This window comes from Phenylobacterium sp., from assembly GCF_036495085.1.
Classification (GTDB): domain Bacteria; phylum Pseudomonadota; class Alphaproteobacteria; order Caulobacterales; family Caulobacteraceae; genus Phenylobacterium.
The window spans coordinates 1-51,873 of record NZ_DASXNL010000021.1; the positions used below are offsets into that span (position 1 = coordinate 1).

Consider the following 51,873-nt stretch of genomic DNA (forward strand, 5'->3'; position numbering starts at 1 on the left):
CCGTTGCGGTCGACGATCAGCCCGCGCGGCGGCGGCGTCAGCTTGAAGTTGAACTGGTTCGACGCCGACAGCTTCTCGTAGCGCTGGGTCTCGATCAGCTGCAGATGCGCCAGACGCCCGCCGAGCGCCAAGAGACCCACGCCGGCAAAGCCGCCGAGCAGGAATGCCCGGCGGTGAAACACCCCTTGGCGCTCATTTACCTCGGCAAAGAAAATGGACGGTTCAGCCATCTTCGCCCCTAACGGAACCTAACGTCTGCGTCCTCGAAGAGGTCGATCAGCCGCTGGGCGAATGGATAGAGGACGATTGTGGCGACGAATTGCCAGGCCATCGGAACCACGCCCGGCGTCGACTTGGTATCCAGCATCACGAAGAGATAGCCGGCGGCCAACGCTGTTGCGGTGGCCAGTCCATACCAGCCCCAAAGGATCAGCTGGTTCTGCCCTGCCATCATGGTGCGCCCGGCGAGGGCGACACCGTAGGCGATCAGGAGGCAGACCGCCCAAAGGCCCATAGGGCCGCCCCAGAAGATGTCCAGGAACAGTCCCAGCAGGAGGACCCCGAAGGGCGCCAGCATGGAGGGTCGGATCACCGCCCAGGCGAAGGCCAGCACCATCGGGAATACCGGTTCCGGCAGCTGCAGGCCAAAGGCCCGCAATGGAATGCCGAACAGGATGGTGGCGATGATCGCCTGGAACATCGGCACGCCCAGCCAGCGCCAGGGCTCCAAAGGCCGTGCGGCGCTCACGTTGGTGGCGCCTCGGCCGCGGGTCTGGGCTTGGTCTTCGCTGGCTTCGAAGCCGCGTCGAGCGGCGATTTGGGCTTGGGCTTCGCCGGCTTCGAGGTCGTTTCGCTCGCCGCCCTGGACTTCGCCCCATCGGCTGACGTCGCCGGCGTCTTTGCGGCGGCCTTCGAGGTGGCGGTTTTCGAGGTGGCGGTTTTCGGGGCGGGCGCTTTGGAGGCCGAGGCCGGGTTCGGCTTGGCCTTTTCGGCCGCGCCCGCCGCGGACTTGGGCAGCGTGGGTTTGAGCGTCGGAGGCTTCGCTGCAGGCTTGGCCGCGCCGGCTGCGACGGCTGCGCCGGCCGCCACGGCGGACGCCTCGGCCGCGCCTTTTGCGGAGACACCGTCGGGCTCGGCGTCGGCCGGTTTGGCGGCCTGAGCATTCACGGGCGGCGCAGGCTTCGCAGTCGCTGCCCCCTCGACGTCCGCCCCCGGCGTCGGAGGCGGGGTCGGCATCGCGTTCAGGGCCTTGACGTTCACTACCTGCGTGAAGTCCTCGAACAGCAGGATACGCACGAAGTCGATGGCGGCGCGGTCGGAGGCCAGGACCACTCGCCAGCGCCCGTCGAGGCCCTTGACCGCCGTCCCGACCGGCAGGCCGCGCGGCACGACGCCGCCGTCGCCGGACGTCAGCACCCGGTCGCCCTCGTGGATCGGATCCCGGCCACGCAGATAATCGAGGCGCGGGTTCGGCCCTCCATCGCCGGTCAGGATCGCGCGCGCGTTGGTTCGGTCGATCATCACCGGCGTGCGCGATGCGATGTCAGTCAGCAGCAGCACACGGCTTGCCCCTTCGGTCACCCCGATCACGCGGCCGACCAGGCCATTCTCGCTCATGACCGGATTGCCGGCCTTGACCCCCCGTTCGGAGCCGGCGTTGGCCAGGCGCGTGTCGGCGAAGGGCCCGCGGCTGTCGGTGACGATTCGCGCGGCGACCATCGGGATCGGCGGATCGGTCTTCAGACCCAGCAAGGTCCGATAGCGCGCGTTCTCATCCTTTAGCGCGATGGCGACATCGCGCCACTGACGCATCTCCTTGAGCTCGGACTTCAGCTCCCGGTTCTCTGAGGCCGCGCCAAAATAATCACGGACGGTGTCGACGCCATCGCCGATCCAGCGGCTGGGTGCTGCCAGGACGTCGCCCACCGGAGCCAGCACGGAGTCGGAGGCTCGCCGCGTCGCGCCGTAAGCCTCGGCCTTGAACGTCTCGCGCCGGTCGGACAAGAGGATGGCGACCGCCGCGACGATGGCCACGACGAGGGAGATCGCCGCGAACCAGGTCAGCGGGACCTTCAATTCACCTAGCGGATTGTCCCTTAAGGACACTCAGGGCCTCGTTTGAGCGGTGTTGCGACAGCCCCCGCTGCAGCAGCGACTCGCCGGCTCTAAGCTAGCGTGGATTCGAGCACACCCTTCATCCATTTCGGGTGTTCAAGCACCTTGCCGCACCCGAGCGCCACGCAGGAAAGCGGGTCATCGGCGACCGTCACCGGCAGGCCGGTGTGGTCACGGATCTCGGCGTCGAGGCCGCGGAGCAAGGCGCCGCCACCCGTCAGCATGATCCCCTTGTCAGCGATGTCGGAGGCCAGTTCCGGCGGGGTGGCTTCCAGAGCCATCTTCACCGCGTCGACGATCTGGCCGACCGGCTCGGAAAGCGCGTCGGACGCCTGCTTTTCGCTGATCCGCACTTCACGCGGCACGCCCTGCATCAGGTCGCGGCCCTTGACCTCGATGGAGAGTCCCTCGCCGTCGGCCGGCGCCCGCGCCGTGCCGATCTCCTTCTTGATGCGCTCGGCCGTCGTCTCGCCGATCAGCAGATTATGGTTGCGGCGCATGTAGCTGATGATCGCTTCGTCCATCTTGTCGCCGCCGACGCGGACTGAGCGCGAGTAGACGATCCCCGAGAGCGAGAGCACCGCCACCTCGGTGGTGCCACCGCCGATGTCGACCACCATTGACCCGGTCGGTTCGTGGATCGGAAGGCCGGCGCCGATCGCCGCGGCCATGGGCTCGTCGATCAGGCCCACGCGGCGGCCGCCTGCGTTCAGGCAGCTGTCGTTGATCGCGCGGCGTTCCACCGCCGTCGCGCCCGACGGCACGCAAACGATCACCTTGGGGTTCACGAAGCCCTTGCGGTTGTGAACCTTGCGGATGAAGTACTTGATCATCTCCTCGGCGACTTCGAAGTCGGCGATGACCCCGTCGCGCATCGGACGGATGGCTTCCATGTGGCCGGGCGTGCGGCCGAGCATCTGCTTGGCTTCGATGCCTACGGCATGGACGACCTTGCGACCGCCGACATTGCGCAGCGCCACCACGGAGGGCTCGTTGAGCACGATGCCCTTGCCCTTCATGTAGATGAGCGTGTTGGCCGTGCCGAGGTCGATGGCGATATCGTTCGAGATGGCGCCGAAGAGCGATGAGATCATGGGGGGCCCTGGAGACTGGGGGCTGGAGAGGGGTGTTGTGAACCGCCGACCCGCAACGGTCACGTCCAACGCGTTAACAATGCGTCGAGTCGTTACGAATTACCGGTAGGACTCGCGTTCCCTGCCCTGCCCTATGGTCGAATTCAAGGCTTAAAGAGCATCGTGCGCTTTCGCGTCGCGCGCGAATTTTGTCGTCGGCATGGCCCTCGGTTTCGTCGTGAGCGGCCGGGCCGGGCCGCGGGCGCCCCTTCAGCGGCTTTTGGGCGCCGCGGGCTTGGCCGAGGTGGACAGGTTGACGAGGTCGATCCGCTCGACCCGGCGGGCGGAGCGAGCGGGCCTGAGGTCGTCCTCGACCACCAGGCGGAACGGCCCTTCCTCCGGTTTCAGCGGCGCACCCGCCTCACGGTCGGCCACGATCATCCTGGCCGCGCGAGTCACCGCGTCCGTCTCGGCCGGGCTGACCACCACCTGATATCCGTCCCGCGCGGTTATCCGCACGACGGTGGCGAGTTCCAAGCCCTTGATGCCCTGACCGCCATGCGGCGCACCGACCTTTCCAAGCAGGTCGCTCAGCACTACTCCGTCATAGGCCTGCGGCTGGCCATGCCGCGGCACCTTCAGATGCACCTGCGGCAGGGCCGCGATTTCGGCGGCGTTCAGCGTGGCGCGCTGTCCGGCTCCCCCGAGAGCGTCAAGGTCTGGGCGGCGGCCGGCCCGCAGAAGACGGCTGCGCGCGGCACAAACGCGGCAAATCTCACGGCGGCGAGCTTCATCGGCTACTCCACCGCCAGTATGACATGCGGCGCCTTGACCAGCGCGGTGACCACCTCTCCTTCGGTCAGGCCCATGGCCTCGGCGCTCTCGCGCGTGATGGTGGCGGTGAGCGTCTTGCCCTGGGCGATGTCGATCACGACCTCACTGGAAATCGCGCCGTCGTGCCTGGCGGCGACAACGCCCTTGATGTGATTGCGCGCCGAGGTCACCAGGTCCTCTCCCTTGGCCAGCACCACGAAGCTCGACTTGATCAGCGCTATGACCGATCTGCCGACCGCCAGACGCAGGGCCGCCACGCTTTCGCGAGTGACGACGGCCACGATCTCCACCCCATCGCCGACCGCCAGGATCACCTCGGCGTTGACGGCTCCGTCGGTGACGCGGGTGACGGTTCCGCGGAGCGCGTTGCGGGCGCTGGTCTGCATGCCGAGACTCCAGAAAAGACCGCCGAGCTCCTCCGGGGCGCCAACCAGGCCCTGCTCGACCCGGACCAAAACGTCGGCCAACTCCATCTCTACCCGCTGCAGGGCTGCGACTACCGCATGACCGGCGGGCGTCAATTGCGCAGCCCCCCCTTGCCGACCCCCGGCCCGGGCGACGACCAGCGGAGCGTCGAAGAGGTTGTTCAACGCCTGGATCGCGTCCCACGCCGTTTTGTAGCTCACACCGACGCGCTCGGCCGCAGCTCGGATCGAGCCCAGTTCATCGAGAGCTTCGAGCAGGGCGATGCGCTCGGCTCCTACGCGAGGTCCATCGCCCCGGCGCAGCGTGAGGGCTGCATTGAGCAGTTGCGGAGAAACCACGACGCCTCGTTGGGTAGCTGCCTGACCCTCGTTATGTAGTCGGCCTACATGACGAACCTAACAGCGAATCCCTGCTTGTCACGCGAACGGCTTAGCTGGCCGCGCGCAGCGCCTGGGCGATCTGGGCGTCGGTGCGGCTCAGCATCGCCACCCCGGCCAGCGCCAGCACCGCCGGCAGCAGGGCCCAGCCGAAGAGCCCGGCAGCCAAAAGGCCGGTGGCTGCGGCGATCAGCAGGCCCAGCAGGAGTTCGGCCAGGGTGACGTACCAGGAGGACGCGCGCTGGCGGCGCATGTCGTTGCGCTTGCCTGGCCGCTGCCACCAAAGGTTCATCAGGGAAGCCATGGTCATCGACGCCGCACAGCCGACAGCGGCGGCCAGGCCCACCAGCGGCGCGAGCACAGCCAGCGGCAGGAGCAGGGGCGCGAGCATTACCGCCACCGGCAATATGGCCGCGGCGATCTTGGCCTGGCGCAGGGTGCGCACGGGCGTGGGCGCGCAACTCAGGAGGTCGGGCGCGTCCTCGGCCGAGATGGTGATCCAGGCGAGGCTGCCGGACACCTGGCTCGCCAGCAAGCTGAGCGCTGCAGCGCCGCCGGGCAGGAACACACCCTGGCCCTGGCCGGCCTGGCGCAGAAGCACGAACCCCAAGGGGACCATGTAAAGCACCCGCAGCAGCACCTGGGCGATCAGCGCCGGGTCGCGAGCGATGAGGCGTAGCTCCTTCACCAGAGTCGCTGTGAAAGGCGACTTGGCGAAGCGCACCGGCCCGTTGCTCCTGGCCCTGACACTCCCGCCGCTTCCGGCGCCGGCGGCCGCGGCGGCGTCAGCGGCGAACCGGGCGCCAAGCAGCTGATTGGCGACCAGGAAGATCGTGGCGCCGGTCCCGACCACGGCCAGTAGCGGCAGCGGCTCTCCGAGCAAGGCGCGTAGCGGCCAGCTCAGGCCCGGCGGCGCATGGAAACGCGGATCGTGCGAGAGCTGCACCAGCGTGGCGGCGAAACTGGCGGTCTGGCGTCCCCCCAGGATGTTGCGGGCCTGGGCGGTCAGGAAGAACGCCGCGCCGATCAGGGCAGCCATCAACTGGCCGACGGTCCGCGTGCGGCGCGGTCCGATCACCCTGAAGAGGGCCGCGGCCAGCATTAGCCCGGCTCCGCTGGCCGCAAGCGCCACGGCGAACAGCACCACGATCGCCGCCAGCCAGGTCGGGTGCCCCATCAGCGCGATCGGCACCAGCACCGGAGTTGCGATTACGCCGAAGATGCCGAACGCGCCCACCGCAACCGACAGGAAGCGCACGGTCAGGACCTTGCGCGGGGCGAGCGGCGAGGAGAACAGCAGGTCCAGGTCGCCGCGCTCATAAAGCGCGTCCACCGCAGCCCCCAGGGTCTGCGACAGCATCAGGGTGAAAAGCATGGCCAGCGCGCCGGCGGCGATCAGGCTGGCGATCGGGACAACTGGAACCTGCTTTCCACGCAATGCGAAGGCGATCGGCAGGCCGGCGGCGCAAAGCAGGATGAGCGGCAGGACGATGGTGAGCCAGATCCTCGCAAAACGCCCCCCGCCCCGCTTCTTCAACATCCCGCGCCAGGAGAGCTTAAGCTCGTAACCCAGCAGCCAGAGCGTGGAACCAGGCGGCGCGAACATCATGCAGCGGCCGCCTCGGCCTCGCCCACGAGCTCGAGGAACACGTCCTCGAGGGTCGCGCGGCCTTCGCCGGCCCGGGCGCGAAGCTCATCGAGTGTGCCATCGGCCAGCAGGCGGCCGTTCTGGATGATGCCGATCCTATCGGCCATCCGCTCGGCGACTTCGAGGATGTGCGTCGTAAGGATCACGGTCGCCCCGCCCCTCACCCGCTCTTGCAGCAGGTCCTTCACCTGGCGCGCCACGGCCGCATCGAGTCCGGTCAGCGGCTCATCGAGGATCAGGAGCCGCGGATCGTGGATCAGCGCGCCGGCAAGCGCGGTCTTCTGCTTCATGCCGCGCGAGAAACTCTCGCAGCGCTCGGCGCGAGAGTCCCAAAGGCCGAGCCAGCGCAAGAGCTCCTCGGCCCGCGCCATCGCGATCTTCGGGTCGACCCCCCAAAGGCCGGCGACGAAGTCCAGGTACTCGAGCGGCGTCAGGCGGTCGTAGAGCATCGGCTCGTCCGGGGCCCAGGCGATGATCTGCTTCGCCGCGGCTGGATCGGTGAGCACGTTGCGGCCGAAGACCTCGATCTGTCCGCCGTTCGGCTTCAGGAGGCCCGCGACCATTCGCAGTGTCGTGGTCTTGCCGGCCCCGTTGGGACCGAGCAGGGCGTAGAGTTGTCCGGCGCGGACGCTGAGGGAAAGGTCGTCGACGGCCACCTTGCCGCCGAAGGTCTTGGAAAGACCGCGGATCGTAAGCGCATCGGTCACTGAGATTCCCCGGTTGAAGACCGACTATGGCCGAGCGACGGGCCGGTCTCAACGCTCAACCGAGGGCGGTCGCAACGACGCCCACCGCCGCCATCGCCCCGCCCAGGAGCTGTCGCGGGGAAAGGCGTTCCTTGAAGAGCCGCCGAGCCGCCGCCGCAGCTATGGGACCTTCGATCACGCCCACGGCCCGAACCTGGCCGGCAGGGGCCAACGCCAGCGCCGAGAACCAGCAGGCCGATGCTGCTGTGCCGAAAAAGCCCGCGCCGAGCGAGGCGCGCCAGGAGGCGCCGACGGCGCGCAAGGCGCTGGGCCGAATCGCGGCCAGCAGGAGCACCATCCCCACGGACTGCAGCGCCTGGGCGACGCAGAGCGCAGCGGTCGCCGAATAGATCGGGTGCGCCGGTTCCAGCGCGAGTCCGGCTTGCCGATAAGCATTCAGCGCCACGGCGAACGCCGCCCCGGACGCCAGGCCGTAGAGGGACCCGGTCGCAGCCCCCAGGGTCTGTGTGCGCGGCGGCCACGACAGGATCAGGAGCGCGATCGAAGTCGCCGCCAGGCCGGCCCATTGCACAGGGCTCAGCCGGTCGCCGAATATGAAGGACCCCATCAAGGCGCCTAGCGGCAGGGAGGATTGCTGCATGAAAGTCGCCACGGCGAACCCTGAGGTGCGCATCGCCATCAGCAGGGCCGCCGTCGCGCCGACCTGGCTCAGCGCGCCGATCGCGACAGCCACCAGGAACCGCAGACCCGGGTGCGGGCTCGCGTTCGGGGTGAGCAGGGCGACCACGCCAAAGATCGCGAGCGAGAACGGCAGACCGAAAAGGAAGCGAACCAGCGTCGCTCCCCACGGGCCCGCATCGCCCACCAGCCCGCGCTGCAGGGCGTTGCGCGCCACCTGCAACGGCGCCGCCGCAGCGGTCATCAGGATCCAGAGCATTCCAAGACTTCTAAGAGTCGTGCCGGTTGGGCACGCGCAGACCGGGGCCATGAACACCAGGCCCATGGGAGTTGCCGAGAGGCTTTGTGATTCCCCGGCCAGGCGCTGAGCGCCTGGCCGGGCTGACACTCTGCTATGGTTCAGAACCCGCCGGCGATCGCGCCGGGGCGGGTCTTTTCCTTGCGCGCGGCCAGGTTGTTGAGCGCGTTGACGTAGGCCTTGGCCGAGGCCGTCAGCGTGTCGGTGTCGGCCGCCTGGCCGGTGGCGATCCGGCCATCTTCCTCAAGCCTGACGGAGACCTGGGCCTGGGCGTCTGTGCCTTCCGTCACGGCGTGCACCTGGAAGAGACGCAAGGTCGCCTCGTGCGGCGCGCACTTGCGGATTGCGTTGAACACCGCATCGACCGGGCCGTCGCCCGTGGCGTTGGCGGAGGTTTCCTCGCCCTCGACGGAGAGGGTCAGGAAGGCCTCCTGCGGCCCCTCCGTGCCGGCGATGACCCTCAGGCTCTTCACCTGGATGCGGTCGGCGCCCGAGGCCAGGGCGTCGTCCACCAGGGCTATGATGTCGTCATCGAAGACGTGCTTCTTCTTGTCGGCCAGATCCTTGAAGCGCTGGAAGGCCTCGTTTAGCGCGTTCTGGCCCAGCTCGTAGCCCAGCGCCTTCAGCTTCTCCCGGAACGCGTGACGGCCCGAGTGCTTGCCCATGACCAGGTTCGAAGCGCCCTGCCCCACGTCCTCAGGCTGCATGATCTCGTAGGTTCCGCGGTCCTTCAGCATCCCGTCCTGGTGGATGCCGCTTTCATGGGCGAAGGCGTTCTTGCCGACGATCGCCTTGTTGAACTGCACCGGGAAGCCGGTGATCGCCGAGACGTAGCGGCTCGCCCGCGTGATGTGCTGGGTCTCGACGCCGGTGTGGAACGCCAGCTGGTCGCCGCGCACGCGAAGCGCCATGACAATCTCTTCAAGCGCGGCGTTTCCGGCCCGCTCGCCAATGCCATTGATCGCAACCTCAACCTGTCGCGCCCCGCCCTGGACGCCCGCCAGGCTGTTGGCGACCGCCAGGCCCAGGTCGTTATGGCAGTGGGTCGACAGGATCACCCGGTCAGCGCCATCCACGTTCTCGATGATATCGCGGAAGATGTCGGCGTATTCGCTGGGATAGCTGTAGCCCACCGTGTCGGGCAGGTTGATCGTGCCGGCGCCGGCCTTGATCGCGGCGTCGACGCAGCGTCGCAGGAAATCCTGCTCGGTGCGGGTCGCGTCCTGGGCGGACCATTCCACGTCGCCGCACAGATTGCGCGCATGGTTCACCGACTTGGTGATCATCTCCAGGATGTCTTCCTGGCTGGCGTGCAGGATATGGTCACGGTGTGAAGGGCTGGTGGACAGGAACGTGTGGATGCGGCCGCGCTTGGCCTTCCTGATCGCCTCGGCGCAGCGATCGATGTCGGCCATGCCGGCCCGGGCCAGGCCGCAGACGGTGCTTTCGGTCACCAGCTCGGCGATCTGGCGCACGGCTTCGAAGTCGCCGTTGGAGGCGATCGGGAAGCCCGCCTCGATGACGTCGACGCGCATCTCCTCGAGGATCTTGGCAAGCTCGATCTTCTCTTCCAGCGACATCGAGGCGCCGGGCGACTGCTCGCCGTCGCGCATGGTGGTGTCGAAGACGATGACCCGGTCGCGCTCGGCGCGCGAACCGACGGATTCATCGGCGGGGCCAGGAGTGGTGGTGGTCATGGCGTGGTCTCTTCGCGGAGGTTTGGTTGGACGGGCGAGGGAAATCCCCTGAGACGCCCGGCCGCGAAGATGCGCAGCCTAAAGAGGCGCCCAGGGGCGGCTAAGCCCCAGCGAAAGTAGAAGCAGGCTGGCGTTGCGCGTGCGCATGGCCACAGGCTCTACCGAAATGCCCCTCGCGGCGCAAGTATCTTGCGCCATAAGCTGCGTTAGACCGCCATTTCGGCAAGAACCTTGCGCACTGCTTGGCGGGATCGCATCCGTTCGCTGTGGGCCAAGACCTTCGGAAAGCGCGCGATATCGATCCCATCGCCCTCCAGCCAACCGGCCAGGGTGAAAAGATAGGGGTCGCAGATCGAATAGGCCTCGCCGAGCACCCACGGCCCCGCCAGCATATCGTCCTCGATAAGCTGGAAGCAGGCGGCTTCGACCTCAGGGACCTTCCGTGTCATCTCCGCCAGGGCCGCCGGATCGTCTGCCCAGCGATAGCCGCGGTGCCGGTGGGCGTGGGCCACGTGGACCGTCGAGCACAGGTAGCTGTTGAAGGCCTGGGCCCTGGCGAAGGCGAAGGGGTCGCCCAGCGGCGCAAGCTTCGCCGCCGGAAAGGTCTGGGCGACAAAGGCCAGGATCGCCGGGGTCTCGGTCAGCACCCCGCGCTCGGTGACGAGCGCCGGCACGCGGCCCTTGGGGTTGACGGCCAGGTACTCGGAAGTCCGCTGGTCGCCGGCCTTGGTGCTCATGGTGACGAGCTCATAGTCAGCGCCGGCTTCTTCAAGCGTGATCAGCGAGGCCAGCGAACACGAGCCCCAGGCGTGGAACAGCTTCAACATCAGGCGGCCTCCTTCTCGCGTTTGCGCAGCCAGGCGCGGGCGACGAGGCCGATTGCGACCCACGCCACGGCGATCACCACCAACCACAGGGCGTCCCTGCCGATCTCACCCTTCATCAGGCGGACGATCGAATTCCCGGCGAAGGCGGTAAGTACGATCTTCGGGATAATGCCCAAGGCCGTGCCGAGGGTGAAGTCCAAGACGCGCATGGGGGTCACGCCCGCGGCCATGTTCACAACGATGAACGGCGCCGAAGGCACCAGGCGGACGATGAAGCTTGCGAAGAAACCCTTGCGGCCGATCAGCTCCATGAACCGCCGCAGCCCCTCGCCGGAGAACTGCGCCAGCACTTTCGCGCCCGCCATGCGGCCCAGGTAGAAGCCCACCAGCGAGGAGACCATGGTGCCGATCCAGCTGTAGGCGAACCCGTTGACCGGCCCGAAGGCCACGACCGCGGCGGCGATCAGCATGATCTGGGGCACGCCGATGAACGCCAGCGCGGCAAACGCCATCACTGCGACCGGCAACGACCAGGGTCCCGACGCCGCGCGCAGCCACGCCTGGACAGTCGCCTCGCCGCTGAAACCCATGGCCTGGGCCCCGAAGACGAAGACCAGCCCGACCCCGCCGAACAGCACGAACGACACCAGGAGCGTTCGCCACGCCTGGGCGTCCATGTTCGAAAGGACCTGGAAGAGGCGCCGCATCGACGCCTGAGGTCGCCGATCGGGCCGGTAGGGTCAAGCTGCAGTGCAACAGGCCGGGTTCACCCCGCCGTCGGCTTAGGCTAAACCCCGCCCCGTTCTTTCAACCTCGAACTCCTGGGAGCCTTCCCCGCCATGTCGCTCGAATCCGCCGCGCTCGCCCGCGTAAAGCCGTCCGCCACCCTGGCGGCCGACCAGAAAGGGCGCGAGCTGAAAGCGGCGGGACGCGACATCATCTCGCTTGCGGCCGGCGAGCCCGACTTCGACACGCCGGAAAACATCAAGGAAGCCGCCATCAAGGCGATCCGTGACGGCAAGACCAAGTACACCAACGTCGACGGCATCCCGGAACTGAAGGAAGCCATCGTCGGCAAGTTCAAGCGCGAGAACGGGCTCACCTACAAGGCGAGCCAGGTGAACGTCTCGCCGGGCGGCAAGCCGGTGATCTGGAACGCCATGCTGTCGACGCTGAACCCCGGCGACGAGGTGGTGATCCCGACGCCCTATTGGGTCAGCTACTGGGACATCGTGCTGCTGGCCGGCGGCGAGCCGAAGGCCGCGCCGACCACCGCGGAAAGCGGCTTCAAGCTGAAGCCCGCGGACCTCGAGGCCGCAATCACGCCGCGTACGCGCTGGCTGTTCCTGAACTCGCCCTCGAACCCCTCGGGCGCGGCCTATACGCGCGCCGAACTCAAGGCGCTCGCCGACGTCTTGCTGCGCCACCCGCACGTCTGGATCCTGACCGACGACATGTACGAACATTTGGTGTTCGGCGACTTCGAGTTCGCGACCATCGCTGAGGTCGAGCCGGCCCTCTACGAGCGCACGCTTACGATGAACGGGGTCTCCAAGGCCTACGCCATGACCGGCTGGCGGATCGGTTATGCGGCCGGCCCCGAGCCGCTCATCAAGCTCATGGCCAAGGTGATGAGCCAGACGACCTCAAACCCGTCGTCCATCTCCCAGTGGGCGGCCGTCGAGGCGCTGAATGGCACCCAGGAATTCATCAGGCCGAACGCCAAACTGTTCGAAGAGCGGCGCGACCTGGTGGTCTCGATGCTGAACCAGGCGAGCGGCATCAAGTGCCCGACGCCCGAGGGCGCTTTCTACGTCTATCCCTCGGTGGCCGGGCTGATCGGCAAGGCCGCGCCGTCCGGCAAGGTGATGGCCAGCGACCAGGATTTCGCGGTGGAGCTTCTGGAGACCGAGGGCGTCTCGGTGGTCTTCGGCGCGGCCTTCGGCCTCTCGCCGTTCTTCCGTATCAGCTACGCCACATCCAACGCCCAGCTGGAAGACGCCTGCAGCCGCATCCAGCGGTTCTGCGCGGCGGCGAAGTAGACGCGCCTTAAGGCTTCATCCCGGGGTTCCACTCCGGCTGAAAGTCGCTGTTCAGCAACCAGGTGACCGGCCCGACCAGCGAGCCGATCACCTGGTCCATGAAGTTGAGGTCGACATGGCCCAGGTCGTCGGTGGCCGCATGGTATGTCGGCGGAAGCGGCCAGGCGGTGACCGTCTGGGCGACCACGCCCTGCAGCGCCAACTGATAGTTGTCCGACCGTTGGAAGAAGTGCTGCTCCGGATAATGATCGGGACCGATCCGGGCGCCGTGCGCCGCGAGCGCAGGCCCGAGGTTCGAGCGCTCCCAGCCCGTCAGCATCAGGGCGCCCGGCTGCACGGGATCGTCGACACCGATCATCTCGAATTCCAGGTTCGCGGCGATGTCGGTGACCGGGCTCGGCAAATGGGTGAGGAAGTATTGCGCGCCCAGCGCGCCTTCCTCCTCGCAGCCGAACATGGCGAAATAGACCGTGCGCTGCGGCGTGCGGCCGCGCGCCAGGATGCGGGCGAACTCCATCACCGCGGCGGTTCCTGACGCATCGTCGTTGGCGCCATGGAAGATCACGCCGTCGCGGACCCCAAGATGGTCGTAGTGCGACGTCAGCAGCACGGCGTGCTGGTCTGCGTCCTTGGCCTGGCCGTGGCGGACACCGATCACATTGTATGTGGTCCGCGCCTGTGGTTCGCCCCTGGTTGCGGAGAGCCTCGCCTGCCCGCCGCCAAACGATGCAAGTGACGCCAGCGTCTCGTCGCTGACGAAGATCAGCACCCCGCTCGACGTCGCAGTCGGGCGCTGCACGCCGTCCACGACCTGAGCGCGGCTCGGCGGCCGCGCGGCGAGTTCCTCCCAGTGCTGCAGCACGGCGGAATTGGCCCGCAGGATAACCGCCGCGGCTCCTGCCCTAAGCACCTGCGAGGCCGCGACGTTGGTGAAGTCGGGCTCATAGATCACCAGCGCGCCCCGAAGGCCGTCCAACGGCGCCTGGGGGTCGGTGATCCGCACGATCGGCGCCTCGAGCAGGGGCGGCGCACCCTGGGCGACCATTTCCCGGCCGTTCGTCAGGCGCAGGTTCGCGCTGCCTGACGTGAGCTCCAGCGTCGGCTCGGAGGCATAGGTCTGATCGATCAGGTGGACCTGCTGGAGGTAGCCGCCCCCCGCCGCGGCGCCCTTGACGCCGAGGCTCGCAAGGGCGTCCGCAAGATACCGTGCGGCGGCGTTTTCGTCGGCGCTGCCACACTTTCGGCCGCGCAATTCGTCGCCGGCCAGCTTCTCCATCGTCGCCCTGACGCAAGCTGCGCAGACCGGCGTCGCGGCCGATGCGCCGGGGGCGTTCGGGGCAACTGAAAAGGCGGTGAGCGCCAGACCCGCGGCGACCAGCAGAGAAGACCTCAAGCGCGCTCCCAACCCACTGCATCGCCGGTCGAACGGGGCCGACCCCACGCCCCGTCAGGTTGGCATGGGGCCAGCGTCGGCGCCAGTCGGTGTCGGCCTAGTGGCGGGTGCGCCAGGCCGACTTGGCGGCGTCCTTCGTCATGTTGAGGCGCACAGTGTCCTCGTCGATCATCTCGACCCAGCTGACCGGGATCATGTGATGTTTGAGGCCCGAGCTGAGGTCGAGCTTGGTGAGTTCGATCTCGTCGCCTATCACCTTGTCGACCCGGCCGACGTGGCCGCCGTCAGAGCCCACCACGTCCATGTGCTCGCGGATGTCGGAGGATTGGATCATCGTTCTCGTCTCCTGAATCGGTTGGGCTCTGGGAAACGACAGAAGGACGCAGGAGGTTTCGCCGATGGTCGAACCGATCAACTTGAACAAGGCCCGCAAGGACCGCGCGAAGGTGCAGGCCAAGGCGAAGGCAGCGCAAAACCGCTCCCTGTTCGGCCTGTTGAAGCGAGAAAAGACAGTTTCGAAACTGGAGGCGGAACGCGCGCGACGCGCGCTCGACCGGACCAGGCGCGAAGATTAGGCCGCCTGGGGCAGGGACTGGTCCCGGACTTGCGGCGGGATCGAATCATAGATCGTGGCGGGCGTGATGTTCAGCCGGCGGCGCGCGGCTTCGAGTGGCTCTGCCATCAGACGCTCGTAGTCCTCGCCGAGCAGCCACTTGGCCGCCTGGCCCCGCCGATACCCCTGCCAGATCGCCTTCACATAGGGCTGTTCCTTGGCCTTTCGCGCACGCGACGCTGCGCCAAGGGCGATCAGCGCCCAGCCAAGCCCACCCGTCTGGGCGAACGAGAACGCGACCAGGCAGGCTTCGCCAAGTCCGTCGCGATGGTAGCCGGTAAGAATGTGCCAGACGTCGTGGACGTCGCGGGTCCGCCGGCCCATCCACGCGTAGGGGTGCTGTTCGTCGACCGCTCCGGCGCCCTGCCGGCTGACCTTGATCAGGCCTTCGGCGGAAATCCGCTCGCTGCGGACGAAGTCTCGATAGGCGCCGCCGACGCTGCCTTCCGGCAGGCTGTCGAGCCACGCGCCGTCCATCAGCAGGTGGGCGAACTCGCGGCGCTCGTAGGCGATACGCCCGCCCTGCTGGGTTGTAAGCAGACGGTGATAGCCCTTGGCGGTGGAGTTGCCGTTGAGCGCGCGCATGATCTCGAAGACCTGGCCGGTGTCTTCCTTGTCGTTGAGCAGACGGCGCAGCGATCTGAACGCGTGCAACCAGTCGAGCTTGGGAGCCGAGGCGCGGAACGCTGGACGTTCTGTGGTGTCGACCAGGGCCATCGGAGAGCGCCTCACGCTGCTGACGTCGTAAAGATGACGCTTCCGTCAACTTAACGCAAGTTCTAAAATGACGACCCCGTCAACTTTCTCGAGGGGTTTGATCGCGATCCCGAACCGGTCGACAAACCTGGCGCATGGGCAGCTTAAGAAAACGCTCCGTTCAGCTCTCCGGCCACGCCACCTCCATCGCGCTCGAACCTGAGTTCTGGAGCGTGCTCGAGGCGATGGCCGCGGCGCAGGCGTTGAGCCTGGCCGGGCTGATCGGCCGGATCGACGGCGCGAGGGCCGGACGCCCCCTGGCCTCGGCGTGTCGGCTCGCAGCGCTGGCTTTCGCCCAGGAACGCGGTTAGGCCCGCCCGCGCCTGGCCGAGCGACGCATCCGGCGCACGCTGAAAAGACCGAAGCGCCAGGTCAGCCAGCCCAGGATCAGCCCTGCGGCGAGGCTGATCGGGATGATCCATCCGCCGAGCAGCTCCTGGCCGTGCCGCGGATTGTCGGTCACGCCGAGCATCCATGAATAGCTGTTCTCGGCGTTCGGGATGCGCCAGAGGCCCGTATGACGCCAGGCGAAGGGCTTGACGACGGCGGTGATCAGGAAGGCCGCCGCCGTGGCGTAGCCCACGAAGCACACAAGGCCCGTAAAGGCTCCGTACATGCTGAGGCCCGCCAGCCTGCCCACGCCGCGCAGGACGGTCAGTGGCGAGCGGTCTTCGTCCACTTCAGCGGCGACCCGCTCCGTAAGGTTGAGCCGGGCGACTTCGCGCGGGCTGCCGAGCGCGGCGATGGCGGCCTCGACGCGCTCGGGCGTTGGCGTTCCTTCGACTTTGTCGAGCACGTGGCTGCGCAACTCGGCCACGATCTCTTCGACCTCACCCGAGGGCAGGACCTTCAGGTTGCGCCGCACCTGGTCAAGGTAGCAGTCGAGGTGCGCCTTTCCGGCGTCGTTGCTCATCGGGAAGTCTCCTTGATCGGGGCGAGCAGGCGCTCAAGCCCGGCGGCGAAGGCGCGCCAGCTCTGAGCCATCTCGCGCACGCGACGGCGGCCTGGATCCGTCAGTCGATAGTATTTGCGGGGATGGCCGGCCTCGGCCTCCACCCATTCGGAGTCCACCAGCCCCTCGGACTTCATTCGGCTGAGCAGCGGATAGATGGTGCCCTCCGGGATCGACATTCCGGCCTGGGCGTCGAGCCGTCGCAGGATCTCCAGGCCGTAGAGCCGCTCCGGCCAAAGGATCGCCAGCACGGCAAGCCCCAGGCCACCCTTGCGTACCTGGGTTTCCCACTTGCCGAGTTCGTCGGCCGGACTGTCAGGTTTCACGCTCATGCACGATACCTTGCATATCTATGTATCGTGCGTCAACATGCCCCCATGAACCCGGCAGACCCGAACCGCGCCACAGGGAGTTTTCGCGACCGCCTGCTGAGCGGGCTGGAATTGGCGATCGCGGCCTGGGCGGTGATTGGCCACAACGTGTTCCACGTCGTGCCGAACGAAGTGCCGATCCTGGTGGTGATGGCGCTGGTCTCGCGGCGGCTGCGCCCCAAGCGCTGGAGCGAGCTGGGGTTCAAGCGGCCGACCTCCTGGCGCCGCGTCGTTCTGTTGGTGCTGGGGGCAGTGGCTCTGCGCTGGGGCGCGGGCTATGCGCTCGAGGCGATCACCGCACACTTCTGGCCGCCGATCGTCGCGCCCCGCGGGACAGACCGCATCGTGGGCAATCCCATGGCCGCTCTGGCCGCTCTGGGCATCGTCTGGACCTTCGCCGCGTTCGGCGAGGAGATCGGTTATCGCGGCTACATCATGAAGCGGGCCGCCGACACGGCCGGCGGCAGGCGGTTCGGCTGGCTTTGGGGTCTGGTCTTTTCTGCCGTGCTGTTCGGCTTCGGCCACGCCTACAAGGGTCCGGCGGGGGTTCTGGACTCCACCTTCGCCGGGTTGATCATGGGCGGCCTCTACCTGCTCTGCGGCCGTTGTTTGTGGGCGACGATCCTGGCGCATGGCCTCAGCGACACGTTGGCCGTGGCGCTGGCCTATTTCGGCTTGAACAACTGAGCCATAACGCGCCCGTCGGGCTTAAGTCCGCGCCCGGTTGTGCTACATATGTTTCGATGCCTTTCCCCGACTCCCCCCCGGATTCCGGCTACGAATCTCCTGCCCTGCGCGTAAGCGATCTGGCCCGCGTCGATCCACGACCGGCGGATTACCTCGACGGCCTGAACCCCGAGCAGCGGGCGGCGGTCGAAGCGACAGAGGGGCCCGTGCTGGTGCTGGCCGGCGCGGGCACCGGCAAGACGCGGGTGCTGACCACCCGGCTCGCCCATATCCTGGCGTCAGGAAAGGCGCGGCCCTGGGAACTGCTGGTCGTCACCTTCACCAACAAGGCCGCGCGCGAAATGCGGGAGCGGATCACCCAAATCATCGGTCCGCAGGCCGAGGGGCTGCGCTGGCTTGGCACCTTCCACTCTGTCGCCGCCCAGATCCTGCGCCGCCACGCCGAGCTCGTGGGGCTCAAGTCCAACTATACGATCCTCGATGACGATGATCAGGAACGGCTGATCAAGCAGGTGCTGGAAGCCGAGAACGTCGACGCCAAACGCTGGCCCGCCAAGATGCTGGCCGGGATGATCGACCACTGGAAGAACCGCGGCTGGCGCCCGGACCAGGTTCCGCCGGCGGAGAGCGCGCATTTCGCCAACGGCAGGGGCCAGGCGCTCTACCGGCTCTACCAGGAGCGGCTGCGGGTGTTGAACGCCTGCGATTTCGGCGACCTGCTGCTGCACAACCTGACGATCTTCACTTCCAGCCCCGACGTGCTGGCGGAATTCCACGACCGGTTCCGCTATCTGCTGGTCGACGAGTACCAGGACACCAACGTCGCTCAGTACCTGTGGTTGAGGCTGCTCGCCCAAAAGCGGCAGAACGTCTGTTGCGTCGGCGACGACGACCAGTCGATCTATGGCTGGCGGGGCGCGGAGGTGGACAACATCCTGCGCTTCGAGCGCGACTTTCCAGGCGCCAAGGTCATCCGGCTGGAGCGCAACTACCGTTCGACGAGCCACATCCTGGCGGCCGCCTCGGGGCTCATCGCGGCCAACAAGAGCCGGCTCGGCAAGACCCTGTGGACGCAGGAAGAGGGCGGCGAGAAGGTCGTGGTGCGCGGGGTCTGGGACGGCGAAGCCGAGAGCCGCATGATCGCCGACGAGATCGAGCGCGCCCGAAAGGGCTCCACCGACAGGAATCCCCGCCGCTACCGCGACATGGCGATCCTGGTCCGCGCCTCGTTCCAGATGCGGGCTTTCGAAGAGCGGTTCGTCCTGCTGCAGATCCCCTATACGGTCGTCGGCGGCCCCAGGTTCTTCGAACGCGCCGAGATCCGCGACGCCCACGCCTACCTGCGGCTGATACAGTCTGAAGACGACGACCTCGCCTTTGAGCGGATCGTCAACACGCCCAAGCGCGGTATCGGTGACACCACGGTCCAGAAGCTGCTGCAGGTCGCCCGGCTTGGGGGCATTCCGGCCGTCGCCGCCGCACGGCAGGTCGTGCTCACCGATGAGTTCGCCGCGCGCACACGCACCTCGCTCGCAAACTTCCTGCGCGACCTCGACCGCTGGCGGGCGGAGGCGCAGCGCACGGCGCACCCGCGGCTAATGGAGGCGGTGCTCGAGGAGAGCGGCTACACCGACGCCCTTCGGCTCGACAAAAGTCCGACGGCCCAGACCCGGCTGGAGAACCTCAAGGAACTCGTCCAGTCGATGGGCAACTTCGAGAACCTGCAGGCCTATCTGGAACACGTCTCGCTGGTCATGGACCTCGATCGCGGCCCACAGGCTGACGCCGTGCAGATCATGACCTTGCACTCGGCGAAGGGGCTGGAGTTCCCGCTGGTCTTCCTGCCTGGCTGGGAAGAAGGCGTCTTTCCATCCCAGCGAAGTATGGACGAGAAGGGCGAGAAGGGGCTCGAAGAGGAGCGACGCCTGGCCTACGTCGGGATCACCCGCGCCCGCGAGGAGGCGCGCGTTTCCTTTGCCGCCAACCGGCAGGTCTATGGTCGCTGGACCAGCCAGCTTCCCAGCCGTTTCGTCGACGAGCTGCCCCTGGCCAATGTCGAGGCCTCATCGGAGACCGGCTACTACGGCGGCGGTCCGGGCATGCAGCAACACGGCAGCCGCTGGGACGAAAGCCCATCCTTCGGCGCCGGCTATTCCTCGCCCGGCTGGCGACGCGCCCAGAGCGCCGGCTATCACGGCAGTCGACCAGGGCGTCAGCAGGTCATCGAAGGCGAAGGCCGGCTGGTCGCCACTTCGGCCCAGAGCTCCGCCAGCGACTACAAGGCCGGTGAGCGCGTCTTCCACCAGAAGTTCGGCCGCGGCTCCGTCACGGCCGTGGAAGGCAACAAGCTCACCGTGGCGTTCGAAAAAGCCGGCGAAAAGAAGGTCATCGACAGCTTCGTCGAAAAGGCGTGAGCCGTTTGGTCAGGGGCGGCGGCCTCCTAGTCGCTGTCATCCGAGCGACGGCGCAACAGGCCCCCGATCGCCAGCGCGCCCAGGCCCGCCGCCAACGCGAGCCCTCCGGCGACGATCGCCAGGCCCCAACTCGGGCTGGCGTCGAGGCGCTTTAGGATGGCCGGCGTATCGTCGGTCGGCTCTGCGGGGTGCGCTCGCGCGACTGCGGCCTCCACAGGCGCAATCTTTCTGAACGTGACCAGCCCCGCGGCTTGATCGACGTCAAGCGCCTCCCAGCCGCCGGCTGTCCAGGCGCCGGCATGCGGCGCTTTGGCGTCGTTCTTCCACCAGGCTTTGCCGGTCCTTGCGCTCTTCGGCAGCGGAAAGCCCAGGACCTCTTCCAGCTCTGCGAAGCTCGCGCGCCACTCGGGGCCGGCGTGTCCGGCGAGGCGAGCGGAAAGCGGATTGTACTTGCTCATCGAAGCTCACTCCCGCGGTGCGACGCCCCCCATCGAAGGCGCTGTCAGCTTAGCGCTGAACCTATCGCGCGTCCGCACGCTGTTAGGCCCACCCGCCAGCTGAAGATCGGCCCCACACGTGAAAGTCTTGTTGTCAGGAACGCTCGTCGCGGCCGTCTGCGGAATGGTGCTGGGTGGGAGCATGCAACCGCATCTGGACGGCCTCGGCGACGGGCGCCCCGCCGGCCCGCAGATCCTGATGGCCGGAAAGAGAGCCCGATCCGCCGGCCCCTTCGGCCCGGGCGCGATCAGCCCTGAATACCGCCCGGCCGAATACTCCGATCAGCCTGCCGAATACGTGACGGGCTCCGACGCCGGGAAGGCTGCGTCGTGGCCCCGGGACGACGTCGCGACATCTGCGCGCGAGATCGCCCGTCAGGACGATCCGCCAATGGCGGCCGAGGCGACCCCCGCTCGCGCTGACTACGACGAGCCGCCGCCTGGCGGCGACAAGCCCGGCCCCGGCGATGCCGGCGCCGGCGGTGAAGATGCCCCGGCATAGCGCGCCGAAACCCCCTCGCCTTTGACGGCTCCGCCCGCTAGAGGCGGCGCATGCAAATCGACGCTCTCCAGACTGTTGCGCGGGGTCCGCGCGCAGAGGCCGAAGCCGCCGCGGCCGCCCTCGACGCTGAACCGGCCACCGAGGCGCTGACCTATTCCATCCTCGAGGAGGATGAAGAGCATGATGTCTGGCGGATCGACGCCTTTCCCACGTCGGCCGAAGAGCAAGCCTCCCTGGTCGCCACGCTTGGCGCCTTTCCGGCGTTGCGCGTGGTCACCGAGAAACTTGCCGATGCCGACTGGCTGGCGATGGCGCTCTCGGGACTGCCGCCTGTCCACGCCGGCCGCTTCTTCGTCTACGGCGCCCATGACAAGGGCCTGGCGCCTCCCAGCGCGGTCAACCTGCGCATCGAAGCCGGCGCGGCGTTCGGCACGGGCCACCACGGAACGACGGTGGGCTGTCTCCTGGCCTTCGACCGGCTGCTGAAGCGCCGCCGCTTCGAACGCGTGCTCGACGTGGGTTGCGGCACGGGCGTCCTGGCCATCGCCGCAGCGCGGACCGGCTCTCACATCGCGCTCGGCACCGACATCGACGGCCCCTCCGTGCGCATCGCCAACGAGAACGCCTGGCTTAATCGGGCTCGCGCCCGCTTCGTCCACGCGAGCGGGCTGAACGATGGTCGCGTGCGCTGCCCTGCGCCCTACGACCTGGTCTTCGCAAACATTCTGGCGCCGCCGCTCATCACCCTTTCACAAGATATCAAAGGTGCGCTGAAGCCAGGGGGGATCGCCATCCTCTCGGGCCTCCTGCGGGTCCAGGAACGGCGCGTGCTGGCCGCTTATGTATCTCGCGGTTTCAGACTGGAACGGCGCCTACATCGCGACGCCTGGGCGACCTTGGTGCTCCGTCGCCCGTAGAGCGCCATCGCACCGGCGCGGGAACCCCGCGTTCGACGCCGCGTTCTCGTCGCCGGCCAAACAAGCCTTACGCTTGAGGACGAGGACGCGATGTCTAACGACGTGGACCATGTGGTGGAACGCACCGTCGAGGAGCAGCCCGCCACCATCCGACGCGAAGAAGTTCACATCGTTCGCGAGCGTGGCAGCGCTGGATGGTGGGTCGCCGCCGTGGTGGCGATCATCGCCATCGTCGGCGTGATCTTCCTGCTGAACGGGGGCTTGACACCAACGGCGGACCTGCAGGCCGCCCGTGACCAGGGCGCAACCCTGGACCGGGCCGATAGCGCCGCGGCCGGCGCGCAGATCGCGGCGGCCGACGCCGCCCGCTCGGCTGAGGCCGCGGCGGAAAACAACGCACGCGCCTCGAGCAACGCCGCCCAGGCCGCAGTCGACCGCTCGGTGGCTACGGAGAAGGACGCCGCATCCGCTGCCCGCGACGCCTCGGCGAACGAGCCGGCGTCTCCCCCGCAGTAGCTTTATCCGACGATCTTGGCGGCTCCGAGCGCGGCGCGCCAATGGGCGTCTCGATCCTTGAGAAGGTTGTCGCGGCCGTAGGCCGAGAGGTCTTCGGCGTCGACGGCCTCAAGCACCTCAAAGGAGAACGCCCCTTCGCCATGCGTCTTCCAGGCCGCCTGCACAGCCCGATTGACGTAACCGCCGGAGCGCAAACCGAACCAGATTCCGTTCTGTTGCTGATCGAGGTTGCGTGACTTGCCGACCCAGGTCTCGCCGGTGGCCGCGCAGCGCACGACAAAAACGCCTTGCCTCACCTTCCGCTCCTTATAGTCGCGGGTGACCTGGCGGCGGCTCTGCTTGTCCATCGGCTTCCGTCTACGCCCGGCGTGAAGACCTGTCAATTTCACCCGGGTGTAATTACCGCATCGGTCGGCGTGAAGGACAGGTCTTTGCCGTCGGGCGGGAAAAGACCTAAATCCCGGGCATGCGCCAGACCTTCGATGAATCCACCGACCGCTCCTTCGGCCCCAAGCATGTGCCGCTCATCCGCAAGGCGATGGCCGAGCAGGGCCTCGACGGCTTTGTCGCCCCGCATGAAGACGAGCATCAGAACGAATACCTCCCCGCCGCCAACGACCGGTTGGCGTGGGCGACCGGCTTCACCGGCTCGGCGGGCGCGGCGGTGATCCTGAAGGACAAAGCGGCGATCTTCGTGGATGGCCGCTACACCCTGCAGGTCCGCGACCAGGTCGATCAGGAGACCTTCGAGATCCGCGACCTCGTGGAAGGCGGCGTGCCGGCCTACATCGAAGCCGCCACGGCTCGAGGCCAGGTGATCGGCTACGATCCCAGGCTGCACAGCCCCGACGCGCTGGACAGGCTGAAGGCGGCGGCGGCCAAGGTCGGCGCCGAGCTTCGCGCGGTGACGCCGAACCCGCTGGATGCAGCCTGGGGACAGGCCCGGCCGTCCCAACCGAGCGCCCCGGTCGCTCCCCATCCCTTGAAGTACGCAGGCGAAGATTCCGGTTCGAAGCGCAGTCGCCTGGGCCGATCCCTGGCTGCCCAGGGCGCGCAAGCCGCGGTGATCACCTCGCCGGCCTCCATCGCGTGGCTGTTCAACGTCAGGGGCGGCGACGTCATCCGCTCCCCGTTGCCGATCGGTCAGGCGATCCTCAACGCCGACGGCTCGGCGCGGCTGTTCCTTGATCCCCGGAAGGTTACGACCGACCTGCCGGCATGGCTTGGGAACGAGGTGCGGCTCGAGACGCCCGGCGACCTGCCACAGGCGCTGGCCGATCTGCGCGGTAAGACCGTGCTGGTCGATCCCGGACAATCCTCATCCTGGTATTTCGAAGCGCTTGGCGCCGCAGGCGCGAGCGTCCAGCGCGGCGAGGACCCTTGCGTCCTGCCGCGCGCCTGCAAGAACACTGTGGAAATCGAGGGAACCAAGCGCGCCCATGCCCGCGACGGGGCCGCGCTGAGCTGCTTCCTGCATTGGCTCGCCACCGAGGGCCAGGCGAACCCGCCCGACGAGATCGAGGCGGTTTCCAGGCTGGAGGCGTTTCGTGAGGCGACGGGCGCCCTGATGGATCTCTCGTTCGACACCATTGCCGGCGCCGCCTCTAACGGGGCGATCGTCCACTACCGTCCGACGCAGCGGCTGAACAAGCGTGCGGAGAAAGGCTCCCTCCTGCTGGTCGATTCCGGCGCGCAGTATCTGGACGGAACAACGGACGTCACGCGCACGGTGGCCATCGGAGAGCCATCGGCAGAAATGTGCGCCCGTTTCACCCTGGTTCTGAAGGGCCATCTGGCGCTTGCCCGGGTGAGGTTTCCAGCCGGTACAACCGGTTCGGCGCTGGATGCGCTGGCGCGAATGGCGTTGTGGGCCCACGGGCTGGACTACGACCACGGCACCGGCCACGGCGTCGGCTCCTACCTCGGCGTGCACGAAGGGCCGCAGCGCATCGCAAAGGCGCCCAATACGGTCGCCCTGAGGCCTGGAATGATCGTCTCGAACGAGCCCGGCTACTACAAGGAAGGCGCCTACGGCATCCGTATCGAGACGCTGCAATTTGTCACCGAGCCGGCGATGATCGAGGGTGGCGAGCGGCCGATGCTGGGCTTCGAGACCCTGACGGTGGCGCCGATCGACCGGCGCCTCATCGTAACGTCCATGCTGACCGGCGAAGAACGCGGGCAACTCGACGCCTATCACGCCCATGTCCTGGCCGTGGTCGGGCCTCAGGTCCCCGCCGACGTTCTCGCCTGGATGAAAACGGCCTGCGCTCCCCTCTGAAAGACTTCACGGCCTAGTTTCCACCGAGCGCCGCGAGCCTTCGGCCTCGCGAACCGCCGCGCATGCGCCCCGCCGCGGGCCTCCTACGATCGATGACCGCTCCGCCGTTCCTTTTCAGGCGGCCGCTGCGCCTGCTCGCGGGCGGCCGAAACGCGCCCCTTATGGCTCTGTTATATACGCTGTATTCGATATCTGATTTTAGGTATTCCCGAGTCGTCGTTACGACCGTAACGCCATCCTTGTATCTTTTTTGTCACTTCAGAGACCAAGTTCTTCGTACTCGAAACAACTCCCCCCTTCATGCTTTCCATTGTCTAGCTTCAGACGCGTAACCTTCCTGTCGGTTATGTGGCCATTATGCGACATATTGATTGTGCGATCGCACACAACTTCGCAATGTGTTTGACCCTCAACAAAAGTCACCGCTAATTCCGCCATAACCGGGGTCATCTGTGACCCTGGCTTGGCAATATTTGGGGAGCGGGTTCGCCGTCGCTGGGCGACCGCTGGAGGATTTAGACCTTGAAAATCAAACCCACTCGGGAGCGCCTGCTGGCCTCCTCGATGATCTGCGGCGCGGCCTTCCTCGGTCTCTCCGCTACCCAGGCCTCCGCTGCGGCGGCGGCAGCCGCCCCGGCCTCGGGCGAAGTCTCCGAAATCGTCGTCACCGGCACCCGGATCCCGTCCCCGAACCTGACGAGCGTTGCGCCCGTCACCTCGGTCACCTCCGCCGACATCAAGGCGCAGGGCGTCACCCGGATGGAGGACCTGCTCAACAGCCTGCCGCAGGCCTTCGCGGCTCAGGGCTCCAACGTTTCCAACGCTTCGGACGGCACCGCCACGGCCAACCTGCGCGGCCTGGGCCCCAACCGGACGCTGGTGCTGATCGATGGCCGCCGCCTGCAGGCCGGCAACCCGACCTCATCGATCGCCGCGGTCTCCGCCGACCTGAACTTCATCCCGACGGCACTCGTCGAGCGCGTCGACGTGCTGACCGGCGGCGCCTCGGCGGTCTACGGCGCCGACGCGGTGGCCGGCGTCGTCAACTTCATCATGAAGAAGAACTTCGAGGGCGTGCAGATCGACGCACAGTACTCGACCTACCAGCACAACCAGCAGAACCCGGACAACGTCCAGCAGGTGGTCCGCAACGCGCGTGGCACCGCCGCGGTGCCGGACAACTTCATCGTTCCCGGCGACTTCAAGGGTGGGGAAGGCGACCAGGAAAGCATCGTGCTCGGCGTCAATGCGCCGGACGGCAAGGGCAACATCACCGCCTACGCGACCCATGTGAACGTCAATTCCGTCACGGCCAACAACTTCGACTACTCGGCCTGCTCGCTGAATTCGGGCACAAGCTTCCTCTCCGCCGGCTGCGGCGGTTCGGGCACCTCCTATCCGGCGCGGTTCGGCAGCTTCATCGTCGACCCCAACGGGCCCGGCAATACCTTCCGTCCGCGGAATGCGGCGACTGACGTCTACAACTTCGCCCCGACCAACTACCTGATGCGGCCGGACACGCGCTACAGCATGGGCGCGTTCGCCCACTACGAGATCACTCCCCACTTCCAGGCCTACGCCGACCTGATGTTCATGGATGACAACTCCACGGCTCAGATCGCGCCCGGCGGCATCTTCGCCGCCAGCGGCCCCGGACCGGGCGGCACCTTCGCCGTCAACTGCGACAACCCGCTGATGACCACGACGCAGCAGCAGCAGCTCTGCGGCGGAGCCGCGGGCACTGCGACCAACGTCAACGTGGCGGTTACCCGCCGCAACATCGAAGGCGGCGGCCGCCTGACCATCTTCGATCACCAGGAGCAGCGCTACGTCATCGGCCTGAAGGGCGATATCAACGCCGACTGGAGCTACGATGGCTTCATCCAGTACGGCAAGACGGCGCTGACGCAGGAGCAGGACAACAACTTCCTGACGTCGCGCATCAACAACGCTCTGATCGCGCGCAGGGACACCAGCGGCAACATCGTCTGCCAATCGGTGATCAACGGCACCGACCTGGCCTGCGTGCCCTACAACGCCTTCCAGATCGGTGGCGTGACCAAGACGGCCCTGACCTACCTGCAGGCGCCGACCTTCTCGACGGGCAACATCATCGAGCAGGTCGCCAACTTCAACGTCGTCGGCACGCTGCCGGACAATTTCAAGAGCCCGTGGGCCAACGACAAGATCGGCGTCAGCGTGGGCTCCGAGTACCGTCGTGAGCACCTGGACTCACGGTCCGACGTCGCGCAGGCGTCCGGCGACGTGAACGGCAACGGCGCCGCCAAGCCTGCTGTGAACGGAAGCTACGACGTCTACGAGTTGTTCGGCGAAGCCCGCGTGCCGATCGTTCAGGACCAACCCTGGGCCAAGGATCTCACCGCCGAACTGGCCTACCGGTTCTCCGACTACTCCAACGCCGGCGGGACCAACACCTACAAGGTCTCCGGCGACTGGACGATCATCGACGGCATTCGCCTGCGCGCCGGCTACAACCGCGCGGTGCGTGCGCCGAACGTGGTCGAGCTGTTCTCACCGCAGAACGTGGTCCTGGACGGCACGGTCGATCCCTGCGCCGGCCTCAGCCCCGGCGATCCGCTGGTCCAGCGTTGCGCCACGCTCTTCCACCTGACCACCGCACAGGTCCTGGCGCTCGAGCGCGATCCGGCAAACCAGTACAACGGCCAGCAAGGCGGCAATCCGAATCTGCGGCCGGAAAAGGCGGACACCTGGACGGTGGGCGGTGTCTGGCAGCCCACCTTCGTGCCCGGCCTGAGCCTCACCCTCGACTGGTTCGATATCAAGGTGAAGGACTACATCTCCAATATCGGCGCCAACACGATCATCAACGGCTGTGTCGACGGCTCCAACCCGGGCTTCTGCGCACTCGTGCATCGTGACTCGATCGGCTCGATCCGCTCGACCCAGGGCTACGTGATCGACACGGTGCTCAACCAGGGCGGCCTGCACACGTCGGGCCTCGACTTTTCAGCCGCCTACCACACCGGGCTCGACACCTTCGGCATCCAGAACATGGGCTCGGTCTCGGCGAACTTCGTCGGCACCTACCTCGACAAGCTGGAAACCACCATCCTCACCGGCTCAAACGCGATCGACTGCGCGGGCTTCTATGGCGCCACGTGCTCGACGCTCGGCGGTTCTACCAACCCGAACCCCAAGTGGCGGCACAAGCTACGTGTCACCTGGAACACGCCGTTCGAGTACGGCAGCTGGTTCGGCGGCCTCGGCTTCTCGGCCCAGTGGCGCTACTACGAGTCCGTCGACCTGGACGCATCCTCCAGCGACCCGCGCCTGAGCGGCAACGTTCCGGCGACCGACGCCAAGCTCGGCTCGCGCAGCTACCTCGACCTGCTGGCGACCTTCAAGGTGAAGGACAACTATTCCTTCCGCGTCGGCGTCAACAATGTGCTGGATCAGGATCCGCCGCTCACGGGCGCCAACAATTGCCCGGCTGGACCCTGCAACCAGAACGTCTACGCGCAGATGTACGACACGCTCGGCCGATACTTCTTCGTTGGTCTCACCGCCGACTTCTAGTCAGTAGCGGCTACATGGTTAGACTTTGGGCTGCGGAGAGATCCGCAGCCCCTCTTCTCATGTATCCATAAGTATCATAGTTCTCGTAACAATGATCTCATTGCCAAGCTTGTTACAAATCTTATGTGGACGTTATAGGCGTAATCTATTAAGGTGAGATCGTTGAAGGTACTGAGTTGGCGTTTCTATGGAAAAATCGCAATTTAGGCCTGAAGTCAGCGTCGATATCGGCAAGGTTGGCCATGGGCGCAGCTTCGCCAAGGATATCGCCGAGCTCGCACTGTTCCTCGACCTCACCGAGGCGGGCGATCCGGCGGGTCACCTCGAAGCGGCGGCAGCCGAAGTCGCCAACGACCGCCACATTCCAGCCACGACGCTGAAGCGGTCCGCTTCTGAAGCCCGCGCGCTGATCGAACACGCGCATGAAAGCGGCGCGTTGCGGCGGATCGAGGCGCGCCGCGAGGCCGGCGCCGATTGGGACGTTCGTCACGCCCTGTCAGCCTGGCTCGACGACACCAGCCTGCCGGCAGTCCTCAAGCAGCGCGCCCTGCGGCTCAACCGCAGCCGCGGCGGACGTCCGCCGACCAAGGCCCGCACCCTGCGCGCCGTCGAAGAACTGGTTGAATACGCTCGAGCCGGCAGCCCAGGCGCCCGCGACGAACTTCGCTCGATCCGCGCCCTCATCGCCCGCGACCTGGCCTAGCGACAGGGCGCAGCTGCACGCAAGTTCGGCCACGCGTTCGTGATCGGACGCGCCTGAAACTCCGGGCGTAAGGTTTGTCATCAGGGCGGCGCGTGCCCCTGAACCGGTCCGCGACCGTCCCAAAACCGCGCCATGGAAGCACCGCGGGCGTGGCGCCTCCCTGGCGACAAACGTGATGGGAGAACGGCCATGCCAATCCACCCCGCGGGGTCCGTGCGCGCCTTGGCGCTCGTGGGCCCCACAAGCGCCGGCAAAACCACGCTCATGGAAGCCTTCTTGCAGGTCACCGGCGCCGTCGACAGGCGCGTCGGCGGCGACAAGGTCGGCGACTCCAGTCCCGAGGCTCGGGCCCGTGGCCACTCGGTGGAGCTGAACCTCGCCAGCTTTGACTTCATGGGCGACCGCTACTCGGTGGTGGATTGTCCAGGTTCGCTTGAATTCTGCGCCGATATCGACGCGGCCCTGCCGGCCGTCGATCTTGCGGTGGTCGTGGCCGAGCCTGAACCGGGCAAGGCGGCGCTGTTGCAGCCGACGCTGCGCGAACTCGAGCGGCTCGGCGTTCCCCACGCTCTCTTCATAAACAAGATGGACCAGGCCCGTGGCGCGCTGGCCGACCTGTTGGCCGCGCTCGCCCCGGTCAGTTCCGCCCCGCTCGTGGCCCGCCAGATTCCCACGTGGGAGAACGAAAAGGTCTCCGGCTTCATCGACCTGGCTCTCGAACGCGCCTTCGTCTACCGGCCGAACGAGCCCTCGGCCCAGGCGGACATCCCGGGCGACCTGCGCGACGCCGAAGCCGACGCCCGTTTCCACATGCTGGAGCAGATCGCGGATTTCGACGACGAGTTGCTGGAACAGCTGCTCTCCGATGTCGTCCCCAGCCGAGACGCGGTCTTCGCCGACCTGGTGCGCGAAATGAACGACGGACTGATCGTGCCGGTGTTCTTTGGCTCGGCGCAGAACGGTTTTGGGGTGCGTCGCCTGCTCAAGGCCCTTCGCCATGAGACCCTGCCGCCCGACCGCGCCGCCCGGCGCCTGGGCGTGGAAGAAGGCGCCTATGTGCTGAAGGCAGCCTACGCCGGCCAGTCCGGCAAGCTCGCCTACGCCCGAGTGTTCGGCAAAACCCTGCTGGACGGAGCGGAGTTCGTCCTGCCGGACGGCGAGCGCTGCCGGGCGGGCGGCCTCTTCAATGTCCAGGGCGCCGCGCTCAGGAAGATCGCCCAGGCTCCCCTTGGCGAGGTCTGCGCAATCGGCAAGGTCGAGGCCGCGCACGCCGGCCAGATCCTCTCGACGAGCGGGCGTCCGCAGGCGGTGCGCGCGGCGGCCAGCCCTCGGCGGCCGCTGTTCGCCGTCGCGCTCTCGGCCACCAACCGCAAGGACGACGTCAGGCTTTCGGGCGCGCTCACCAAGCTGATCGAAGAAGATCCCGGCCTGCGCCTGACCCATGATCGCGAGGCCGGCCAGATGTTGCTGGCGGGCCAGGGCGAGGGTCACCTGCGGCTGGCGCTCGAGCGTCTGAAGCGCCGCTTCGGCGTTGAGATCGACACCGAGCAACCGAAGACCCCCTATCGGGAAACCATCCAGCGCGGCGTGACCCAGCGTTCGCGACACAAGAAGCAGTCCGGCGGCCACGGCCAGTTCGCCGACGTGACGGTGGAGATCAGACCGCTCGCCCGCGGATCGGGGTTTGTCTTCAGCCAGCGCGTGGTGGGCGGCGCGGTGCCCAAACAATGGATTCCCGCCGTTGAGCAGGGCGTCCGCGACGGGCTTGAGAAGGGCCAGCTCGGCTTCCCCGTCACCGACCTGGAAGTCACCCTGATCGACGGACAGACCCATAGCGTCGATTCATCGGAAATGGCGTTCCGGCTCGCCGGTCGCCTGGCGATGGAGGAGGGCCTGCCGGGATGCGGCGCGATCTTGCTGGAGCCGATCGAGAAGCTGACCGTCTATTCGCCCTCGCCGAGCGCCTCGAACGTCACCTCGGCGCTCACCGCAAGGCGCGGCCAAATCCTGGGGCTTGCCCCGCGCGAGGACTGGCGCGGGTGGGAACGCATCGAGGCCTACCTGCCGCAATCGGAGCGCCAAGGCCTGATCGCGGAGCTTCGCGGGCTGACGCAGGGGCTGGGCGCCTTCGAGGCCGACTTCGACCACATGGCCGAGCTCACCGGCCGTCTGGCTGCGGAAGCGAGCCAGGGACCGGGGGCAAGGGCCTAGTCACGCACCCTTCCCGCCTGCGGTGAGGGACGTTCGGGCTTACGGCGGCAGGATTCATAGGCTACCCAGTCGGACAGGCGCGGGAGTACGTCGCGCACCAGTTCGGGGGAATTCATGACTGCAGCCGTAGCAGGGGCGCCCGCGCGCCCGGCCAATATCGCCAAGGTGGCGCTCACATCGCTCGCCGCCGCCAGCATCGAATGGTACGACTTCTTCATCTACGGGACCGCCGCGGCCCTGGTGTTCCCGAAGCTGTTTTTCCCAGCCAGCCTGCCGCCCGCCGTCGCTCAGTTGGCCGCCTTCTCCACCTTTGCAGTGGGCTTCATCGCTCGGCCGGTCGGCGGGGTCGTGTTCGGCCACTTCGGCGACCGCGTGGGGCGCAAGCGCGCTCTGGTCACCGCCCTGCTCATGATGGGGGTCGCCACGACGGCGATCGGCCTGCTGCCATCATACGCAACAGTGGGATTGGCCGCTCCGCTGCTGCTGATCCTGCTGCGGTTCGCGCAAGGGTTGGCGGTCGGCGGCCAGTGGGGCGGCGCCGTGCTCCTGGCCATCGAGAACGCCCCGGCCAACCAGCGCGGCTTCTTCGGCAGCTTCGCCCAGTTGGGCGTCCCGGCCGGCGTTGTACTGGCCAACCTGATCTTCCTGGTCATGGGCTCGACCCTGGCGCCCGACGCTTTCCTGGCCTGGGGCTGGCGGATCCCCTTCGTGCTCTCGATGCTCCTCGTGGCGCTGGGCCTCTACGTGCACCTTCGGCTCGAAGACACCGCCGAGTATCAGGCCCTTCAAGTGATCGAGGCTGAAAAGCAGGAAGCCGCCGCGCGCGCACTCGCCGCCGAAAAGGGGATCAGCCTCGACAAGGCCAAGGCGCAGCTGCGCGCCGCGAGGGGTTCGCCGATCCTGCGAGTGATCGCCCGGCATCCGAAGGAAATCCTGCTGTCCGCCGGCGCCTTCGTCGCCGCTAACGGCAGTTTCTACATAATGGTTACCTACGTGATCGCCTACGCGACCAAGACCTTGAACGTGCCGCGCACAACCATTCTCTGGGCCGTTCTCCTGGGTAGCCTCATCTCGGCGCCCTTCGTGCCGCTCTCCGCGGCCTTGTCAGACCGGGTCGGGCGCCGTGGCGTGTACATGACCGGCGCCGTGCTCGCCGGCCTCTGGTCATTCCCGTTCTTTCTCTTGCTCGACACCGGCACGTTCCCGGCGATGCTGACGGCGATTGCGGTGGGCCTGATCTTCAACACCCTGATGTACGGCCCGCAAGCCGCGCTGATGACCGAGATCTATTCCACCGAGTTCCGCTACTCAGGGGCCTCGCTGGGCTATCAGCTCGGGGCGATCTTCGGCGGCGGGTTCGCCCCGATGATCGCCGCAGCCCTGCTCGACCAGTACAAGAACTCGCTGGCGATCTCGGGCTACATGGCCGTGCTTTGCACCATTTCGCTGGTCTCGGTGTTCCTGTTGACCCTCGGGCGCAGCCGATCCCATCGGGCCGCCGGCTAGGAGGCGCCGGCCGCCGCCGTACGCCAGTCGGCGGCGGTGGCGGCGTAGAGCTCGACGAAGTCGTTCATGCGCCGCCCCTCAGCCTCGACGAGGGTCCGGCGCGCGCGGCTCAGGTTGCGCTGGGCCGTCACGACGTCGATCATCGGCCCACCGCCCAACCGAAGCGCGTTCTGGGCGTCGTTGGCGGCGGCCGCAGCTGCGTCACTTGCCTGCTGGAGCGCCGCGATCGCCCGATCGTCGGTCGACAGGTTGGTCAGAGCATCCGAAACCTGCACGAAGGCGCGCAGCACTGTCGCGCGGTAGCGCGCTGCCGACGCCCGGGCCTCGGCTTCCGCCGCCCGCCGCTCGGCCTTCAGGGTCCCGCCGTGGAAAATCGGCGCCGTCAGGCCGGCCAACACGTTCCAGGCGGCGGCGGAGGAGTTGACCAGCTGCTCGGGGTGGACGGCTTCCTGTGTCAGAGCCGCAGAGAGCTTGATATCGGGATATTGGTGGGCCACGGCGACACCAATCGCTGCGGTCGTGGCATGCAGGTCGGCTTCGGCGGCAAGGATGTCGGGCCGGCGACGAACCAGTTCCGATGGGAGGCTGACGGGCACGGCCCCTGGGATGTGCAGTGTGGCGAGGTCGAACACCGGGGCCGTCCATTCGGCGGGCGACTTGCCGACCAGCAGCGCCATCTGGTGGCGCGCCGCGTCGAGCTCGCGCTCGAGCGGCGGAAGCAGCGCCTGATCCTCGGCGAGCTGGGCGATGCCGCTGGAGAGCGCCGAGTGCGCCGCACCGCCGGCGGCCTGCGCGTTTCTGATCATCTCGTTCACCCGCTGGTCGTCGGCGATGATCTCCTTCACGGACGCGATCTGGGCGCGGAGGCTGGCGATGTGCATGGCCTGCTGGGCGACATTCGCCGTGAGCGTCAGATAGGCGGCGTCGGCCTGATGCGCGGAGTCCTCGACCTGCGCGTTGGCCCGCTCCGTCGCCCGCCTCTGGCCGCCGAACAGGTCCAGGTCATAGCTGACCGCGCCGCCGATCGAGAAGAGGTTGATCTCCGGGTTGGGGATCGTCGGGCCGCCCGGAAAACCGCTGAACCCGAACGCGGCCAGGTTGATGCGTTCGCGCTGGGCCCCGGCATTCGCGTCGATCTGCGGAAACTGCGCGCCACGGGTGGCGCGGGCCTGGGCCTGGACGCGCTCCAGCGTCGCGCGGGCCTCAGCGAGCGTTGGGCTGTCAGCGAGCGCCTGGCGCATGGCTTGATCCAGCTCCGGCGATCCGAAGGCCTGCCACCAGGGTCCGGCCATGCGTGCATCCGGGCTCAGCTGCACGCTCGTCGCGCGCGCGTCGCCGGCCATGGCGTAGCTGCTCCCGGCCGGGCCTTGCGGCGCCTCGGGCGCCTTGAAGTTCGGCCCGACGGTCGCGCAGGCGCCAAGCGCCAGCACCGAAGCGGTGGCCGCCAGCAGGCGGAGGGTTCTAATCGACGATGGCATGAAGGGGCTCCCCGCCGGCCGCCCGTGGTTTGCGCATAAGCAGCAGCATGGGCACGCAGGCGATGGTGATGATGAACATGAGTCTGAAGTTGTCGACGTAGGCGACCATGGACGCCTGCCGCGTGATCTCGGCGTTGAGGGCCGAGACCCCCGTGGTCGTGGAAGGATCCAGGACCCTTGGCAGGTTTGCGCGGACGACCGCGTCGGACGCGATGATCTTGCCTGACAGCGAGGCGTGCATGGTCTGGGTGTTGGCCACCAGCAAGGCGTTCATGATCGAGATGCCGACGCCTGAGCCGAGGTTGCGCACCAGGGTGTAGACCGACGAGCCCTCAGGCCGCAGCTGAGGCGGAAGGGTCGCAAAGGCGAGGGTCGAGAGCGGGACGAACAGCAATCCGACGCCAAGACCCTGGATGATGCCGGATGTCACGAACGGCCAGACCCCCATCGCAAGGTCGAAGTGCATCATCTGCCAGAGCGCGATGGCGCTGATGCTCAAGCCTGTGAACAGGATCGCGCGGGTGTCGACCTTCCCGATCAACCGGCCGACGAAGAACATGGCCGCGAACGAACCGACGCCGCGTGGCATGCTGAGCAGGCCCGATGTCAGCACCGGATAGCCCATCAGGGTCTGCATCATCGGCGGCAAGAGGGCCATGGTCGAGAAGAGCAGGATCCCGACGAAGAAGCCGAAGACGCTGGCGGTGACGAAATTGCGATCACGCATCAGCGCTCTGTCGAAGAACGGGTGCTGGGTCGTGAAGGTGTGGACCACGAAGACCCAGAGCCCGACGGCTGCAAGGATCGTCTCGATCCAGATCTCCCTGGACTGGAACCAGTCCTGGCTGGGTCCCCGGTCCAGCACCATCTGGAAGGCGGCGATGAACAGGGTAAGCATCCCGAAGCCGAGGAAATCGAACCGCTTTGCGCGCCTCAGCCGGTCGCCTGAAATAAACAGCGCGACCCCCAGGAACGCCAGGATGCCGATGGGCAGGTTGATGTAGAAGCACCACCGCCAGGATAAATTCTCAGTGAAATAGCCGCCGAGCGCGGGACCCAGGATTGGTCCCAGGATCGCCCCCGCCCCCCAGATCGCCATGGCCTGGCCATGCTTCTCCGGCGGGTTGATGTCCAGGAGCACGGCCTGCGACAGCGGGATCAACGCCGCGCCGAACACGCCTTGCAGCACGCGGAAAAGCACGATCTCGGGAAGGCTGGTTGCGATGCCGCAGAGCATCGAGGCGACGGTGAAGCCCCCGATAGAGATCAGGAACATGCGCTTGCGGCCGATCCGGTCGGCGAGCCAGCCGGACAACGGCGTCATGATCGCCGCTGAAACGATGTAGGAGGTCAGCACCCAGGTGATCTGCTCGGGAGACGCCGACACCGAGCCCTGCATGTGCGGCAGGGCCACGTTGGCGATCGTCGTGTCCAGCGAGTTCATCACCGTCGCCAGCATGATCGAGATGGTGATCGGCCAGCGGTTCTTTGCGTCCTGTTCGGAGATCATGGGCGATGAGCCCCTCAGCCGGCTCGCCCGGGCGCGCGGACGTCGACCGTCACCTTGGCTGAGAGGCCGGCGCGCGCCGCCATGTCGGGCGGCGGCTTGTCAAAGCTGATCCGCACCGGCAGGCGCTGGACGACCTTCACCCAGTTGCCGGTCGCATTCTGGGCCGGCAGGGCCGAGAAAGCCTGGCCGGTGCCTGGCGAGAAGCTCGCCACGCGGCCTTTGATGTTGGCGTCGGGATAGGCGTCGACCTTGATGGTGACGGGCTGGCCGACCTTCATGCGGGCGAGCTGATCTTCCTTGAAGTTCGCCTCGATCCAGGGCTGGCCCGACAGCAGCCAGAAGCCGGTCTGCGAAGCGTTGAGATAGGTCCCGACCGGCATCTGGTCGACGCGGGTCACGACCCCATCGGCGGGCGCGACCACGGTTGCGTAGGACATGTTGAGCTTGGCGCGATCGAGTTCGGCCTGGGCCTGCATGACAGCGGGCGCGGACTGCGCCGCACGCTTGGGGTCGCCGCCGAGGCTCGCGAGCACCTGGGCGGCCTGCTCTTGTGCGCTGGCCAGTTGCTGTCTGGCTGCGAACGCGGCGTGGTTGGCCTGGTCGACCTGAGCCTGGGAAGAGACGCCGACGTTGGCCAGGTTCTTCTGCCGGGCAGCTTCGGCGTTGGCGTAGGTCAGCGCTTCTTGCGCCGCGCGCACCAGATCCTGCTGCTGTTGGTAGCTGGCGCGAAGCGCGGTGATCTGCTGGGAGGCGTTGGCCACAGTGGCGGCGGCCGCCTCCGCGTTGGCCTGCATGTCGCGCGCATCCAGCCGGAACAGCACCTCGCCCTTCCGGACGAACTGGTTCTCATGGACGTAGATGTCGGTGACACGGCCGGCGATCGAGGGGGCGACGGGCGCCTTGGCGATCTGCACGTAGGCATTGTCGGTGGTCTGTGTCCGGCCGCCGGTCAAGACGAAATAACCCACGACCCCGGCGATCACCAGGGGACCGCCGAGGATCAACGGCCAGCGCCAGCGTCGTAGAAAACCCGGCTGCGGCTGGGGATCGACCTCGGCGTTGCCGCGGAGCGGGATGACTTCAGGTTCGCTCACTTTGGCGAGCCCCTTTCAAGTGGATATCGCAAAGGGGATAGCGGGCGCAGACCTGTCATGGCCGCACCGGCTTCCCGTCGTGATCTGAGATAGGACTGCCCGGCCGATGATCCAAATGATATGTTGTCACGCAACAAATGAACATGATTCATGAGCCTTGACCTCAACCTTATGCGCGTATTCGACGTCCTGTTGGAGGAGCGCAGCGTCACGCGCGCAGGCGCCCGTCTCGGGCTCAGCCAGTCGGCTGTGAGCCATGCGTTAAATCGCCTGCGCTACATGCTGAAGGACGAACTGTTCGTGCGCGGTCCCGCGGGCATGCAACCGACGCCGCGTGCGGTTGAGATGGGACCGCAGGTGCATGCCGCCCTCAACCAGCTGCAGGCGGCCATGTCGCCCTCTGACTTCGATCCCGCGACCAGCGAGCGGCGGTTCGCCGTGATCACCGGCGCCTACGCAAGCGCCATCCTCGCGCCCCTCGTCGCGGGCCGACTGGCGCAGGTGGCGCCGCAGTCGGAGCTGATGATCGCCGAGCTGGCGCTGGATGTTCTGGAACGACTGGACGCCCGGCGAGCCGACTTCCTGGTCGGCAGCGTACTGGCCGCCCCGGACCGTTTCGCCCGCGAAACCCTGCTGACGGAGGAACTGGTCTGGGTCGTCCGAGCAGATCACCCGTTGTTCCAGGGTGAGCACATCGACCTGGAGACGCTGGTTTCCGCTCCACATGTCGTGATCGCCCGCAACCTCCCGGGCCTGATCGAGGAAGGCGGCGAACGGCGGCCCTTCGTCAGCCGCGCGAGCTGGGAAGACGCCGGGGCGTTCGAGGCGGCGCTGGCCGCTCGGGGCCTCGCCCGGCGGGTCGCGGTGTCGGTTCCCGACACCTATACCGCGCTCGCGGTCGCCAGCCGGACGGACATGGCCACCCTGATCCCCCGCCGACTCGCCCTGCTTTCTGCGCAAGGCGGACGCGTGAAATTGGTGGAGCCGCCCTACGAGTCTCCGACCGTCGATGTGAGCCTGCTCTACCTGAAGGACCGCCTGGCAGAACCCGCCATCGTCTGGCTGCGGGATCAGATCCGGGCTGTCGCCGCCGGCCTCTAGGGATTTCGCATGCCGCAGCGCATCAGCCTCACCGCTCTCCTGGTCCGCGACTATGACGAGGCGATCGGCTTCTACGTCGGCAAGCTCGGTTTCGCCCTGATTGCCGATAACGATCTGGGGGGCGGCAAGCGCTGGGTAGCCGTGCAGCCGCTGGGCGGCGGCGGCGGCGTCCTGCTTGCCCGGCCCGCGGATGACGCACAGGCCGCGCGGATCGGCGATCAGACGGGAAGGCGCGTGTTCCTGTTCCTCGAGACCGACGACTTTGCCGGCGACTACGCCAGGATGCGGGCGGCAGGTGTTCGCTTCCTCGAGGATCCGCGCCATGAACCCTACGGCGTGGTTGCGGTCTTCGAAGACCTCTACGGCAATCGCTGGGACCTTATCGAGCCCAAGCCCTAAGTGGCGAGCGTCGCGGGCTTCCACAGGCGCGCCCGGTTCAGGTAGAGCTCGGCCGCCAGCAGGTTCGGGATCCAGCACAGCCACGAGATGGCCCGGTAGCCTTCGACGAAATCTATTCCAAGCAACGGCGGGATCGGCAGATAGAGCCGCAGCGTCACCGCCGCCAAGGTCAGCGCGAACGATCGCACCATCCAGCGCCGGTGCTCCACGATCCGCCGCGCCATGGCCAGGCGCCACGCCTGGGCCGTGCAGAAGATCCAGCTGATCGCGAGGAGTCCAAAACCGAACTGCGCCACGGGCCCAGCGCTCGTGCCCCACGCGAGCAGCAGGCCCGCCGGCCCACCCAGCAGGCAGGCCACGACGTAGATTCGGCCCACCCAATGATGCAGCCTGGGTCGCGCCGCGCGCAGCCTTGGTATGAACTGGAACGGCCCGACGATTAGCGCCGTGGCGGCGAGGCCGGCGTGGAGGACCAACCAGGGATGGCGCATCACGTTGCCGGCCACTCCGGGCGGAATCCCCGGCGTGTTCGGCAGCAAGTATCTGAATGAGCCGATGGCGATCCCAAGGCTCAGAAACGCCATGAGCGCCCAGAGCGCGCCCGAAACCTTGCTGTTCATCCGGCGTCCTCCAACGCGCGACATGACCACTATCGCAAGGCTACCACGCCGGCCTACAGCCTCGAACTTTCCAGTCGCGTGTCGCTCAGCCGCCAGGCCTTGGTGAATGCGTCGCGGACGCGCCCAGCCTCTGCGTCCTTGCCCTGGGCTTGCAGCGCCTGGGCCAGGCCATTCAGGGCCCAGCCATCGTCGCGGTAGGTTTTCAGGCTGTCCCGGTAGACCGCCTCGGCCTCGGCCGGTCTCTTGGCCTGCAGCAGGGCCGCGCCCAGCAGGTGGCTGACCGGCTGATGCCAATAGGGCGGCTCGGTGTAGGGCAAGGCCTTCTCCAGGTCCCTGGCCTTCTGGAACTGCGTCACAGCGTCGGTGAGGTCGCCCGACGTCCGGGCGATCTCGCCATCCAAAAGGGCGATCGAGACCTGGACCATCTGCGGGGCTGGAATAGCGAAGGCCTCGTAGTGCGTGAAATCGGCCTTGGTGAGCGCCGCCAGCTTTTCGCGGTCGAGGCGCGCGGCTGCGAGGTCGCCGGTGTTGGCGTGAGCGAAACCGCGGGCATAGGTCCAGACCGCCACATCGAGCGTCAGGGCCGCCGGCGGCGCAGGCTCGGCCAAGACGGCCTTCCATTTGCCGAACCGAAGCTGGGTGGCGACGGGCGTCAGCACGTAGAGTTCGCCCGGCGCGAGCTGCTTGGCCAGGTTCACCGCGTCCACGGCCTTCACCAGCCGGCGCGCCGCCCCGATGGCGGTCTGGTAGCGCCCCTGCATCTCCGCCGAGGTCCACAGGAAGTGGATGTTGTGGCCGTAGTAGCCAGCCGGATAGAAGCCCTGCGCCTTGCAGGCTGCGATGTAGTCCTCGTCCACCTTTGCGGCGAGTTCGTTCACGCGCGCAGCGTCCTCGTAACGGCCGACCCGATAGTAGATGTGGCTGGGCATGTGCACGACGTGGCCCGCCTCGGGCATCAGTTTCAGCAGCACGTCGGCCGCATGCTCAGCGCGCTCCGGCGTCGTCGAGGCCTCCACGGAATGGATGTAGAGATGCAGCGCCCCAGGGTGCTCAGGCGCTCGGCGAAGCACGCTCTCCAGGGTCGCGACGATCTCCGCGCCGTGCCCCTTCGGCGTGACGCCGTCGGCTTGCCAGTAGTCCCAGGGCTGGGTGTCCATCATCGCCTCGGCGTAGAAGGTCGCCGCATCGAGGTCTTCGGGATGCTCCCGCCACAGCTTTGCCATCGCCTCCGCCCAGGCCTCGTCGAGGGCGTGCCGATCGGCCTTGGGATCAGCCGAGTAGCGGGCGCCAAGAGCGGCGATCCACGCCTGTTCCCGCGGCGAAGCCTTCGGCGCCAGCGCTTGGGCGCGCTGCAGCGCCTGCAAGGCGGGCGCAACCGCATCTGGCTGCATCGGCAGGTTGATATTGGGTCCCAGCGCCTCTGCGACGCCCCACCAGCACATGGCGCAGTTTGGATCGAGCCGCGCCGCCTCGCGGAACGACCGGATTGCCTCAGCGTGGTTGAAACCGAACAGCAGGTTCACCCCCTGATCGAAGTACGCCTGCGTCTTCGCATTCCGGGTTGAAATCGGCATGTGATGGACGCCCAGACCCTTGAATACCGGGGCCCCGCGCTTGTCCGCTTCGCCCGCGTAGATGGCGGGCATGGGCGAAAGCGGCAGGCCCATGCTCATGGGCCCCGGCATCAGCATGCCGGGCATCGCGCTGGCCGGCTTTTCCTGCGCCGAGCCTGGCGTCGCCGCCAGGGTGGCGATGAATGCGGCCATCGTGAACAGAGGAAACTTCATCGCGGAGCGCTCCCGGCTTGCCACGGTATTCCGTCAGGAGAGCACGATTTGTTACAGCGAACGAGTTTCTCGTAACGACGTTACGCTATCACACCGATAGATCGACCATCGCGCCTCGCCGGTAGACCACGGGCTTCACCGGCGGCGTCGGCGTTACGGTCCTCGAGAGGCCAAGAGCGCCGGCGGCATCAACCTGCGAGACGCCACCGGCGCATGCGAGTGCGCCGCCCAGCACCACCGCCGGCGCGCGTTGCGCGCCCTCAGTCACCTTCGGACGGCTCGGCTCAACGCTGCGCCTGACAGGGTCGAAGCGGCTGAAACCTGGATTCTGAAGGACGCCGAGGCTGTCCATGGGTTCTCCAGCGATGGAAGACCCATAGATCAGCGACGGTTAAGTTCGTGTTCCGCTATTCCGCCGGGATCGGCTTCGGCGTGGCGGGGATCAGGGCGTCGTCAATCTCGCGGGCGCGGACCGCGGCGGGGCGGGCGCCGATGCGCTCGAAATAGGCCTCGAAAACAGGCCGCCGCTCTATGGAGCCGAACTGCATGCCCCAGCCGATCTGCGATCCGACATAGACGTCGGCGGCGCTGAACCGGTCGCCGGCGATGTAATCCCGGCCTTTCACCGCGCCCTCCAGCGCGTTGACGACATCGGCCATGCAGCCGAAGCCGGCCATCCGCCGCTGCTCGGGCTTTGGTTCGAAGCCGAGACTCTTGGCGGTGACCGCCGCCTCGACCGGGCCGGCAGCAAAGAACAGCCACCGATAGTAATCGCCGCGCTCGGTCGGGGCCGGCGCGAGACCCGTCTCAGGGAAGGCGTCGGCGAGGTAGGCGCAGATCGCAGCGCCTTCGGTGATCACCGTCTCTCCGTGCCGCAGTGCCGGCACCTTGCCCATCGGGTTCACCGCCAGGTACTCGGCTCCCTTGAGGGTCGTTTCATAGTCGAGGATCTCGGTGCGGTAGGGCTGCCCCACCTCTTCCAGCATCCAGCGCACGATGCGCCCTCGCGACATGGGGTTGGTGTAGAACACCAGTTCCTTCGACATGGCTTGTCCTTTCGCGTCACGCCCGTCGCCGGGCTCGAGCGCCATGGTGTCCCCCCGATGCTGACAACATCATGTCAGCAGTCCGGACGGCGGTGGGCGTTAGCTTTTGCCGAGCTAGCTTTTCCATAGCTGATCATCGGACGGTCTTCGATGGCGTAAGCACACCTTCGCCTGACGCCAGCAAGCAGAACCGGCGAACGTCCGGCCAGTGTGTGGAGCTCGGTTATCGCCTCAACGCCATGAGCCGGCGATTGGGGGTCGGTCGGCCCATGGAGCAGAGGGGCCTTATCGGCATGGTTCGCAAATTCGCACTGAATGGGCCAATGTCCGCAAGGGGTCGCGAACCGGCAGGCATCTAGCCGATCGTCGCCAAGTCCTGTCGGAACCGACGATGCATCCTTATGCCGGCGCCGACGGCTCCCAGTCCTATCATGGCCAGCATCCAGTCTGCCGGCTCGGGCACGGCGCCAAAGGCCGTCAGCCTCGTCACGGTTCCTGTGCCCGCGCCTGCGAAGTCGTGGTCGCTGCCAAAGCCCGCCGCATTGACAAAGAAGGAAAACGAGTAGCTGCCCGTGATGGCGTTGTCAGTGAAGTCTGAGCCCACGATTTCGGGCGAACTCAGCAGGTAGGTCAGGTCGAGGTTGAAACGACCGTCATAATAGCCTTCGTACCCCATTCCGGGAAAGATACGGATGTGGCCCCCGGTATCCGTGAGCGTTACGTTCGATAGTAACTTGGGGTGAGACATGATGGCTTCGTTGGCCGGAGTGTCTGGAAGCGTCGTGTTCCAGTCCGCCGGCACTGCGGTCGGGACAGCGTCGTAAGCGGCCGCTCCCGTCGCGGAGAAGCTGCTCACGTAGGGTGAGCCGTAAAGGTCTTCGATGACAAACTGGGCGCTCTGCGGCCCGCTGAAGTCCAGCGTCCAGGTGGCGGCCTGGGCCGTCACGGGGATGGAGGCGCAAAGCGCAGCGAGGCCGATAAGCGCCCTGGATAGCATCGCAAGTCCCCTGACCCTGAAGGTGGCGTCGCTGCATTAACGACGCAGCTATGCAGTTGGTTCATCTCGCATACATGGGACTGCCCAGTCCCGAACCGGACGCTCCCAACCTCAGCAACGGGTCGTTCCCTCCGAAGGCCTGTGGCCGGGAGGCGGATCTCCGCCCGGTCGCTGTGGCAAGGGCCTGAGGGCGGACGTGCTGGACGGCAGGACGGGGGGGAAGCGGACCTTCACGCCGCCGGCTGGAGGACAGGTTCCCCGGCCGTGCGGATTTCCAGCTTGCCGGCGCCCAGCCGGCGCATCACCGTCCAGGCGATGAGCAAGCAGGGTACGAGGCTCAGGCCGGCGTCCATCAGGAACGACCCGCTCACGCCGCCGGCCAGCTTGTAGCCGTACCCATCCAGCGCCGGCTGTGGGAGTAAGGGACCGCCGAGGCCGTCCCCAGCAAGCCACTCATGGAGACGTCGGTGTGTGTCGTCAGCACGCGACCATCATCAGCGCGGCGCCCTTGAGGGCTGGAGCCGCTGAGACGGCGCCCCGGCCGGGCGGGCAATATAGGCGAGTCCTTGGGCAGGCGCAGGGCGTCCGCTTCGCCCGGAGCGCGAAGGGTTGCGTCAGCGCCTTAAACTGTAGGTAGACTGTCGTCAGGCTTGGACCACCTGGAATAGGAATGCGGGGATATCCCTACGCCTTCTACGTGGCGCTGGATGGCAACGGGGCCAACGGTCTCGAGGGCATGGCCGGGATGTGCCTGTTCCTCTACGACCCGGCCAGCGAGCGGTTCGCCTGGAAGATCAAGTACTACGACGGCGTCGCGGCCGGGCACGCCTGCTCGGTGAACCCCTCCGGCAAGGTGGGTTTCCTTGGCAACGCCGGCCAGCATCTGATGTTCTTCGACGCCGCGACGCTGGAGGAGACTGGGCGGATCTCGACCCTGCGGTTCGAGACGCCGGACACCTCACTGCAGGGCAGCACGCACGTGGCCTGGCTGGACGACGAGACGTTCATAACGGCGATCGGCCGGCATTTCTGGCGCTTTCGGCTATCGGACCTGGCGAGCCCAGAGCAGCTGGAGCCGCACGGGGTCTTCCTGCCGCACGCGATGAAGCTGACCCATTCGGGGCGGTTCCTCTGCTACGGCGCCATGGACGATCCCAGCCGCGGGCGGCGTGGCGAGGCCAGGCACGTGGGCGTGCGCGACATGGCGACCGGCGAGGTCAGCGTGATCAAGCTGCCGGCCACCTGCTGGCATGTGCTGCCGCATCCGAGCGAGGAGGTGTTCTACGCGATCAGCTTCCGCGTCGCGCCGCTGGACCGGGTGGACTGGCACGAGTGGGCCATCGCCTGGCTGAAGGAGTACGTCTTCGAGATCGATGCGGAGACCAAGCGCGTGCGCCGCCACTGGGCGACCGGACGCGAGACGCCGGCGCACATCAATTCCGACATCACGATCTCGGACCGCGAGCTGATCTTCTGCAACGGCGCCAGCCAGTCGATCGTGCTCCTGGATCTGGCGGGGTTCGCGACCTTCCGCATGATCGACGAGAAGCCCGACGTGGGCGAACTGGCGCAGCGGCCGCGCGAGGTGGCGACCCAGGCCTACGACGTGCTGGCGCGCGGCAATATCTTCGGCAACTCCCAGCACATCCTGGGAATGCTGCGGGCCAGCCGGTTCTCGCTGCTGGACTCGGTCTACGCCTGCCAGCTGTCAGCCGACCAGAGCCTGCTGTTTACCGCCAACCGCGGGCTGAACCACATCACGGTCTATGACTATCCGTCGAATCGGGTGCGGCTGCGCGCGCCGATGCCGGACCTGCAGGAGTTCGCGCCTGGCCTGTCGGCGATGGCCGATCCGCGGCTGGGCTTTCATCACGGCGTCCTGGTCGGCTGAAGCTGCGGGCCTCGAGCAGGTCCGACACCGCCTCCACGGTCTTGCGGAAGTTGCGCGGGATCAGGGTCCCGATGATGAACTCGATCGCCAGCGAAGCCGGCGCGCGCCAGGCGGGCTGCAGGCTGGCGAGCGCGGAGGGGTCGATATCGAGCTGCCCTTCGAAGACCGCCCGCGTGCCGCGCCCACCCATGGCCTGTTCGAAGCGCGTGGCGCCGCGGCACCGGATCGCCTCGCCCATGAAGAACGGCTCGACGCGCCAGTCACACTCAGTGAGGTTCGACGACCATTCGGCGTGGTCCAGCCAGCCCAGCATGTCGCGTGTGACGATGCCGTCGAGGGCGCTCGGCAGCGCCGGATTGATCCGCCACTCGTTGACCAGTTCGATGACGCCGTCGGGGCGTTCGAGGCGCGAGACGGTGGCGATCTGCTCGACGCTCTCGAGGCTGGGGCCGATCTCGTAGATCAGGTCGCGCACGGCGCCGGCCAGCGCCCCGGGCGGATGGCGCACGCCGACCAGGCAGCGGAAATCCTTCATGCGGCGCGCTCCGACAAAAGGGCGGCCTCGTCGGCCAAGCGCGCCAGGCGGGCGGCCTGGACCTCGCGGGTGAGGCGCAGGCCCGCGCGGGTCTCTCGGGCGACGTGCGGCGAGGCGCAGAGCCAGGCCAGCGCCTCGGCCAGGGCCTGGCGCGCGGGCCGCGGCGCATAGCCCAGTGCGGCGGCGCGGGCGTGGCTGTACCAGTAATAGCGGCCGACCATGCGCGCCTGGGCGCGGGTGGCCAGCGGGGCGGCGGCCGTCAGGCGCGCACGGGTCTCCTCGGCCACGGCCAGACCATAGCAGGCGACGGCGCTGGCCTCGGCGCGCGGGCCGGGCGCGCCGGCAAGCTCGGCGACGAGGCCGTGGATCTGGCGCCACGAGAGGTTCTCCGCGCCCAGCACATAGCGGCCGCCGGGCGCGCCGCGTTCGGCCAGCAGGATGTGGCCAAGGGCGACATCGCGGACCGAGGCGATGTTGCAGCCGCCGGCCCAGGTGAGGCGCAAGCCGTCGGCCAGATAGCTGGTGATCAGGCCATTGCTGGGGCCGAGCCCGGCGCCGAACGGGCCCACGCTCATGGTCGGGCAGGCGAAGACGATCTCGATGCCGAGGCGGCGCGCGGCGCCGAGGGCGGCGCGCTCCTGGGCGATCTTGGCCAGGACGTAGGCGGACTCATCGGGGTCGTCGTCGGCGTTGGCGTCTTCATCGCGGATCTGCGGCTTGTACGAGGCGCCAAGCGTCACCGACGACGAGGTCATCACGACCCGGCTCACCTTGGCCTCGGCGCAGGCGGCCAGGACATTGAGGCTGCCATCGGTGGCGGTGCGGGCCATTTCCTCCGGCTCGTGGCCCCAGTAGCTGAAGGCGACGGCGGTGTGGAAGACCAGATCCTGGCCCTCGACCGCCGCGGGCAGCGACGCCGGGTCGAGCACGTCGCCCACGACGCGGCGGATCGGCAGGCCGGCGATAGCGGCGATGTTCGACCCTGCGCGGACGAGGCCTGTCACTTCGTCGCCCCGGCGCAGGAGCTCGCGCACGAGGTTGGCGCCGATCAGGCCGTTGGCGCCGGTGACCAAGGCTTTCATGTGGGGGCCTTCATGGCTGAGCCCCCGCATCGACCCAGGCGGCGTGGCGCAGGTCGGAGAGCGCGCCCGACATCGCCGAAGCCAGGGGCGATGGGGCGGCGGGGCGCGGCGGCGCGGCGAAGTGGCGGAAACCGTCGGCGTCGACCCGCAGCGGCTCGGGCCCGGCGCGGGCCGGGCGCTGGAACAGCGACTTCGCCGCGCCGACCAGGTCGAGGCTGTCCTGCGTCTGCAGGCGCTTGATGACGTCGGCGGCCCAGTCCACCGGCAGGGATTCGCCGTCCGAGGCGTCGGACCAGGGCCGTCCGATGCGCACGTCGCGGCCCTCGGCCACCGCCTCCAGGTTGGCGAAGGTGCGGGCGAAGAAGCGGTGGTAGGCCTCGGCCACCAGGACGCGCTTCATGGCCGGCGTCAGGTCGCGGTCTATGACGGCCCACATGGGCGGCAGGCAGAACTGCTGGCGGCCCCAGATGGTGACCAGGGTGTCGCCGCCCAGCGCCTCGAAGGTGACGATCCCGTCGTCGGCGATGGCCGAGGCGTTCTCGCTCTTGATGGTCTTCCAGAACATCTGCTGGCGGGCAGGCGCGTAGTCGACCGTTTCGATCTTGGTGACATCGATGACCACACCGCCGCCGAACGCGGTGTAGTTCGGCTGCGGCAGGTAGAGGTTGCGTTCGAGCTGGCGGGTGACGCGGCCCTGGCCGTCCACGCCGGTGACCAGGGCGCGGCCGCCGGCGTAGTCGTTCATGAACTGGATCGCGCGGTGGATCTCGACCCCAGCGGCGAAGGCCTCGAACGGTATGGGGTAGCGACGCGCGCCGTCGAACAGCACCGCGCCGTCGTCGAAGCGCCAGCGCAGCCCCTGGTCGTCCGGGACGACGCCGCGCAGCAGGTCGGCCTGGACGCTGAGTTCGGCGGCGAGGCCGTCGTAGTCCGCCTTGCAGATGGTCGCCGGATCGACATTGATCGGCGCGTCGTGGCGGCGGAGCGCATCCTTGTCGAACATCACGCCGAAGGCGGTCCCGGCTTGCTCGGCCTGGGCGATCGCCAGGTTGGCGAAGGACAGCAGCCGGGCGCCGTCAACGCCGCCATCCCCTGCCGAGGCGACGTCGGCCAGGGCGCGGTTCAGCCAGTCGTTGGCTGGGTGGCGGAAAGGAAAGAGGTCACGGTCAACGTGCTGCAGAGCCGGGCGCACCGCCCGGTCGGCCGCGACGAAGGCGCGGCGCGCGGCGGTGGACGCCACCAGCGCAGGCTCGACGTTGATCCAGTCTGGATAGGCCTCCAACGGGCCGAAGATCCGCGTGCCGGCCGTGGGACGCGCGGCCCGCAGCGCCGGCGCGGCGAGCTCGGAGACGAAAGGATCGAGCCCCATCTTCAGGGCGCCCACATAGTCGGCGAGCGAGGGGTCGGTGGCGACGATAACGGTGTCGGTCTTGAGCGGCAGCGGCGCACGGCGCCCGCCGTTGCCGTGGGCGCTCACGACGGCGTCGATCACCGCGAAATGGGCCGGCGCAGCCCTGACCAGTTCGGCGGCCACCTCGCCCACATCACGGCGATAGCGGTAGTGATAGTCCTTGTCCGTGTTCGGAAGGATGCTGAGCAGGGTCGAGAGGCAAAGGGCATAGCCATCGTCCTCGTCGGTGCGGTTGGCCGCCACGACGATACGCAGGTCGGCCTCCAGCCAGGCGCGGGAGAGGGCGGTTCCGCCCAGGACGCCCCAGGCGGGAAAGACGCCGTCCTCGGTCTCCTCGGAGAGGTCTACAACGTCATAGGGCCGCCCGGCGGGCGTCTCGTAACGGTAGCCCAGCAGGTCGGCGGCCACGAAAACATCGCGATTCTCAAGCCAGAGCGCGGCGGTGTCGCGCGTGGACCCGACGGCGGCGTCCGTGACGCCGAGGTCGAAGAGGACGTCCAGGAGATGCTCCACCAGGCGCGGATCGGCCGCCGCCGGCGAGCCTGCCGCGAAGGCGTCCAGAGCCGGGACTACGATCGCCGAACAGGCGCCTTTCGCTGTCAACGCCGCCTCGATGCGTTGCCCGGCCCCTTCCTGAAAACCCGCCTGGGCCAGGGCGCGGTCCAGCAGAATGGTCCCCGCCGCGCCGGAGTCGTGAGCGATGGCGACCGTGTTCACGACGGGGTCTGGCGGAGCCATGGCGCAGGCCTAGCTGGGCAGAACCGAGAGGCGCACCCGCAGCACCAAGTCGTTGAAGCCGCTGATCGCGACATTCGCCGCATAGCGCCCCCCGGCCGCGAAGACCTTGGGATCGAGGGTGGCGCGCACGGTGATCGGCTGTTCGTCGCCTGGCGCCAGGACCAGGTTGGGCGGGTCGATGGTCACTGTGGCCGCGGCGCCGCCGGTGGTGCCGGTGAAGTTGCCGGGCCAGAAGCTGAGGGTCGCCGGCCGGTCGTGCGGATTGCGCATCAGGACCTGAGCGCTGGCCTCACCGCCGAGCGGTCCGGACATCTCCAGATCCTGCAGCGTTGCCCCCCCGGCCACGGCGTTTTCGACGGTCCCGCCGGCCTTGCGCACCAGCGCGGCGGCGAAGTCGCTGGCGATCCCGATCGCGTCGGCTGAATAGCGCACACCCTCCTCGGCCGCGAGCTTGGCGTAGGCGCCGGCCGCCGAGGCGCCGGTCGATCGGCCGGCGCCATAGTCCGCCAGGATCTGGCCATAGGCCTGCACGGCCTTGAATCGCTGGGTGGCCCAGCGGCGGGCCAGGTCGGTGGTCACCTGGCTCAGGGTGCGGTTGTCGGTCGAGCTCGCCATCTTAGCAGCAGCAACTGCAGCCGCAGTCCACGGTGAACGCCTCGCAATCCCGCGGCAGGATGGCGACCGCGACGCGGACCGAACGCAGGTCGCAGCCCTTGATCCGCAGGTCGGCGTAGGCGACGAGGCAGCGGTCGACGTCAGGCAGCTGGCGCGTTCCGACCGGAGCAGGCGTCGCCACCGGGCCGTCCGTCGTGGCCGCGTTCTTCCCGGCCGCCCTGGACTGGTTGTTCGGGTTGTTGGGATTGGTCGGATTGGTGGGTTGGCTCGGCGCCGGGGTCAGGACGGCCTGGCCGCCGATATTGACCACCAGCACGATCTCCTGGTGGCCGCAGGGGGCCAGCGTGAAGGTGGCGTCGCCCACGATGTCGGCCGCGACCTGCACGATGTCGCTGACCGTGGTGAAGCTGGACAGCTCGACCTCGACGTCCCGCGCGCGGCGCCATTTGTTTTCTATGATGACGGGGACGATCCGGCGTTCGCCGACGCGCGCTTCGATCACCAGGTCGGCATCCGTAACGCAGCAGCGGCAGCTGCAGGGGTCAGGCGCACAGGTGGGGCAGCCGCAGTCCGGCTTGGTCTTGGACGAGCGCACCAGATTGGCGACGCCGGAATTCCAGTTGTCCATGCCGGTGCGCCAACTGTCGAAGGCGTCGGCCCATGGTTGCAACGCCTGCTGGGCGAGCTGGTTGAGATCGATCTGCTGCGGAGCTCGCCGCGGAAGGGTGGCCTGGATCATGCCGATGTTCCTGTGGGCTTACGCGCCGAGCGAACCATGACGAGTGGCTTGGCCGCGGTGACGACGACGATGTGAAGATCACTGGCGTAGACGGGCGCGAAGGTGTGGTAGCGCGCCGACGGCGAGAGGGTCGCCGGCAGTTTCAGCTCGACGGTGGCGACGAGGGTCGCGCCGGGTTCCAGGGCCAAGGGCCCGCCCAGCATCGACATCTCGAGCGTGCCGAAGGGGATCAGAACCGGCTGGGGCTCGCGCCCGATGAGCTTGTCGAAGATCTTGGCCAAGGGATTGTCGCCATCGGCCGCACCGTCCAGGCGGTCGGGGGAGACAGGAGACTCTTCGGCGAGCGGATAGTGGCCGCTCACGTCGATCGTGAGTGGGACGTTGCCGCGGTTCTCGAAGGAGACCGCCACCACGGGCGCCAGACCCCCGCCGGCGTCGACTACGATCGGGCTTGGCCGGACATTGAGCTTCACGTCGGGCAGGACGTCGATCGCCAGGGTGCGGACCAGGTCGCCCAGCTTGATCCGCCCCTCGTAACGGCCGGGCGGCGTGGCGGGATCGAGGCGCAGACGCAGGTGGGTGCGCCCGACGCCGTGACCGGGGATCTGCATCTGGACGGCAAGGGGGGCGAGCCGCAGCGACGCGCCGGCGCCTGCCAGCCGCACCTCCGCCAGCGACGCCTCGGCCAGGTGCGCCGGCTGATCGGACGCGTTGCGCAGGGTGAGCGGGATGCGCAGGTTTCCCGCCGACCCTGCTAGCGAGAGCGTTCGCTCGGCAGGCCAGTCGACGAGGTCGAGCGCGCCCATCGCCGCTATCCTAGGCGCACGACAAACGGTGGCGACGTCCCGGAGCGCCCCGGCTCAGGCGCCCCCTGATCGTGGTGTCCGGCGTGATCGTGGTGTTCGCCGTGTTCGAGGTCGTCGCGGTCGTCGCGGCCGCAGCCGGGCTCTGGTGCGGCGCACTCGGCGGCGGTGTTGTGGACCACCTTCGGCGCGGTGACGTTGATGATGTGCGGGTGTTTCGGTAGGTCGGAGACCACGACCCGGGACTCGCCCTCGAAGGTCAGGCCGAACACCTCGACCCCGAATAGGGTCAGGCCGAATCGCTGATGGGTCGGCAGGCAGACCAGCGTCGGCGGCAGGGCGCCCAGCGACAGCTTCAGGCACTGGTCGACGACCACCGGCTGCAGGTCGATGGCCGACCTGGTGTCGAGGGCGGACTTGGTGTCGATGGCCGCTTTCGAGTCCGTCTTGATCGTATCGGGGATGGAGATGGTCAGCTTCGTGTCGGTCTTGACGGTGTCAGGGACCTTCAAAGTCAGCGAGGTGTCGATCGGCTGAGTGACCGCGAACTTGGAGTCGGTCTTGATGTTGTCCAGACCCTGCACGTCCAAGGTGAAGGGACCGCCGTTCACGGTGATGGGATCGTAGAGGATTTCGAGGTCTGCCACTGGACCCTCCACAGGCGTCTGACGACGCTATCGCACGCCGGGGAGCTCGGCAATCACTGGTAGAATCAACGGGGAATTCTGCACCTTTAGACTGTGACGATTTCTGAGCGGTTCAGCATCATTTCGCGCGGTCCCCGCGTCGGATTTCAAACGTCCCCAGAGGCCCGGAATTTCGGGCGCGGTCGCCAAAAATGGAGTTTTTCCACGCCGCCACCTGCTCATGGCGCTCACTCCTCACGGGGCATCCCTTTGCCGAAGAGGTGGTCACCGCCTTTGTGGATCAAGCGAGACGGCTGCTGAGACAGGTGGTCGAACCCCCTCCTTAGGGCCGTTGGCGGAAACGACGGCATCCTTCGCAGCAGGGAGGAGGCGCGGAAACTCTGGGCCGCGGACTTCACCTAGGCGCACTAGGCGAACCCGCCTCAGGCAGCCCGCGATGATCGAGGTCGGCCTTGCCGAAGGCGGATTGAGAGCCGCCGAAACTGGTCGCCGGCGGTGTCCGCGGGAGACCTCGCCGGCGCGCGCCCCTTACGGCTCCTATTTCGCCCACTGGTTGGAGCGTTCCGGAGAGAGTGGCGGCTCGTCTCCGACAACTATGTCATCCCCGGGCGCCCGCGGGCGCGGCTGCTCACCCAAGGCGATCCGCCGGCCGCGCCGCGTGGGGATGTGAACTTCAGAAGACTTCAGGACTACCGGGCGGCGCGGTAGGCCGCGCGCGGGCTCAGGCCTTATGCTGTGCGATGTAGGTGTCCACCGCTCGCTCCAGCACGGTCAGCGGCAT

General features: G+C 67.5%; 49 protein-coding genes and 1 pseudogene. 16 read left to right on the forward strand and 34 right to left on the reverse strand.

Features of this window, described 5'->3' with window-relative positions:
- The 12 genes and pseudogenes from VGI62_RS03105 to VGI62_RS03160 all read right to left on the reverse strand — a co-directional run.
- Positions 1–230 (reverse strand): annotated as a pseudogene (locus VGI62_RS03105) (penicillin-binding protein 2); the annotation flags it as partial.
- Between the two features lie 8 nt (positions 231–238).
- A complete protein-coding gene (locus VGI62_RS03110) occupies positions 239–748 on the reverse strand; it encodes a hypothetical protein (protein ID WP_331502931.1) in 510 nt (169 codons plus the stop codon).
- Complete coding sequence (gene mreC / locus VGI62_RS03115) at positions 745–2,106, reverse strand: rod shape-determining protein MreC (RefSeq protein WP_331502932.1); 1,362 nt, start codon at positions 2,104–2,106, stop codon at positions 745–747. Before mreC ends, VGI62_RS03110 begins: the two co-directional genes overlap by 4 nt.
- 59 nt (positions 2,107–2,165) lie before the next feature.
- Complete coding sequence (locus tag VGI62_RS03120; RefSeq protein WP_012522835.1) at positions 2,166–3,209, reverse strand: rod shape-determining protein; 1,044 nt, start codon at positions 3,207–3,209, stop codon at positions 2,166–2,168.
- Between the two features lie 249 nt (positions 3,210–3,458).
- A complete protein-coding gene (locus tag VGI62_RS03125; protein WP_331502933.1) occupies positions 3,459–3,836 on the reverse strand; it encodes a hypothetical protein in 378 nt (125 codons plus the stop codon).
- A gap of 149 nt (positions 3,837–3,985) precedes the next feature.
- Positions 3,986–4,786 (reverse strand): TOBE domain-containing protein, encoded by an 801-nt coding sequence (locus tag VGI62_RS03130; protein ID WP_331502934.1) that lies wholly within the window; start codon positions 4,784–4,786, stop codon positions 3,986–3,988.
- Positions 4,787–4,877: 91 nt separating this feature from the next.
- Complete coding sequence (locus VGI62_RS03135; protein ID WP_331502935.1) at positions 4,878–6,434, reverse strand: hypothetical protein; 1,557 nt, start codon at positions 6,432–6,434, stop codon at positions 4,878–4,880.
- Positions 6,431–7,180: an ABC transporter ATP-binding protein gene (locus VGI62_RS03140; RefSeq protein WP_331502936.1), complete on the reverse strand. Its 750-nt coding sequence runs from the start codon at positions 7,178–7,180 to the stop codon at positions 6,431–6,433. Before VGI62_RS03140 ends, VGI62_RS03135 begins: the two co-directional genes overlap by 4 nt.
- 55 nt (positions 7,181–7,235) lie before the next feature.
- Complete coding sequence (locus VGI62_RS03145; protein WP_331502937.1) at positions 7,236–8,117, reverse strand: DMT family transporter; 882 nt, start codon at positions 8,115–8,117, stop codon at positions 7,236–7,238.
- 140 nt (positions 8,118–8,257) lie between these two features.
- Entirely contained in the window at positions 8,258–9,853 is a 1,596-nt protein-coding gene (locus tag VGI62_RS03150) for a 2-isopropylmalate synthase (RefSeq protein WP_331502938.1), read from the reverse strand.
- A gap of 206 nt (positions 9,854–10,059) precedes the next feature.
- Positions 10,060–10,680 (reverse strand): glutathione S-transferase family protein, encoded by a 621-nt coding sequence (locus VGI62_RS03155; protein ID WP_331502939.1) that lies wholly within the window; start codon positions 10,678–10,680, stop codon positions 10,060–10,062.
- The gene (locus tag VGI62_RS03160; RefSeq protein WP_331502940.1) at positions 10,680–11,387 is read right to left on the reverse strand and encodes a TVP38/TMEM64 family protein; all 708 of its coding nucleotides are present in this window, start codon (positions 11,385–11,387) and stop codon (positions 10,680–10,682) included. The genes VGI62_RS03155 and VGI62_RS03160 overlap by 1 nt, the downstream gene beginning before the upstream one ends.
- Positions 11,388–11,519: 132 nt before the next feature.
- On the opposite strand from VGI62_RS03160, the gene VGI62_RS03165 reads away from it, so the two are divergent.
- The gene (locus VGI62_RS03165; RefSeq protein ID WP_331502941.1) at positions 11,520–12,722 is read left to right on the forward strand and encodes a pyridoxal phosphate-dependent aminotransferase; all 1,203 of its coding nucleotides are present in this window, start codon (positions 11,520–11,522) and stop codon (positions 12,720–12,722) included.
- 7 nt (positions 12,723–12,729) lie between these two features.
- Here VGI62_RS03165 and VGI62_RS03170 read toward each other — a convergent pair whose 3' ends face one another.
- Positions 12,730–14,115, reverse strand: a complete 1,386-nt coding sequence (locus tag VGI62_RS03170; protein ID WP_331502942.1) for a M28 family metallopeptidase — start codon at positions 14,113–14,115, stop codon at positions 12,730–12,732.
- Positions 14,116–14,212: 97 nt separating this feature from the next.
- Positions 14,213–14,449, reverse strand: a complete 237-nt coding sequence (locus VGI62_RS03175) for a DUF2171 domain-containing protein (RefSeq protein ID WP_331502943.1) — start codon at positions 14,447–14,449, stop codon at positions 14,213–14,215.
- Positions 14,450–14,513: 64 nt separating this feature from the next.
- On the opposite strand from VGI62_RS03175, the gene VGI62_RS03180 reads away from it, so the two are divergent.
- A complete protein-coding gene (locus VGI62_RS03180; protein ID WP_331502944.1) occupies positions 14,514–14,690 on the forward strand; it encodes a DUF4169 family protein in 177 nt (58 codons plus the stop codon).
- Here VGI62_RS03180 and VGI62_RS03185 read toward each other — a convergent pair.
- Positions 14,687–15,445 carry a Coq4 family protein gene (locus VGI62_RS03185; RefSeq protein ID WP_331502945.1) on the reverse strand — a complete coding sequence of 253 codons (759 nt, stop codon included), beginning with the start codon at positions 15,443–15,445 and terminating at the stop codon, positions 14,687–14,689. The genes VGI62_RS03180 and VGI62_RS03185 overlap by 4 nt on opposite strands.
- A 134-nt stretch (positions 15,446–15,579) precedes the next feature.
- Here VGI62_RS03185 and VGI62_RS03190 point away from each other — a divergent pair, with 134 nt between their 5' ends.
- On the forward strand, positions 15,580–15,795 hold the full coding sequence (locus VGI62_RS03190; RefSeq protein ID WP_331502946.1) for a ribbon-helix-helix domain-containing protein: 216 nt from the start codon (positions 15,580–15,582) through the stop codon (positions 15,793–15,795).
- Here VGI62_RS03190 and VGI62_RS03195 read toward each other — a convergent pair.
- The gene (locus VGI62_RS03195) at positions 15,792–16,397 is read right to left on the reverse strand and encodes an HAAS signaling domain-containing protein (RefSeq protein WP_331502947.1); all 606 of its coding nucleotides are present in this window, start codon (positions 16,395–16,397) and stop codon (positions 15,792–15,794) included. The two genes, VGI62_RS03190 and VGI62_RS03195, sit on opposite strands and share 4 nt — an antisense overlap.
- Complete coding sequence (locus tag VGI62_RS03200) at positions 16,394–16,768, reverse strand: PadR family transcriptional regulator (protein ID WP_331502948.1); 375 nt, start codon at positions 16,766–16,768, stop codon at positions 16,394–16,396. Before VGI62_RS03200 ends, VGI62_RS03195 begins: the two co-directional genes overlap by 4 nt.
- A 45-nt stretch (positions 16,769–16,813) precedes the next feature.
- Here VGI62_RS03200 and VGI62_RS03205 point away from each other — a divergent pair, with 45 nt between their 5' ends.
- Both VGI62_RS03205 and VGI62_RS03210 read left to right on the forward strand, forming a co-directional pair.
- A complete protein-coding gene (locus tag VGI62_RS03205) occupies positions 16,814–17,494 on the forward strand; it encodes a CPBP family intramembrane glutamic endopeptidase (protein ID WP_331502949.1) in 681 nt (226 codons plus the stop codon).
- A 56-nt stretch (positions 17,495–17,550) separates the two neighbouring features.
- The gene (locus VGI62_RS03210; protein WP_331502950.1) at positions 17,551–19,908 is read left to right on the forward strand and encodes an ATP-dependent helicase; all 2,358 of its coding nucleotides are present in this window, start codon (positions 17,551–17,553) and stop codon (positions 19,906–19,908) included.
- Between the two features lie 26 nt (positions 19,909–19,934).
- On the opposite strand, the gene VGI62_RS03215 is transcribed toward VGI62_RS03210, so the two are convergent.
- On the reverse strand, positions 19,935–20,366 hold the full coding sequence (locus tag VGI62_RS03215) for a DUF7662 domain-containing protein (RefSeq protein ID WP_331502951.1): 432 nt from the start codon (positions 20,364–20,366) through the stop codon (positions 19,935–19,937).
- Positions 20,367–20,547: 181 nt separating this feature from the next.
- Between VGI62_RS03215 and VGI62_RS03220 the strand changes: the two genes are divergently transcribed.
- The 3 genes from VGI62_RS03220 (at position 20,548) to VGI62_RS03230 (ending at position 22,340) form a co-directional block, all read left to right on the forward strand.
- Entirely contained in the window at positions 20,548–20,907 is a 360-nt protein-coding gene (locus VGI62_RS03220) for a hypothetical protein (protein ID WP_331502952.1), read from the forward strand.
- 50 nt (positions 20,908–20,957) lie between these two features.
- Entirely contained in the window at positions 20,958–21,824 is an 867-nt protein-coding gene (locus VGI62_RS03225; protein ID WP_331502953.1) for a 50S ribosomal protein L11 methyltransferase, read from the forward strand.
- 90 nt (positions 21,825–21,914) lie between these two features.
- Positions 21,915–22,340 (forward strand): hypothetical protein, encoded by a 426-nt coding sequence (locus VGI62_RS03230; RefSeq protein WP_331502954.1) that lies wholly within the window; start codon positions 21,915–21,917, stop codon positions 22,338–22,340.
- A gap of 2 nt (positions 22,341–22,342) precedes the next feature.
- Here VGI62_RS03230 and VGI62_RS03235 read toward each other — a convergent pair whose 3' ends face one another.
- Positions 22,343–22,687 (reverse strand): GIY-YIG nuclease family protein, encoded by a 345-nt coding sequence (locus VGI62_RS03235; protein WP_331502955.1) that lies wholly within the window; start codon positions 22,685–22,687, stop codon positions 22,343–22,345.
- Positions 22,688–22,806: 119 nt separating this feature from the next.
- On the opposite strand from VGI62_RS03235, the gene VGI62_RS03240 reads away from it, so the two are divergent.
- The 5 genes from VGI62_RS03240 (at position 22,807) to VGI62_RS03260 (ending at position 32,599) form a co-directional block, all read left to right on the forward strand.
- Positions 22,807–24,621 (forward strand): aminopeptidase P family protein, encoded by a 1,815-nt coding sequence (locus tag VGI62_RS03240; protein WP_331502956.1) that lies wholly within the window; start codon positions 22,807–22,809, stop codon positions 24,619–24,621.
- 522 nt (positions 24,622–25,143) lie between these two features.
- Positions 25,144–28,179, forward strand: coding sequence for a TonB-dependent receptor domain-containing protein (locus tag VGI62_RS03245; RefSeq protein ID WP_331502957.1), 3,036 nt, complete (start codon positions 25,144–25,146; stop codon positions 28,177–28,179).
- A 187-nt stretch (positions 28,180–28,366) separates the two neighbouring features.
- The gene (locus tag VGI62_RS03250; RefSeq protein WP_331502958.1) at positions 28,367–28,882 is read left to right on the forward strand and encodes a hypothetical protein; all 516 of its coding nucleotides are present in this window, start codon (positions 28,367–28,369) and stop codon (positions 28,880–28,882) included.
- A gap of 189 nt (positions 28,883–29,071) precedes the next feature.
- On the forward strand, positions 29,072–31,093 hold the full coding sequence (locus tag VGI62_RS03255) for an elongation factor G (RefSeq protein ID WP_331502959.1): 2,022 nt from the start codon (positions 29,072–29,074) through the stop codon (positions 31,091–31,093).
- A gap of 114 nt (positions 31,094–31,207) precedes the next feature.
- Complete coding sequence (locus tag VGI62_RS03260; RefSeq protein ID WP_331502960.1) at positions 31,208–32,599, forward strand: MFS transporter; 1,392 nt, start codon at positions 31,208–31,210, stop codon at positions 32,597–32,599.
- On the opposite strand, the gene VGI62_RS03265 is transcribed toward VGI62_RS03260, so the two are convergent.
- From VGI62_RS03265 to VGI62_RS03275, 3 genes are read right to left on the reverse strand one after another with little or no spacing between them, the layout of a single operon-like run.
- A complete protein-coding gene (locus VGI62_RS03265) occupies positions 32,596–34,077 on the reverse strand; it encodes an efflux transporter outer membrane subunit (RefSeq protein ID WP_331502961.1) in 1,482 nt (493 codons plus the stop codon). The genes VGI62_RS03260 and VGI62_RS03265 overlap by 4 nt on opposite strands.
- Complete coding sequence (locus tag VGI62_RS03270; protein ID WP_331502962.1) at positions 34,061–35,587, reverse strand: DHA2 family efflux MFS transporter permease subunit; 1,527 nt, start codon at positions 35,585–35,587, stop codon at positions 34,061–34,063. The genes VGI62_RS03265 and VGI62_RS03270 overlap by 17 nt, the downstream gene beginning before the upstream one ends.
- Positions 35,588–35,601: 14 nt before the next feature.
- A complete protein-coding gene (locus VGI62_RS03275; RefSeq protein ID WP_331502963.1) occupies positions 35,602–36,681 on the reverse strand; it encodes an HlyD family secretion protein in 1,080 nt (359 codons plus the stop codon).
- Between the two features lie 150 nt (positions 36,682–36,831).
- On the opposite strand from VGI62_RS03275, the gene VGI62_RS03280 reads away from it, so the two are divergent.
- Together VGI62_RS03280 and VGI62_RS03285 are read left to right on the forward strand one after the other, a co-directional pair.
- Positions 36,832–37,782, forward strand: a complete 951-nt coding sequence (locus VGI62_RS03280; protein ID WP_331502964.1) for a LysR family transcriptional regulator — start codon at positions 36,832–36,834, stop codon at positions 37,780–37,782.
- 9 nt (positions 37,783–37,791) lie between these two features.
- Positions 37,792–38,181: a VOC family protein gene (locus VGI62_RS03285; RefSeq protein WP_331502965.1), complete on the forward strand. Its 390-nt coding sequence runs from the start codon at positions 37,792–37,794 to the stop codon at positions 38,179–38,181.
- On the opposite strand, the gene VGI62_RS03290 is transcribed toward VGI62_RS03285, so the two are convergent.
- The 6 genes from VGI62_RS03290 to VGI62_RS03315 form a co-directional block, all read right to left on the reverse strand.
- A complete protein-coding gene (locus VGI62_RS03290) occupies positions 38,178–38,801 on the reverse strand; it encodes a DUF2306 domain-containing protein (protein ID WP_331502966.1) in 624 nt (207 codons plus the stop codon). The two genes, VGI62_RS03285 and VGI62_RS03290, sit on opposite strands and share 4 nt — an antisense overlap.
- A 53-nt stretch (positions 38,802–38,854) precedes the next feature.
- Positions 38,855–40,588: a hypothetical protein gene (locus VGI62_RS03295; RefSeq protein WP_331502967.1), complete on the reverse strand. Its 1,734-nt coding sequence runs from the start codon at positions 40,586–40,588 to the stop codon at positions 38,855–38,857.
- An 88-nt stretch (positions 40,589–40,676) separates the two neighbouring features.
- The gene (locus VGI62_RS03300; protein ID WP_331502968.1) at positions 40,677–40,940 is read right to left on the reverse strand and encodes a hypothetical protein; all 264 of its coding nucleotides are present in this window, start codon (positions 40,938–40,940) and stop codon (positions 40,677–40,679) included.
- A gap of 55 nt (positions 40,941–40,995) precedes the next feature.
- Positions 40,996–41,679 carry a glutathione S-transferase family protein gene (locus tag VGI62_RS03305; RefSeq protein WP_331502969.1) on the reverse strand — a complete coding sequence of 228 codons (684 nt, stop codon included), beginning with the start codon at positions 41,677–41,679 and terminating at the stop codon, positions 40,996–40,998.
- A gap of 310 nt (positions 41,680–41,989) precedes the next feature.
- On the reverse strand, positions 41,990–42,631 hold the full coding sequence (locus tag VGI62_RS03310) for a PEP-CTERM sorting domain-containing protein (RefSeq protein ID WP_331502970.1): 642 nt from the start codon (positions 42,629–42,631) through the stop codon (positions 41,990–41,992).
- 230 nt (positions 42,632–42,861) lie between these two features.
- Complete coding sequence (locus VGI62_RS03315; protein ID WP_331502971.1) at positions 42,862–43,002, reverse strand: hypothetical protein; 141 nt, start codon at positions 43,000–43,002, stop codon at positions 42,862–42,864.
- Between the two features lie 299 nt (positions 43,003–43,301).
- Here VGI62_RS03315 and VGI62_RS03320 point away from each other — a divergent pair, with 299 nt between their 5' ends.
- Positions 43,302–44,522 (forward strand): hypothetical protein, encoded by a 1,221-nt coding sequence (locus tag VGI62_RS03320; protein WP_331502972.1) that lies wholly within the window; start codon positions 43,302–43,304, stop codon positions 44,520–44,522.
- A 531-nt stretch (positions 44,523–45,053) separates the two neighbouring features.
- On the opposite strand, the gene VGI62_RS03325 is transcribed toward VGI62_RS03320, so the two are convergent.
- Genes VGI62_RS03325 through VGI62_RS03350 form a run of 6 tightly spaced genes read right to left on the reverse strand, consistent with a single transcriptional unit; the run spans position 45,054 to position 51,092 of the window.
- Positions 45,054–46,139, reverse strand: coding sequence for an NAD-dependent epimerase/dehydratase family protein (locus VGI62_RS03325; RefSeq protein WP_331502973.1), 1,086 nt, complete (start codon positions 46,137–46,139; stop codon positions 45,054–45,056).
- A gap of 10 nt (positions 46,140–46,149) precedes the next feature.
- Complete coding sequence (locus VGI62_RS03330) at positions 46,150–48,288, reverse strand: DUF362 domain-containing protein (RefSeq protein WP_331502974.1); 2,139 nt, start codon at positions 48,286–48,288, stop codon at positions 46,150–46,152.
- A gap of 9 nt (positions 48,289–48,297) precedes the next feature.
- Complete coding sequence (locus tag VGI62_RS03335) at positions 48,298–48,903, reverse strand: hypothetical protein (protein ID WP_331502975.1); 606 nt, start codon at positions 48,901–48,903, stop codon at positions 48,298–48,300.
- A gap of 1 nt (position 48,904) precedes the next feature.
- Positions 48,905–49,642, reverse strand: a complete 738-nt coding sequence (locus VGI62_RS03340; RefSeq protein ID WP_331502976.1) for a hypothetical protein — start codon at positions 49,640–49,642, stop codon at positions 48,905–48,907.
- Positions 49,639–50,448, reverse strand: a complete 810-nt coding sequence (locus VGI62_RS03345; protein WP_331502977.1) for a hypothetical protein — start codon at positions 50,446–50,448, stop codon at positions 49,639–49,641. The genes VGI62_RS03340 and VGI62_RS03345 overlap by 4 nt, the downstream gene beginning before the upstream one ends.
- 5 nt (positions 50,449–50,453) lie before the next feature.
- Entirely contained in the window at positions 50,454–51,092 is a 639-nt protein-coding gene (locus tag VGI62_RS03350) for a hypothetical protein (protein WP_331502978.1), read from the reverse strand.
- Positions 51,093–51,873: the final 781 nt, after the last annotated feature.

What these genes read in the sequence shown, in the direction of transcription:
- VGI62_RS03150 (WP_331502938.1), bottom strand. Translation starts at nt 9,853, where the DNA reads ATGACCACCACCACTCCTGGCCCCGCCGATGAATCCGTCGGTTCGCGC.
- VGI62_RS03240 (WP_331502956.1), top strand. Translation starts at nt 22,807, where the DNA reads ATGCGCCAGACCTTCGATGAATCCACCGACCGCTCCTTCGGCCCCAAG.
- VGI62_RS03280 (WP_331502964.1), top strand. Translation starts at nt 36,832, where the DNA reads ATGAGCCTTGACCTCAACCTTATGCGCGTATTCGACGTCCTGTTGGAG.
- VGI62_RS03155 (WP_331502939.1), bottom strand. Translation starts at nt 10,680, where the DNA reads ATGTTGAAGCTGTTCCACGCCTGGGGCTCGTGTTCGCTGGCCTCGCTG.
- VGI62_RS03295 (WP_331502967.1), bottom strand. Translation starts at nt 40,588, where the DNA reads ATGAAGTTTCCTCTGTTCACGATGGCCGCATTCATCGCCACCCTGGCG.
- VGI62_RS03235 (WP_331502955.1), bottom strand. Translation starts at nt 22,687, where the DNA reads ATGGACAAGCAGAGCCGCCGCCAGGTCACCCGCGACTATAAGGAGCGG.
- VGI62_RS03215 (WP_331502951.1), bottom strand. Translation starts at nt 20,366, where the DNA reads ATGAGCAAGTACAATCCGCTTTCCGCTCGCCTCGCCGGACACGCCGGC.
- VGI62_RS03285 (WP_331502965.1), top strand. Translation starts at nt 37,792, where the DNA reads ATGCCGCAGCGCATCAGCCTCACCGCTCTCCTGGTCCGCGACTATGAC.
- VGI62_RS03120 (WP_012522835.1), bottom strand. Translation starts at nt 3,209, where the DNA reads ATGATCTCATCGCTCTTCGGCGCCATCTCGAACGATATCGCCATCGAC.
- VGI62_RS03310 (WP_331502970.1), bottom strand. Translation starts at nt 42,631, where the DNA reads ATGCTATCCAGGGCGCTTATCGGCCTCGCTGCGCTTTGCGCCTCCATC.
- VGI62_RS03270 (WP_331502962.1), bottom strand. Translation starts at nt 35,587, where the DNA reads ATGATCTCCGAACAGGACGCAAAGAACCGCTGGCCGATCACCATCTCG.
- VGI62_RS03185 (WP_331502945.1), bottom strand. Translation starts at nt 15,445, where the DNA reads ATGGCCCTGGTCGACACCACAGAACGTCCAGCGTTCCGCGCCTCGGCT.
- VGI62_RS03305 (WP_331502969.1), bottom strand. Translation starts at nt 41,679, where the DNA reads ATGGCGCTCGAGCCCGGCGACGGGCGTGACGCGAAAGGACAAGCCATG.
- VGI62_RS03255 (WP_331502959.1), top strand. Translation starts at nt 29,072, where the DNA reads ATGCCAATCCACCCCGCGGGGTCCGTGCGCGCCTTGGCGCTCGTGGGC.
- VGI62_RS03145 (WP_331502937.1), bottom strand. Translation starts at nt 8,117, where the DNA reads ATGCTCTGGATCCTGATGACCGCTGCGGCGGCGCCGTTGCAGGTGGCG.
- VGI62_RS03290 (WP_331502966.1), bottom strand. Translation starts at nt 38,801, where the DNA reads ATGAACAGCAAGGTTTCGGGCGCGCTCTGGGCGCTCATGGCGTTTCTG.
- VGI62_RS03225 (WP_331502953.1), top strand. Translation starts at nt 20,958, where the DNA reads ATGCAAATCGACGCTCTCCAGACTGTTGCGCGGGGTCCGCGCGCAGAG.
- VGI62_RS03260 (WP_331502960.1), top strand. Translation starts at nt 31,208, where the DNA reads ATGACTGCAGCCGTAGCAGGGGCGCCCGCGCGCCCGGCCAATATCGCC.
- VGI62_RS03300 (WP_331502968.1), bottom strand. Translation starts at nt 40,940, where the DNA reads ATGGACAGCCTCGGCGTCCTTCAGAATCCAGGTTTCAGCCGCTTCGAC.
- VGI62_RS03160 (WP_331502940.1), bottom strand. Translation starts at nt 11,387, where the DNA reads ATGCGGCGCCTCTTCCAGGTCCTTTCGAACATGGACGCCCAGGCGTGG.
- VGI62_RS03330 (WP_331502974.1), bottom strand. Translation starts at nt 48,288, where the DNA reads ATGGCTCCGCCAGACCCCGTCGTGAACACGGTCGCCATCGCTCACGAC.
- VGI62_RS03325 (WP_331502973.1), bottom strand. Translation starts at nt 46,139, where the DNA reads ATGAAAGCCTTGGTCACCGGCGCCAACGGCCTGATCGGCGCCAACCTC.
- VGI62_RS03250 (WP_331502958.1), top strand. Translation starts at nt 28,367, where the DNA reads ATGGAAAAATCGCAATTTAGGCCTGAAGTCAGCGTCGATATCGGCAAG.
- VGI62_RS03335 (WP_331502975.1), bottom strand. Translation starts at nt 48,903, where the DNA reads ATGGCGAGCTCGACCGACAACCGCACCCTGAGCCAGGTGACCACCGAC.
- VGI62_RS03340 (WP_331502976.1), bottom strand. Translation starts at nt 49,642, where the DNA reads ATGATCCAGGCCACCCTTCCGCGGCGAGCTCCGCAGCAGATCGATCTC.
- VGI62_RS03190 (WP_331502946.1), top strand. Translation starts at nt 15,580, where the DNA reads ATGGGCAGCTTAAGAAAACGCTCCGTTCAGCTCTCCGGCCACGCCACC.
- VGI62_RS03135 (WP_331502935.1), bottom strand. Translation starts at nt 6,434, where the DNA reads ATGATGTTCGCGCCGCCTGGTTCCACGCTCTGGCTGCTGGGTTACGAG.
- VGI62_RS03220 (WP_331502952.1), top strand. Translation starts at nt 20,548, where the DNA reads ATGCAACCGCATCTGGACGGCCTCGGCGACGGGCGCCCCGCCGGCCCG.
- VGI62_RS03200 (WP_331502948.1), bottom strand. Translation starts at nt 16,768, where the DNA reads ATGAGCGTGAAACCTGACAGTCCGGCCGACGAACTCGGCAAGTGGGAA.
- VGI62_RS03320 (WP_331502972.1), top strand. Translation starts at nt 43,302, where the DNA reads ATGCGGGGATATCCCTACGCCTTCTACGTGGCGCTGGATGGCAACGGG.
- VGI62_RS03265 (WP_331502961.1), bottom strand. Translation starts at nt 34,077, where the DNA reads ATGCCATCGTCGATTAGAACCCTCCGCCTGCTGGCGGCCACCGCTTCG.
- VGI62_RS03195 (WP_331502947.1), bottom strand. Translation starts at nt 16,397, where the DNA reads ATGAGCAACGACGCCGGAAAGGCGCACCTCGACTGCTACCTTGACCAG.
- VGI62_RS03165 (WP_331502941.1), top strand. Translation starts at nt 11,520, where the DNA reads ATGTCGCTCGAATCCGCCGCGCTCGCCCGCGTAAAGCCGTCCGCCACC.
- VGI62_RS03175 (WP_331502943.1), bottom strand. Translation starts at nt 14,449, where the DNA reads ATGATCCAATCCTCCGACATCCGCGAGCACATGGACGTGGTGGGCTCT.
- VGI62_RS03345 (WP_331502977.1), bottom strand. Translation starts at nt 50,448, where the DNA reads ATGGGCGCGCTCGACCTCGTCGACTGGCCTGCCGAGCGAACGCTCTCG.
- VGI62_RS03180 (WP_331502944.1), top strand. Translation starts at nt 14,514, where the DNA reads ATGGTCGAACCGATCAACTTGAACAAGGCCCGCAAGGACCGCGCGAAG.
- VGI62_RS03230 (WP_331502954.1), top strand. Translation starts at nt 21,915, where the DNA reads ATGTCTAACGACGTGGACCATGTGGTGGAACGCACCGTCGAGGAGCAG.
- VGI62_RS03205 (WP_331502949.1), top strand. Translation starts at nt 16,814, where the DNA reads ATGAACCCGGCAGACCCGAACCGCGCCACAGGGAGTTTTCGCGACCGC.
- VGI62_RS03210 (WP_331502950.1), top strand. Translation starts at nt 17,551, where the DNA reads ATGCCTTTCCCCGACTCCCCCCCGGATTCCGGCTACGAATCTCCTGCC.